This window comes from Acuticoccus sp. MNP-M23, assembly GCF_031195445.1.
Classification (GTDB): Bacteria; Pseudomonadota; Alphaproteobacteria; order Rhizobiales; family Amorphaceae; genus Acuticoccus.
This window is the reverse complement of the sequence record NZ_CP133480.1, coordinates 2,443,867-2,501,537: the sequence shown is the minus strand read 5'-3', so window position 1 is coordinate 2,501,537 and position 57,671 is coordinate 2,443,867. Positions and strand designations below refer to the sequence as shown.

At 65.4% G+C, this 57,671-nt stretch carries 44 protein-coding genes (2 of these 44 only partly in view); 30 read left to right on the top strand and 14 right to left on the bottom strand.

The window, feature by feature from the left end; genetic code table 11:
* The 12 genes from RDV64_RS11675 to argE all read left to right on the top strand — a co-directional run.
* Positions 1 to 1,190: the 3' portion of a sugar ABC transporter substrate-binding protein gene (locus tag RDV64_RS11675; RefSeq protein ID WP_309195092.1), read on the top strand. It extends 121 nt beyond the left edge of the window; only the last 1,190 of its 1,311 coding nucleotides appear in the window; its start codon lies beyond the left edge, outside the window; it ends in the stop codon at positions 1,188 to 1,190.
* 112 nt (positions 1,191 to 1,302) lie between these two features.
* Entirely contained in the window at positions 1,303 to 2,169 is an 867-nt protein-coding gene (locus tag RDV64_RS11670) for a sugar ABC transporter permease (RefSeq protein ID WP_309195091.1), read from the top strand.
* 10 nt (positions 2,170 to 2,179) lie between these two features.
* Positions 2,180 to 3,010 (top strand): carbohydrate ABC transporter permease, encoded by an 831-nt coding sequence (locus RDV64_RS11665; protein WP_309195090.1) that lies wholly within the window; start codon positions 2,180 to 2,182, stop codon positions 3,008 to 3,010.
* A 10-nt stretch (positions 3,011 to 3,020) separates the two neighbouring features.
* Complete coding sequence (locus RDV64_RS11660; protein WP_309195089.1) at positions 3,021 to 4,025, top strand: ABC transporter ATP-binding protein; 1,005 nt, start codon at positions 3,021 to 3,023, stop codon at positions 4,023 to 4,025.
* On the top strand, positions 4,022 to 4,795 hold the full coding sequence (locus RDV64_RS11655; protein WP_309195088.1) for an L-iditol 2-dehydrogenase: 774 nt from the start codon (positions 4,022 to 4,024) through the stop codon (positions 4,793 to 4,795). The genes RDV64_RS11660 and RDV64_RS11655 overlap by 4 nt, the downstream gene beginning before the upstream one ends.
* Complete coding sequence (locus tag RDV64_RS11650; protein WP_309195087.1) at positions 4,783 to 6,258, top strand: mannitol dehydrogenase family protein; 1,476 nt, start codon at positions 4,783 to 4,785, stop codon at positions 6,256 to 6,258. Before RDV64_RS11655 ends, RDV64_RS11650 begins: the two co-directional genes overlap by 13 nt.
* 173 nt (positions 6,259 to 6,431) lie before the next feature.
* Positions 6,432 to 7,862 carry a cardiolipin synthase gene (cls, locus tag RDV64_RS11645; RefSeq protein WP_309195086.1) on the top strand — a complete coding sequence of 477 codons (1,431 nt, stop codon included), beginning with the start codon at positions 6,432 to 6,434 and terminating at the stop codon, positions 7,860 to 7,862.
* 331 nt (positions 7,863 to 8,193) lie between these two features.
* On the top strand, positions 8,194 to 8,886 hold the full coding sequence (locus RDV64_RS11640; RefSeq protein ID WP_309195085.1) for an outer membrane beta-barrel protein: 693 nt from the start codon (positions 8,194 to 8,196) through the stop codon (positions 8,884 to 8,886).
* 658 nt (positions 8,887 to 9,544) lie between these two features.
* Complete coding sequence (locus tag RDV64_RS11635; RefSeq protein ID WP_309195084.1) at positions 9,545 to 13,195, top strand: PAS domain S-box protein; 3,651 nt, start codon at positions 9,545 to 9,547, stop codon at positions 13,193 to 13,195.
* Between the two features lie 419 nt (positions 13,196 to 13,614).
* On the top strand, positions 13,615 to 14,928 hold the full coding sequence (locus tag RDV64_RS11630; RefSeq protein WP_309195083.1) for an efflux RND transporter periplasmic adaptor subunit: 1,314 nt from the start codon (positions 13,615 to 13,617) through the stop codon (positions 14,926 to 14,928).
* Between the two features lie 128 nt (positions 14,929 to 15,056).
* Positions 15,057 to 18,227 (top strand): efflux RND transporter permease subunit, encoded by a 3,171-nt coding sequence (locus RDV64_RS11625; protein ID WP_309195082.1) that lies wholly within the window; start codon positions 15,057 to 15,059, stop codon positions 18,225 to 18,227.
* A 125-nt stretch (positions 18,228 to 18,352) separates the two neighbouring features.
* Complete coding sequence (argE, locus tag RDV64_RS11620; protein WP_309195080.1) at positions 18,353 to 19,501, top strand: acetylornithine deacetylase; 1,149 nt, start codon at positions 18,353 to 18,355, stop codon at positions 19,499 to 19,501.
* A gap of 20 nt (positions 19,502 to 19,521) precedes the next feature.
* Here argE and RDV64_RS11615 read toward each other — a convergent pair whose 3' ends face one another.
* Together RDV64_RS11615 and secA are read right to left on the bottom strand one after the other, a co-directional pair.
* Positions 19,522 to 20,721: an adenylate/guanylate cyclase domain-containing protein gene (locus tag RDV64_RS11615; protein ID WP_309195077.1), complete on the bottom strand. Its 1,200-nt coding sequence runs from the start codon at positions 20,719 to 20,721 to the stop codon at positions 19,522 to 19,524.
* A gap of 215 nt (positions 20,722 to 20,936) precedes the next feature.
* A complete protein-coding gene (gene secA / locus RDV64_RS11610) occupies positions 20,937 to 23,744 on the bottom strand; it encodes a preprotein translocase subunit SecA (RefSeq protein WP_309195074.1) in 2,808 nt (935 codons plus the stop codon).
* Between the two features lie 88 nt (positions 23,745 to 23,832).
* Here secA and RDV64_RS11605 point away from each other — a divergent pair, with 88 nt between their 5' ends.
* The 6 genes from RDV64_RS11605 to RDV64_RS11580 all read left to right on the top strand — a co-directional run bounded on the left by RDV64_RS11605 (position 23,833) and on the right by RDV64_RS11580 (position 31,603).
* A complete protein-coding gene (locus RDV64_RS11605; protein WP_309195073.1) occupies positions 23,833 to 24,708 on the top strand; it encodes a peptidylprolyl isomerase in 876 nt (291 codons plus the stop codon).
* On the top strand, positions 24,705 to 25,928 hold the full coding sequence (argJ, locus tag RDV64_RS11600; RefSeq protein WP_309195070.1) for a bifunctional glutamate N-acetyltransferase/amino-acid acetyltransferase ArgJ: 1,224 nt from the start codon (positions 24,705 to 24,707) through the stop codon (positions 25,926 to 25,928). The genes RDV64_RS11605 and argJ overlap by 4 nt, the downstream gene beginning before the upstream one ends.
* The gene (locus RDV64_RS11595; protein WP_309199412.1) at positions 25,925 to 26,347 is read left to right on the top strand and encodes a (deoxy)nucleoside triphosphate pyrophosphohydrolase; all 423 of its coding nucleotides are present in this window, start codon (positions 25,925 to 25,927) and stop codon (positions 26,345 to 26,347) included. Before argJ ends, RDV64_RS11595 begins: the two co-directional genes overlap by 4 nt.
* A 106-nt stretch (positions 26,348 to 26,453) precedes the next feature.
* Positions 26,454 to 27,995 (top strand): glucan biosynthesis protein G, encoded by a 1,542-nt coding sequence (locus tag RDV64_RS11590; RefSeq protein ID WP_309199411.1) that lies wholly within the window; start codon positions 26,454 to 26,456, stop codon positions 27,993 to 27,995.
* A complete protein-coding gene (mdoH, locus tag RDV64_RS11585) occupies positions 27,983 to 30,085 on the top strand; it encodes a glucans biosynthesis glucosyltransferase MdoH (RefSeq protein WP_309199410.1) in 2,103 nt (700 codons plus the stop codon). Before RDV64_RS11590 ends, mdoH begins: the two co-directional genes overlap by 13 nt.
* Positions 30,086 to 30,430: 345 nt before the next feature.
* Positions 30,431 to 31,603, top strand: a complete 1,173-nt coding sequence (locus RDV64_RS11580; protein WP_309199409.1) for a glycosyl hydrolase family 8 — start codon at positions 30,431 to 30,433, stop codon at positions 31,601 to 31,603.
* A gap of 87 nt (positions 31,604 to 31,690) precedes the next feature.
* On the opposite strand, the gene RDV64_RS11575 is transcribed toward RDV64_RS11580, so the two are convergent.
* From RDV64_RS11575 to RDV64_RS11560, 4 genes are all read right to left on the bottom strand, one after another.
* Positions 31,691 to 33,097: an NAD(P)(+) transhydrogenase (Re/Si-specific) subunit beta gene (locus tag RDV64_RS11575; RefSeq protein WP_309199408.1), complete on the bottom strand. Its 1,407-nt coding sequence runs from the start codon at positions 33,095 to 33,097 to the stop codon at positions 31,691 to 31,693.
* A 109-nt stretch (positions 33,098 to 33,206) separates the two neighbouring features.
* Positions 33,207 to 33,620: an NAD(P) transhydrogenase subunit alpha gene (locus RDV64_RS11570; RefSeq protein ID WP_309199407.1), complete on the bottom strand. Its 414-nt coding sequence runs from the start codon at positions 33,618 to 33,620 to the stop codon at positions 33,207 to 33,209.
* Between the two features lie 10 nt (positions 33,621 to 33,630).
* Positions 33,631 to 34,791, bottom strand: coding sequence for a Re/Si-specific NAD(P)(+) transhydrogenase subunit alpha (locus RDV64_RS11565; protein WP_309199406.1), 1,161 nt, complete (start codon positions 34,789 to 34,791; stop codon positions 33,631 to 33,633).
* A gap of 31 nt (positions 34,792 to 34,822) precedes the next feature.
* On the bottom strand, positions 34,823 to 34,984 hold the full coding sequence (locus RDV64_RS11560) for an aa3-type cytochrome c oxidase subunit IV (protein ID WP_309199405.1): 162 nt from the start codon (positions 34,982 to 34,984) through the stop codon (positions 34,823 to 34,825).
* A 254-nt stretch (positions 34,985 to 35,238) separates the two neighbouring features.
* Between RDV64_RS11560 and RDV64_RS11555 the strand changes: the two genes are divergently transcribed.
* The 5 genes from RDV64_RS11555 (at position 35,239) to RDV64_RS11535 (ending at position 40,631) form a co-directional block, all read left to right on the top strand.
* Entirely contained in the window at positions 35,239 to 36,720 is a 1,482-nt protein-coding gene (locus RDV64_RS11555; protein WP_309199487.1) for an FAD-linked oxidase C-terminal domain-containing protein, read from the top strand.
* Positions 36,721 to 37,257, top strand: a complete 537-nt coding sequence (locus tag RDV64_RS11550; RefSeq protein WP_309199404.1) for a hypothetical protein — start codon at positions 36,721 to 36,723, stop codon at positions 37,255 to 37,257. It begins immediately after the preceding gene.
* A 4-nt stretch (positions 37,258 to 37,261) separates the two neighbouring features.
* On the top strand, positions 37,262 to 38,458 hold the full coding sequence (locus RDV64_RS11545) for an FAD-binding protein (protein ID WP_309199403.1): 1,197 nt from the start codon (positions 37,262 to 37,264) through the stop codon (positions 38,456 to 38,458).
* The gene (locus RDV64_RS11540; RefSeq protein WP_309199402.1) at positions 38,455 to 39,108 is read left to right on the top strand and encodes a hypothetical protein; all 654 of its coding nucleotides are present in this window, start codon (positions 38,455 to 38,457) and stop codon (positions 39,106 to 39,108) included. Before RDV64_RS11545 ends, RDV64_RS11540 begins: the two co-directional genes overlap by 4 nt.
* Before the next feature lie 83 nt (positions 39,109 to 39,191).
* Positions 39,192 to 40,631, top strand: coding sequence for a heterodisulfide reductase-related iron-sulfur binding cluster (locus tag RDV64_RS11535; protein WP_309199401.1), 1,440 nt, complete (start codon positions 39,192 to 39,194; stop codon positions 40,629 to 40,631).
* A 7-nt stretch (positions 40,632 to 40,638) separates the two neighbouring features.
* Here RDV64_RS11535 and RDV64_RS11530 read toward each other — a convergent pair whose 3' ends face one another.
* The gene (locus RDV64_RS11530; protein WP_309199400.1) at positions 40,639 to 41,163 is read right to left on the bottom strand and encodes a GNAT family N-acetyltransferase; all 525 of its coding nucleotides are present in this window, start codon (positions 41,161 to 41,163) and stop codon (positions 40,639 to 40,641) included.
* Between the two features lie 356 nt (positions 41,164 to 41,519).
* Between RDV64_RS11530 and urtA the strand changes: the two genes are divergently transcribed.
* From urtA to urtE, 5 genes are all read left to right on the top strand, one after another.
* The gene (gene urtA / locus RDV64_RS11525; RefSeq protein ID WP_309199399.1) at positions 41,520 to 42,806 is read left to right on the top strand and encodes an urea ABC transporter substrate-binding protein; all 1,287 of its coding nucleotides are present in this window, start codon (positions 41,520 to 41,522) and stop codon (positions 42,804 to 42,806) included.
* Position 42,807: 1 nt separating this feature from the next.
* Entirely contained in the window at positions 42,808 to 44,805 is a 1,998-nt protein-coding gene (gene urtB, locus RDV64_RS11520) for an urea ABC transporter permease subunit UrtB (RefSeq protein WP_309199398.1), read from the top strand.
* A gap of 265 nt (positions 44,806 to 45,070) precedes the next feature.
* A complete protein-coding gene (gene urtC, locus RDV64_RS11515) occupies positions 45,071 to 46,294 on the top strand; it encodes an urea ABC transporter permease subunit UrtC (protein ID WP_309199397.1) in 1,224 nt (407 codons plus the stop codon).
* Positions 46,291 to 47,031: an urea ABC transporter ATP-binding protein UrtD gene (gene urtD, locus RDV64_RS11510; protein ID WP_309199396.1), complete on the top strand. Its 741-nt coding sequence runs from the start codon at positions 46,291 to 46,293 to the stop codon at positions 47,029 to 47,031. Before urtC ends, urtD begins: the two co-directional genes overlap by 4 nt.
* A complete protein-coding gene (gene urtE, locus RDV64_RS11505; protein WP_309199486.1) occupies positions 47,031 to 47,726 on the top strand; it encodes an urea ABC transporter ATP-binding subunit UrtE in 696 nt (231 codons plus the stop codon). Before urtD ends, urtE begins: the two co-directional genes overlap by 1 nt.
* A 4-nt stretch (positions 47,727 to 47,730) precedes the next feature.
* Here the strand turns inward: urtE and RDV64_RS11500 are convergent, their stop codons facing one another.
* The 6 genes from RDV64_RS11500 to RDV64_RS11475 form a co-directional block, all read right to left on the bottom strand.
* The gene (locus RDV64_RS11500) at positions 47,731 to 48,171 is read right to left on the bottom strand and encodes a hypothetical protein (RefSeq protein ID WP_309199395.1); all 441 of its coding nucleotides are present in this window, start codon (positions 48,169 to 48,171) and stop codon (positions 47,731 to 47,733) included.
* A 77-nt stretch (positions 48,172 to 48,248) separates the two neighbouring features.
* Positions 48,249 to 48,389, bottom strand: a complete 141-nt coding sequence (locus RDV64_RS11495; protein WP_309199394.1) for a DUF3096 domain-containing protein — start codon at positions 48,387 to 48,389, stop codon at positions 48,249 to 48,251.
* A gap of 225 nt (positions 48,390 to 48,614) precedes the next feature.
* Positions 48,615 to 49,202, bottom strand: coding sequence for a CarD family transcriptional regulator (locus RDV64_RS11490; protein WP_309199393.1), 588 nt, complete (start codon positions 49,200 to 49,202; stop codon positions 48,615 to 48,617).
* 562 nt (positions 49,203 to 49,764) lie between these two features.
* A complete protein-coding gene (fdxA, locus tag RDV64_RS11485; RefSeq protein ID WP_309199392.1) occupies positions 49,765 to 50,100 on the bottom strand; it encodes a ferredoxin FdxA in 336 nt (111 codons plus the stop codon).
* Positions 50,101 to 50,175: 75 nt separating this feature from the next.
* Positions 50,176 to 50,523: a S4 domain-containing protein gene (locus tag RDV64_RS11480; protein ID WP_309199391.1), complete on the bottom strand. Its 348-nt coding sequence runs from the start codon at positions 50,521 to 50,523 to the stop codon at positions 50,176 to 50,178.
* 17 nt (positions 50,524 to 50,540) lie between these two features.
* Positions 50,541 to 53,861: a helicase-related protein gene (locus RDV64_RS11475; protein WP_375143808.1), complete on the bottom strand. Its 3,321-nt coding sequence runs from the start codon at positions 53,859 to 53,861 to the stop codon at positions 50,541 to 50,543.
* 396 nt (positions 53,862 to 54,257) lie between these two features.
* Here RDV64_RS11475 and RDV64_RS11470 point away from each other — a divergent pair, with 396 nt between their 5' ends.
* Positions 54,258 to 55,277, top strand: coding sequence for a putative sulfate exporter family transporter (locus tag RDV64_RS11470; RefSeq protein ID WP_309199390.1), 1,020 nt, complete (start codon positions 54,258 to 54,260; stop codon positions 55,275 to 55,277).
* 190 nt (positions 55,278 to 55,467) lie between these two features.
* Positions 55,468 to 57,051, top strand: a complete 1,584-nt coding sequence (locus RDV64_RS11465) for an OmpA family protein (protein ID WP_309199389.1) — start codon at positions 55,468 to 55,470, stop codon at positions 57,049 to 57,051.
* A 63-nt stretch (positions 57,052 to 57,114) separates the two neighbouring features.
* Here RDV64_RS11465 and RDV64_RS11460 read toward each other — a convergent pair whose 3' ends face one another.
* Positions 57,115 to 57,671: the 3' portion of a sn-glycerol-3-phosphate ABC transporter ATP-binding protein UgpC gene (locus RDV64_RS11460; protein WP_309199388.1), read on the bottom strand. The gene runs 514 nt beyond the window's last position; 557 of the gene's 1,071 nt are visible here — the last part of the coding sequence; the start codon falls outside the window, past its right edge — the gene reads right to left on this strand; its stop codon occupies positions 57,115 to 57,117.

The following is a 57,671-nucleotide window of genomic DNA, read 5'->3' as shown; positions in this document are numbered from 1 at the left end:
AGGGCTTGTCGGACGAGTTCACGGCAGCGCACCCCGACATCAATCTTGAGTGGGTAACGCTCGAAGAAAACGTCTTGCGTCAGCGTGTTACACAGGACATCGCCTCCAAGGGCGGTCAGTTCGACGTGATGACCATCGGCACTTACGAGGTTCCGATCTGGGGCAAGCTCGGCTGGCTGGTATCCCTCAACGATCTTCCGGACGCGTGGGACGCCGACGACCTGCTGCCCGCCATCCGCAGCGGCCTGACCGTCGACGGCGAGCTTTATGCCGCCCCGTTCTACGGCGAGAGCTCCATGGTGATGTATCGCACCGATCTGATGGAGAAGGCCGGGCTCGAGATGCCCGAAGCCCCCACATGGGACTTCATCCGCGAAGCTGCGGCGGCGATGACCGACGAGGCGAACGGCATCTACGGCATCTGCATGCGCGGCAAGGCCGGCTGGGGCGAGAACATGGCCTTCCTCACCGCCATGGCCAACTCGTTCGGCGCGCGCTGGTTCGACGAAGACTGGACGCCGCAGTTCGACAGCGAAGAGTGGAAGTCGACGCTCGACTTCTACATGGACCTGATGAAGAACTCCGGCCCTCCCGGCGCCTCCACCAACGGCTTCAACGAGAATCTGTCGCTGTTCCAGCAGGGCAAATGCGGCATGTGGATCGACGCGACGGTTGCGGCTTCCTTCGTGACCAACCCCGACGATTCCACCGTCGCCGACAAGGTCGGCTTTGCGCTGGCGCCCGACAATGGCCTCGGCAAGCGCGGCAACTGGCTGTGGGCGTGGTCGCTCGGCATTCCCGCCGGCTCCGACGCGACGGACGCGGCAAAGACCTTCGTCGCCTGGGCCACCAGCAAGGACTACACGGCGCTTGTGGCTGACAAGGAAGGCTGGGCCAACGTTCCCCCCGGCACGCGCACGTCTCTCTACGAGAACCAGCAATATCTGGATGCTGCGCCCTTCGCGAAGATGACGCTGGACTCCATCAACTCCGCCGACCCCTCGGCGCCCACCATCGACCCGGTCCCCTACACCGGCATCCAGTTCGTCGCGATCCCCGAGTTTGCCGGCATCGCAACGCAGGTCGGCCAGGAAATGTCGGCGGCGCTAGCAGGCCAGCAGACGGTCGAGGAGGCGCTGGAAAAGGCGCAGAACATCACCGCCGAAGAGATGGAAGCGGCCGGCTACTGAGCCACCGGACGGCACGGCCGGGCGTTCGCGCCCGCCGTCCAACACACGCGCGCGCGGCGCCCCCTGACGGCGCCGCCGCCATGCCCCCGACAGTCCGGCATGGAGCCAAGCCATGGCCACCCAACATTCCCGCACCGCCGCAAGGGTGATGATGGCACCCGCCGTCATCCTGCTTTTGGGCTGGATGCTCGTTCCCTTGTGCATGACGCTGTATTTCTCGTTCAAGAAATACCTGCCCTTGCGCGGCGGAGACCTCGGCTGGGCCGGGTTCGACAATTACGTCCGCTTCGTGACCTCCAGCGCGTTCTGGCCAAGCGTCCAGGCCACGCTCATCATCGTCGGCGGCGTCCTCATCATCACCGTGGTCCTGGGCATCGTCCTCGCGCTGCTGCTGGATCAGCCCATGTGGGGCCAGGGGATCGTGCGCATCCTCGTGATTGCGCCGTTCTTCGTCATGCCCACCGTGTCTGCTCTGGTGTGGAAGAACATGTTCATGGATCCCGTGAACGGCCTCTTCGCGCACCTGTGGCAATTCTTCGGCTTCGCGCCCATCGAGTGGCTCAGCCAGGCATCGCTGCAATCCATCATCCTGATTGTCGCGTGGCAGTGGCTGCCGTTCGCAACGCTCATCCTTCTGACCGCAGTACAGTCGCTGGATGGCGAGCAGCTGGAGGCCGCCGAAATGGATGGCGCGCCGCCGGTCTCGCGCTTCATTAGCATCATTTTGCCGCATCTTGCCCGTGCTGTGACGGTGGTCGTCCTCATCCAGACGATCTTCCTGCTCTCGATCTTTGCGGAAATCTTCGTCACCACGCAGGGGTCGTTCGGCACGCGCACCCTCACCTACCTCATCTACCAGCGCGTTCTGGAGAGCCAGAATGTGGGCCTCGGCAGCGCCGGCGGCATCTACGCCGTCATCCTCGCCAACATCGTCGCGATCTTCCTGATGCGGATCGTCGGCAAGAACCTCGACAAATAGAGGAGGCATCATGGCACGCGCCGTCAGCACCCAGCGCAAAGCGCTCAACACCCTCATCGCCTGGTCGATCGGACTGCTGATCTTCTTCCCGATCCTGTGGACCGTCCTCACCAGCTTCAAGACCGAGGCGGTGGCCATCGCCGACCCGCCGGTGTTCCTGTTCTTCGACTGGACGCTGGAGAACTACGCCGTCGTCCAGGAGCGCTCCGACTATGTCCGCTTCCTGTGGAACTCGATCATCATTGCCGGCGGTTCGACGCTGCTCGGCATCATCGTGGCCGTTCCGGCCGCATGGTCCATGGCGTTCGTCCCTTCCAGGCGCACCAAGGACATTCTCCTCTGGATGCTCTCCACCAAGATGCTGCCGGCGGTGGGCGTCCTTTACCCGATCTACCTGATCTTCATCGAGCTTGGCCTTCTCGACACGCGGTTCGGCCTCACCATCGTGCTGATGCTGATCAACCTGCCGATCATCGTCTGGATGCTCTACACCTACTTCAAGGAGATTCCGGGTGAGATCCTCGAAGCGGCGAGGATGGACGGTGCAAGCCTGCGCGAGGAAATCATCTTCGTGCTCACGCCAATGGCACTGCCGGGCATTGCCTCGACAATGCTGCTCAACGTCATTCTGGCGTGGAACGAGGCATTCTGGACCCTGAACCTGACGGCGGCCAACGCAGCCCCGCTGACAGCCTTCATTGCCAGTTATTCCAGCCCCGAAGGGCTGTTCTACGCCAAGCTCAGTGCCGCTTCCACGATGGCGATTGCCCCGATCCTCGTGCTCGGCTGGTTTGCCCAGAAGCAGCTTGTCCGAGGCCTCACCTTCGGCGCGGTGAAATAGGAGAACTCCCATGGGACGTATCGTTCTCGAAAAGGTCGAGAAGTCGTTCGGCGACGTGACCGTCATTCCCCCGCTCGACCTTGAGATCAACGACGGCGAGTTCGTGGTCTTCGTCGGCCCGTCAGGCTGCGGAAAGTCGACGCTGCTGCGCCTGATTGCAGGGCTGGAAGATGTCTCCGGCGGCACGATCCGGATCGACGGGGCCGACGCCACGACGATCCCGCCCGCCAAGCGCGGGCTTGCGATGGTGTTCCAGTCCTATGCGCTCTACCCGCACATGAGCGTGCGCAAGAACATCGCCTTTCCGCTGCGCATGGCAAAGATGGACAAGGCCGAGCAGAACCGCCGCATCACCCAGGCCGCCGACGTTCTCAACCTGACCGACTATCTGGAGCGGCGGCCCGGCCAGCTGTCCGGCGGCCAGCGCCAGCGCGTTGCCATCGGCCGCGCCATCGTGCGCGAACCGTCAGCCTTCCTGTTCGACGAGCCGCTGTCCAACCTCGACGCGGCACTGCGCGTCGGAATGCGCCTTGAAATCAGCGAGCTGCACAACCGGCTCGACACCACCATGGTCTACGTGACCCACGACCAGGTGGAGGCGATGACGATGGCCGACAAGATTGTGGTGCTTCAGGCCGGCCGCATCGAGCAGGTGGGCAGCCCGCTGGAGCTTTACCGCAATCCGCGCAACCGCTTCGTGGCAGGCTTCATCGGCTCGCCGAAAATGAACATCATCGAGGGGCCCGAGGCGGCCGGCCACGATGCCCACGCCATCGGCATCCGGCCCGAGCACATCACCCCCTCGGCCACCGAAGGCCCGTGGCAGGGCAAGATCGGCGTGTCCGAACACCTTGGCTCGGACACGTTCTTCCACGTCCACATGGAAGGAAGGGACGAGCCCGTGACCGTGCGCGCCCGCGGCGAGGTGGACATGCACCACGGCCAGACCATCCACCTCACCCCCGACCCCGAACACATCCACCGGTTCGACCGCGACGGACTGCGCGTGGCATGAAGCGGCTCGACGGCAAGTGCGCCCTCATCACGGGCTCGGCCCGCGGCATCGGCCGCGCCTTCGCCGAGGCCTACGTGAACGAGGGCGCAAAAGTGGTGATCGGTGACATCGACATCGACCGGGCAAGACGCACCGCCGGCGAAATCGGAGAGGCGGCCACCGCGATCCGGATGGACGTCACCGACCAGGCGAGCATCGACAATGCCGTCGCAGCGTCCATCGACGCGATGGGCCGGATCGACATTCTCATCAACAACGCGGCCCTCTTCACCGCGGCCCCCATCGCCGACATCACACGCGCGGACTATGACCGCGTGTTCGCCATCAATGTTTCGGGCACCCTCTTCACCATGCAGGCGGTGGCGCGGCACATGATCGCGCGGGGCGGCGGCGGCAAGATCATCAACATGGCAAGCCAGGCCGGCCGGCGGGGCGAGGCGCTCGTGGCGGTCTATTGCGCCACCAAGGCGGCCGTCATCAGCCTCACCCAGTCCGCCGGGTTGGGCCTCATCGGTCACGGCATCAACGTCAACGCCATCGCCCCCGGCGTGGTGGACGGCGAGCACTGGGAGGGGGTCGATGCCTTTTTCGCAAAGCTGGAGGGCAAGGCACCGGGCCAGAAAAAGCGCGAGGTCGGCGAGAGCGTTCCCTATGGCCGCATGGGTGTCGCCAAGGATCTGACGGGCATGGCGGTCTTCCTCGCCACACCGGAAGCAGACTATATCGTGGCGCAGACCTACAACGTCGATGGTGGCCAGTGGATGAATTGACGACGCTGTCGAATGACAGCCTGAACCGCCTTCCCGCCAATGTCGCCCGGCCGCGCTACGACCGTGCGGCCCTGTCGCACGGGATCGTGCACATCGGGCTCGGCAATTTTCATCGCGCCCACCAGTCGTGGTATCTCCACCGCCTGATGCAGGACGGGCATGCGCACGACTTTGCCATTGTCGGCGCCGGTGTCCGCCCGGCAGACAGCGCCATGCGCGACAAGCTTCTGGCGCAGGACGGGCTGACCACCCTCATCGAGCTGGACCCCACGGGCATGGGCGCCGAGGTGGTCGGGGCGATGATCGACTTCTGCCCCATCGCCGCCGACAACGCGCCGCTGGTCGCAGCCCTTGCCGATCCCGCCACCCGGATCGCATCGCTGACGGTGACCGAAGGCGGCTACTATCAGGACGCCGCCGGCCACAGCCTTGACGGCAGCCACGCCGATATCCGCCACGACGCCGCCAGTCCGGAGCGCCCGCGCACGGCATTCGGCGCCATTGTCGCGGCGCTGAAACAGCGGCGCGCGAACGGGCAGCCGGCCTTCACCGTGCAGTCGTGCGACAACCTCCAGGGCAATGGCGCCATCGCCCGGCAGACCGTCACTGGCCTCGCCCGCCTGTCCGACCCCGCCCTTGCGGACTGGATCGAGCAAAATGTCAGCTTCCCCAACGCGATGGTGGATTGCATCGTCCCCGCCACCGGGCCGCACGAGATCGCGCTGGCGCGGCAGTTCGGCATCGCGGATGCCGCGCCCGTCACCCACGAGAATTTCCGCCAGTGGGTGATGGAAGACGATTTCTGCGCAGGCCGCCCGCCGTGGGAGCTTGCCGGCGCCACATTCACCAGTGACGTGCACGCCTACGAAATCATGAAGCTGCGCGTTCTCAACGCAGGCCACCAGATCATCGCCAATCCCGGCGAGCTCTTGTCGCTGGACACCATTGCCGACTGCATGGCGAGCGAGGCGGTGCGGACCTATTTCGCCAAGGTCGCCGAGACCGAGATCCTGCCACACGTCGATCCCGTGCCGGAGATGACCCCGCAGGCATATTTCCAGCAGACCCGAACGCGCTTTTCCAACACCGCCATCGGCGACACCACGCGCCGGGTGGCTTTCGACGGATCTTCCCGGCACGCGGGCTTTGTGCTTCCCACGGTGCGCGAGCGGCTGGCGGCCGGCGGCGCGGTGGACGGCCTTGCGCTGGTGGAGGCGCTGTGGGCGCGCATGGCGCGCGGCACCCGCGAAGACGGGACCGAAATCGCCGCCAACGATCCCGATTGGGACCGCCTCGTCGCAGTTGCCAAGGCAGCGCGCGCCAGGCCTGAGGCCTGGCTGGACCAGAACCCGTTCTACGGCGACCTCAAGGATGCCGAGGCGTTCGTGCAACCCTTCTGCCGCTGGATGCGGTTCATCGACGAAAACGGAACCGAAGCCGCGCTCGCACACTACAGCGCCTGAGCATCCTGTCCGCAACACCCGTGCCCGCCTCCCCTGCTGACGGCGGGCGCGCCGGACCACGGTTAGGCTGCTGGCCGGCATGAACGACTCGCCGTCCCCCGGCGCCGTGTGCCAGTTTGAACCACCCAGCCTCGGCGGTTGTGACGGCAGGCGGCCCGAGGAGCCAGTTTCAGATGATCATCGCGTCTCTCATATTTCTGATCGGGACGGCCTGCATCATCCGTGTTCTCTTGCGGCCGCACCGGGACCCGGCTTCCCGTCTGGCGTGGATTGCCGTCGTGCTGGCCGTGCCGCTGTTCGGCGTGATCGCCTACATTCTTCTTGGCGAGACGAATATCGGCCGCAACCGCGTTGTCCGGCTGAGGCGGATCGTGGCTGGCCTCCCGCGCCCTCACGATATTGAAGGGTGGGACAGGGCGCTGCCGCCGCAGGAGGCGCACGACCCCTACGAGCAGCTCTTCAACGTCGGCCGGTCGATCAGCGGATACGGCGCGGTTACCGGAAACCGGGCGACGCTCATGCCGGATTCGGATGCGACCATCGACAAGATGGTCGCCGATATCGACGCTGCCCGCGCCCACGTCCACCTGATGTTCTATATCTGGCTGCCGGACACCAACGGCACCAAAATGGCCGATGCCCTGAAGAGCGCCGCGGGGCGCGGCGTCGTCTGCCGCGCCATGGTCGACGATCTCGGCTCTCGCGCCCTGATCAACAGCCCCCACTGGGCCGAAATGGCGAAGGCCGGCATCAGGCTGGCGCGGGCGCTCGAGGTCGGCAATCTGCTGATCCGGGCCGTTGTGGGGCGTGTGGATCTTCGCAATCACCGCAAGATCCTGGTGATCGACAACGAGATAACTTACTGCGGCAGCCAGAATTGCGCTGATCCCGCCTTCTTGCCCAAGGCGGCCTATGCGCCCTGGGTGGACGCCGTGATGCGTTTCGAGGGACCGGTCGTCCGCCAGAACCAGCACCTGTTTGCCTGCGACTGGATGGAGTCCCACGACGAGGATATCGGCGGCGTGGTGCAGGCGCCGCTCGGAACGGTTGAGCCCGGCTTCACGGCGCAGGTGGTCGCCAGCGGCCCGACGACCCGCGCATCCGCAATGCCGGAGATGTTTCAGAGCGTGATGTATGCAGCACGCCGGGAGCTCGTGATCACGACGCCCTATTATGTCCCCGACGAAGCCACCCAGAGCGCCCTTTGCGCGGCGGCAAACAGGGGCGTTCGCGTCATCATCGTCTTTCCGGCGCGCAACGACGATTTTGCCGTCGGCGCCGCGAGCCGCAGCTACTATCTGGACCTTCTCACCGCGGGCGCCACCATCTTCGAATATCAGCCCGGCCTCCTGCACACCAAGTCGATGACCATCGACGGCGCGGTGACGCTGATCGGCTCGGCGAACATGGACCGTCGCAGTTTCGACCTGAACTACGAAAACAATATCCTGCTGCACGACCCTGACCTCACGGCTCAGATGCGCGCCCGGCAGGACGCGTACATTGCCGACAGCCGCGAGGTGATCCTTGCCGAGGTCGAGGCCTGGCCGTGGACGAAGCGGCTCTGGAACAACACCCTGGCCATTGTCGGCCCCCTGCTCTGACGTTCTGGCACTCGTTCGCCAGGTGTCACACCGGCAGCGGAGTTTGGTTCATGTTCCGGGGCAAGGCGGGTCCGGACATCGGAATATCCGGCGGCCACCGCCTCCCGGATCACGCAAAGCGCGCAAAGCGCGCAAAGCAATTAAAATTGCACGTTGTCTAGTAATCACAAGTAAATGCAAATTACTTCCGGTTTGAATTCAGGCGCGCACAACCTAAGTTTTATTCAACTGACCCGGAAGGTCTATCAATCACTATTGTGCTCTATATGTGACAGACTCTTTCAGCGTACTCGACTATCCATCTACTCAGATTTGTAGAGTGGAGTACAACATGAAGCGTCAGATTCTTTTGGCCGCAGCGGCCACGTTCATTGCAGGCAACGCACTCGCCGCAGATCTCGTGGTGGTCGAGCCTGCGCCCGTTTTCGAGGCAGCGCCGGTCATACTCAACTGGACCGGTGTCTACTTCGGTCTGCAGGGCGGCTACGGCGGGGACTGGTTCGACCAGGACAATCTCGACCTTGGCGGTTTCGTCGGCGGCGGCCACGTCGGCTATCTGCACCAGTTCCAGAACGGCTTTGTCCTCGGCGCCGAGGGCGACGTCGAGTATTCGGGCATGGATGGCTCCGAATCGGCCAACGGCCGGCTTTTCGGCGTTCCGATCAGGGCTCGTGTCGGCCGTGACATCGACGTGCTGGCATCCGCCCGCCTGAAGGCCGGTTTCGCGTACGGCAACTTTCTCGCCTATGCCACCGGCGGCTATGCCTACGCTCACACATCTGCCGACGCGAATATCATCTCTGGCGGCGCCCAGATTTTCCGCACCAGCAGGGACGAGGGTCGCCACGGCTACACCATCGGTGGCGGCGCGGAAGCGCTGGTGACCGAAAAAATCAGCGTCGGCCTGGAATATCGCTGGACCGACCTGCAAGACACCAAGCTCACGTTTGGTCCAGGTGTCAGCGACGTCAAGATCAACAACGACTTCCACGCGATCCGCGCGCGGCTCAGCTACCACTTCTAAGGCAAATCAGCGCGGCCGACCGGTGCGCCAGCGCCGGGCAGATCGCCTGGAAAATATGGTTTGAGATTGATCGCCGCCCGTTTGCCGGGCGGCGATTTTTTTGTGCGCTGGCTGCTTCCGCAGGAGGGCCGCTTCCGCATTGCGCCCCCGCCCCAGGGCGAGAAAAAGGGCCGACGCCCGCGACCCCGCGCAGGGTGTACCTGTCTCACTGCGACTGTCGATTTTGCATGAAACCAATTCGCGTTGATTGCCTTGCCGAATGTGGCCGCACCTTCAGCAGAGGCCACAGCGACTGCCAGTGCCGATGACTGCCGGCGGTTGAGGCAGGCACCGGCAACCCCGGAGGACGAAGGCTCATGCTCATTATAACTAAGTTATTGGGTCTATTTATGATCTGTTGACCCGTTGCATGAGCACTGCGAAAATAATCCCACTGCCGAGGCAAACGCGACGGGCCAAACGGCCGCCGGCAAGGCCGACGACGCCAATTCGCAGGGATTATAAGGGGTTCGCGTGGTCTTATAGCACAGGAATTGTATTTATCCTTCGCCAGGCATAAGTATTGGCTCGGCAACGGCCAACGTCCCTGCAACCGACGTGGAGCATGGCGCAGTGATGGGCTCCGGATCATCGCCGCTGCGCAAGGATTTCTGAATATATGACTGCTTCAGTTGAGAATGGTGAAGCCGAACGCCTTGCCGCACTCCGAAGCTACGGCATTCTCGACAGCGCGCCCCAGCCAGGTTTCGACCGCATCGTCCAGATGACGGCACGCATCTTCGATCTGCCAACTTCACTGATTTCATTGATTGACGAAGATCGGCAGTGGTTCAAGGCATCCGTGGGTTTCGATCTTGACGAAACCTCCCGCGAGCACTCCCTCTGCTCTCACACGATCAGTCAGAACGGTGTGCTGGTGGTGCCGGACGCCGCAGCGGATCCCCGCTTTGCAGACAACCCCTATGTCCACGGAAAAGGCGGGATTCGCTTTTATGCAGGCGCACCCATCGTCAATCCCGAGGGATTCAAACTGGGTAGCCTCTGCATCATCGCCGGCAAGCCGAGGCACGATTTCTCCCTCCGCGATCAGCTGATCCTGCGAGATCTGGCAACCACCATCGCCGAGCAGATCGAGCTGCATTTTGCCGCCAGCCGGACCAAGGCAGCCATGGACGCGGAGGCTTCCGGTCGGGATCGCGCGGAGGCCGACCACGTTTTCGGCGTCCTCCTGAAGGACGTGCCGCTGAATGTTGCCATGCTCGACCGCTCGCACGCCTACGTGCTGGCCAGTCGCCGCTGGTGCAAGACGTTCGGCATCGAGGAAAGCGGCCTCAAAGGCCGCTACATGCACGACGTTCACCCCCATCTGCCGGTCGAGTGGCGCGAACAGCACGAGGCCTGCCTGAGCGGAGGCCGCTTCTTCGTTGAAGAGGAAGAACTCAAGCTGCCAGGCCGCGCGCCACACTGGTTCCGCCGGACGGTACACCCCTGGTACGACCGGAACGGCAACCTCGGCGGAATCATCATCGTGATGGTGAGCCTGGACGCACAGGTGCGCGCGCGCAAAGAGCTGCAGGAGAGCCAGCACTTCATCGAGGCGATGCTGCAGAACGTGTCCGAGGGGATCATCGCCTGTGACGAGCACGGGGCCCTCTCCATCGCCAACCGTGCGAGTGCCGCCATCCTGGGGATCGACCCCGAAAAACCGCGCCCGCTGAGGAGCTGGCACGAAGGGTTGACGGTGTACCGCGCCGGGGAACCCACGCCGATTGCCGCGGAGGATATGGCGCTATCTCGCCTGATGCGCGGCGCCGAGATCGACGCTGAAGAATACCAGATCATCAACCACGCCGGCCAGCACAGGGAGGTGGTCGTTCACGGCGCAGCGATGCGCGAGCAAAATGGCGATGTCATTGGCGCGGTGGTTTCCCTGCGCGATGTCACCCGCGAGCGAATCATCCACCGGCGCTGGCGCGAAGCCGACATGCTCTACAAGGCGATCTTCAACGCGGCCACGCAATATTCCTGCGTTCTCGACGTCGATCTCAAGGTGGTGGAAGTCAACGACCGGGTCATCGAGCTCCTGAATTGTACGCGCGAGCAGCTGTTGGGGCTCCCCTTCTGGGACAAGACATTCTGGGGCGAACCGCACGCCGGACGGCCTCTTCTCATGGAGTCGCTCCGGATGGCAAGGGCCGGGCAGTGCGTGCGCTACGAGGTCGACTATCAAATGCCGGACGGGTCAATCTCGCCCTCCGATTTCTCGCTGACCCCGGTGTTCGACCAGACTGGCGCGGTGACTCACATCATCACCGAAGGTCGCGACATTTCCGAGCAACGCGACACGCAAGAGGCCCTGCGGCGCCAGACCGCCGAACTGGAGTTGATGTTCAACCATGTGCCGATCCGCATCTTTTACAAGGACGACAAGAACCGGGTCCTGCGGCTTAACAAGCCGGCTGCCGACTCCATCGGGCTGAGCGTCTTCGAGGCGGAGGGCGCCGACACTGGCTGGCTGTTCACCGAGCATGCCGACACATATTATCGGCAGGACATGGAGGTCATCAATTCCGGCCAGCCGAAATTGGGCATCGTGGAACCGGTCGTGCCCCGCAATGGCGTTCCCGGATGGGTCCGGACCGACAAGGTGCCTTACACCGACCCGGCAACCGGCGAGCGCTTCCTGTTTGTCGCCTCGGTGGACATCACTGCGGAGCAGGCCGCCGTGGAGGCGCTGCGCGAGAGCGAGGAGCGCTACCGCGTCTTTTATAACCAGACGCCGGTGATGCTGGAGTCCGTTGATCCGGATGGTCGGATCATCAGCGTGAGCGACTATTGGCTGGAGAAGCTCGGCTTCTCGCGCGCGGAAGTGATCGGACGACCGGCGCAGGACTTCGTTCAGGGCGGGGAACACATCCGCTTGCCCTGGGAGACGCGCGCGCAGGTCGTGAAGGATCTCGAGATCGACCTTGCTGCCAGCAACGGAAATGTCGTTACGGTGCTTCTGTCTGCGGTCGCGCAGAATGACGAGGACGGGAACCTTGTCAGCTGGCTCACCAGCCTGACCGATATCACCGACCGCAAGAGGATCGAGGCGAAGCTGTTCCAGGCCAGCAAGATGGAGAGCGTGGGCCAGCTCACCGGCGGCCTTGCGCACGATTTCAACAACCTCTTGTGCATCGTTCTCGGCAATCTGCAGCTGATCGAACGGCGGATCGGCAAGGAAGAACACCTGGCGCCCCTGCTCAACTCCGCCATTCAGGCGGTGCGCAGCGGCTCTGATCTGACGCAGCGCCTCCTCGGCGTCTCGCGCGGTGCTCCCATCGAGACGACCGAAGTGGATGTGCCCGTGCTCGTCGCGGGCCTGGAGGAGCTTCTCCAGCGGGCGCTTGGCAGCCGGTTCGAGGTGCAGGTGCAGCTTGAGTCGGACCACGCCATCGCCCGCACCGACAAGGCGCAGCTGGAGGCCGCGCTCCTCAACCTTGCCATCAATGCGCGCGACGCGATGATCGGCCAGGGCAAGCTGACGGTAACGGTATCCGCCATCCAGCACATCGCCGACGAACCTGAGCTGACACCCGGGCCCTACATCGTGCTCAGCGTCGCCGACACCGGGGTCGGCATCCCGGCGGACGTGTTGCCAAAGGTGCTGGAGCCATTTTTCACCACCAAGGCGCGCGGCAAGGGCAGCGGCCTTGGGCTTGCGATGATCTATGGCCTGATGCGGCAGCTGAACGGCACCGTGCGCATCCACAGCGTGGTCGACGAAGGCACGAAAGTGTCCCTGTTCCTGCCGGCAATCGAGATTCCTGCGCGGTCAACAACCGGTTCCGGCACACTGCAGGCGCCGGCAATCTTCGACATTCGCGACTACACAATTTTCGTCGCCGAGGATCTGGACGAGGTGCGTGACGTCATCGTCTCCATTCTCAAAGAAAGTGGCTGCCGGACATTGACGGCCGCCAACGGTCCCGATGCCTTCAAGATGCTGGAAGACGGCGCACAGGCTGATGTGCTCCTGACCGACATCAGCATGCCCGGTGCGTATAACGGCGTCGGCCTTGCGCGGCGTGCGAAAGAATTGAGGCCGCACATGCCGATCCTGTTTGCCACCGGATATGCGGAAGATGCCGTGCTGGAAGCGGCAAGGATGTTTTCCGACCACCCCATCTTGCAAAAGCCCCTGCAGGCCGAGGGGCTGCGTGATGCCATCGGCCGCGCGCTCGGCTCAGCGGCCGCCCGGCGCCGGGGCTTCTCCACCCGGGCGCCTGCCAGCGCCGGCAGCCCGGTGACGATCGACGCCACCTAGGGGTGACTTCACACGCAGCGGTCCCGCCGCTTCGTGAGACCCGGCTGCGTTCCCGTGGCAAACGGGTGAGCGGCACCGGCTGAAGCGCGACCCATGCGCGCAGCATGTCGCGGGAGCGGGCGCGCCGGCCCGGAAGATGCAGGGCTTTCGGCGTCAGCGCTTGCATACTCGCTATGTCCGCACCGCGTTTGCCACTTCGTGCCCGACGGCGCATAGCTTTCGACGAGTAAGTGGCTGTAGGTTAAACCTGACCGCTTGCGCTCGCTATGGGTTGGAGGGCGTCTGAGGTCGTTGGTCGCGATGTCCGCTGGCACCGCGTTTCCGTCGACCGCACCGACGCACGGCTGGCGGACTGCGGGTAGAAGCACTGTTTTGTCCCCGGCGCACCAAGTGGGCGCGCCGCACTGAAAGTAGATCGTATGACGTCGTTCGCTTGGCGTGCAGCGAGTGCCGGTCTGGCGCTCATTCTCATGACAGGCGTTGCCGATGCGCAGCGCAGCCGTTCCAATTCCACCAGCGCGAACGAACCGCCCGCCGAGGAGGCAGCGCCCGAGGCCGCACCTGAGCCGCAGGCGCCTCCCCCGCCAGCGGTCACCTTCGTTTCGCTGGAAGAGCAGGACATCACGCTGACCACGCTCCTGCCGGGCCGCGTTGTGGCGTCCGGCGTTGCCCAGGTACGCCCGCAGGTCGCCGGCATCATCACCGAGCGCCTGTTCGAGGAAGGGGCCGACGTGGAGATCGGCGATCCGATGTACCGGATCGACCCCGCCACCTACGAAGCCAGCATCGCCGCCGCCAAGGCGCAGGTGGCGCAGGCGCAGGCCGCCTACGATGCCGCCGAGAAAGAAGCCACCCGCTCCTCCCGGCTGCGTGACCGCGGCGTCGTCAGCGACCAGACCTTCGAAGCGGCGGACGCATCGAAGGCGACCACCGCCGCGGCACTGCAGGTGGCGCAGGCCCAGCTGCAGCAGGCCCAGATCGACCTTGACCGCACCACCGTGCGCGCAGCCCTCTCCGGCGTTGTCGGCCGGTCGCTCACCACCCGCGGTGCGCTGGTCACCTCGGGCCAGGCGACGCCGCTCGCCATCATCCGCACCATCGACCCCGTGCTGGTGGACGTCACCCAGTCCGCAGCGGAGCTGATCGCGTTCCGGCGCGGCGTGACCAAGGAAAACCTCGGTGAAGCCGACCTCTCGGTCTCGCTGATCCTTGCGGACGATACCGTCTACGAGGAAACCGGCACGCTCACCGCCGCCGAGCCGAACGTCAACGAGTCCACCGGCGTCGTCACGCTGCGGCTGAAATTCCCCAACCCCAACCGCTTCCTGCTGCCGGGGATGTATGTGCAGGTGCGCATGCCGCAGGGTCTCGCCAGAGGCGTGGTGCTGGCGCCCCAGGAGGGCGTGACGCGCAACCGCCGCGGCCAGCCGATCGCCTATGTGGTGTCCGCTGAAAACACCATCGAGCAGCGCGACCTCACCATCAACGGCTCGCGCGATGCGAACTGGATCGTGACCAAGGGCCTCAAGGGCGGCGACCGGATGGTTGTGGCCGGCCTGCAGCGGATTTCGCCGGGCGCAACCGTGCGCCCGTCGGAGCGGGAAGCACCGAAGGCACCGGAAGCGCCGGCAGCCCCCGAAAGCGAAGAGAGCGCCGCGGCCGCACCGCAAGAGGCTGAACGCGATAAAACTGCCGCGGCGACCCCGGCCGAGCCGGAAACCGTCGCCAACTAGTGCCGCAGCGGCGCCGTCGCGGCGCCGCCCAGACTTGTAACAATGCTTGAACCGGCGCGGGTTTCGTCAGGCGCGGACATGTTTCCTGCCGACCAAAACGCGCCTCATTGCCTTTTGGAGGGTGCCAAATGGCCCAATTCTTCATCGATCGGCCCGTCTTCGCATGGGTCATCTCGATCATCATCATGGGCATCGGCGTCCTTTCGATCCTGACATTGCCCATTGCCCAGTACCCGCAGATTGCGCCGCCCTCGGTCACCGTTTCGGCCAACTATCCGGGCGCTTCGGCCGAGACTGTGGCCAACACCGTCACCCAGGTGATGGAGCAGCAGATGACCGGGCTCGACGGCCTGCGTTATTTCTCGTCCAGCTCCACCTCGTCCGGCTCCGCGCAGATCACCCTCACCTTCGAGACCGGCACCGACCCCGACATTGCGCAGGTGCAGGTGCAGAACCGCCTCAGCCAGGCGACGCCGCTGTTGCCGGAAACCGTGCAGCGGCAGGGCATCACGGTGCGCAAGTCGTCTGCCGGCTTCCTGATGGTGATCGGCCTCATTTCCGAAGACGGCGCGCTGGAGCAGGTCGACCTGTCGGACTATCTGGCCTCCAACATCGTCGACGAGATGAGCCGTGTTGAGGGCGTCGGCCAGGTTCAGGTGTTCGGCTCCAAGTATGCCATGCGCATCTGGCTCGATCCGTCCAAGCTGGCGGCCTACGAGCTTGCCCCGGAAGACGTCGTCGCGGCCGTCTCCGCCGAAAACGCGCAGATCTCTGCCGGGTCGTTCGGCTCGCTGCCCGCCGTCGACGGGCAGATGCTGAACGCCACCATCACCGCCCAGTCTCTCCTGCAAACGCCCGAAGACTTCGAGCAGATCGTCGTGCGGGCCGAGACCGACGGCGGCCTCGTCCTCCTCAACGACGTTGCGCGGGTGGAAATCGGCGCGCAGCAATATCAGACCATTGCGCGCTACGACCGCCAGCCCGCCGCGGGCATGGCGATCCAGCTGGCAAGCGGTGCCAACGCGCTCGACACAGCGACCGCCGTGCGCGAGCGGATCGAGGAATTCTCGAAATTCTTCCCCGAGGGCGTCTCCTACGTCATCCCCTACGACACCACGCCGTTCGTGACGATCTCCATCGAGGAGGTGGTCAAGACGCTGTTCGAGGCCATCGTGCTGGTCTTCATCGTGATGTTCCTGTTCCTGCAGAACATCCGCGCCACCATCATCCCGACGCTTGCCGTGCCCGTGGTGCTTCTGGGCACGTTCGGCATCCTCGCGATGGCCGGCTTCACCATCAACACGTTGACGATGCTGGCCATGGTGCTCGCCATCGGCCTACTCGTCGATGATGCCATCGTCGTGGTCGAAAACGTCGAGCGCATCATGGAAGAGGAAGGGCTGGAACCGCGCGAGGCGACGCGCAAATCCATGGGGCAGATCACCGGCGCGCTGATCGGCATCGCGATGGTGCTGTCGGCGGTGTTCGTGCCGATGGCCTTCTTCGGCGGGTCCACGGGCGTCATCTACAAGCAGTTCTCCATCACCATCGTGTCGGCCATGGCGCTGTCCGTGGTGGTCGCGCTGACGCTGACACCGGCGCTCTGCGCCACCATCCTCAAGAAGCCGAAAGACGGGCACGACAAGCGGCGCGGCGCCTTCGGCTGGTTCAACCGCGGCTTCGGGGCGACCCAGTCCGGCTACACCGGCATTGTCGGCTTCATCGCGCGGCGCCCCTTCCGGGTCGGCATCCTTTATCTGGCGCTGGTCGGCGGCATGGTCTGGATGTTCATGAACACGCCCACCGGCTTCCTCCCCGACGAGGACCAGGGCATCATGTTCACCCTCATCCAGGGCCCCACCGGTGCCACGGCCGAACGGACCCTTGCCGTGGTCAAGCAGGTGGAAGACCACTTCCTTGACGGCGAGGCCGAAAATGTCGCGTCCATGTTCTCGGTGGTCGGCTTCTCCTTCGCCGGCGCCGGACAGAACATGGGCCTCGGCTTCGTCCGCCTGAAGGACTGGGAAGAGCGGACCGAACCCGGACAGGGTGTGCAGGCCATTGCGGGCCGCGGCTTCGGCGCCCTCAGCCAGATCCAGGATGCGATGGTGTTCCCGATCGTGCCGCCTGCGGTGATCGAGCTGGGCAACGTGTCCGGCTTCGATTTCTACCTTCAGGCCCGCGGCGGACAGACCCACGCGCAGCTGCTGCAGGCGCGCAACCAGTTTCTGGGGCTTCTCGCCCAGTCGTCGCTGGTGGGTTCGGCCCGCCCCAACGGGCTGGAAGACTCCGCCCAGTACAACCTCGACATCGACTGGCGGGCCGCTGGCGCCATGGGCGTCACCGCCAGCGACGTCGGAAACCTTCTGCAGACGGCATGGGCCGGCCGCTATGTGAACGACTTCCTCAACCAGGGCCGCGTCAAGCGCGTGATCGTGCAGGGCGAGGCGGACGCCCGCGGTGCGCCGGAGGACATCGAGCAGTGGCGCGTGCGCAATTCGTCAGGCGGTTTGGTGCCGTTCTCCAACTTTGCGGAAGGCAGCTGGCGGTTCGGCCCGCAGGGGCTGACGCGTTATAACGGCGTGCCCTCCATGCAGATCCAGGGCACGCCAGCGCCCGGCGTTGCCACCGGCGATGCCATGGCCGAGGTGGAGCGGCTTGCCGGACAGCTGGGCCAGGGCTTTCAGGTGGCGTGGACCGGCCTTTCGCTGGAAGAGACGGAGTCCGGATCGCAGGCCCCGCTTCTTTACGCGCTGTCACTGGCGGCGGTGTTCCTGTCGCTGGCGGCGCTTTACGAGAGCTGGTCGGTTCCGTTCGCGGTCATGCTCGCCATGCCGATTGGCGTGCTCGGCGCGCTGGCTGGCGCATGGCTCGGCGGGTTCGACAATGGCGTGTTCTTCCAGGTGGGCCTCCTCACCGTCATCGGGCTCACGGGCAAGAACGCAATCCTGATTGTGGAATTTGCCCGCGACCGGATGGAGGAGGAAGGCGAAGACGCGGTGACCGCCGTCGTCACGGCCGCGCGCCAACGCTTCCGGCCGATCATCATGACCTCCATGGCGTTCTCGCTGGGCGTGCTGCCGCTGGTCCTGTCCAGCGGCGCGGGCTCTGCCGGCCGGCAGGCCATCGGCTCCGGCGTGCTCGGCGGCACCATCGCCGGCACAGTCCTCGGTGTGGTGTTCGTGCCGCTGTTCTTCGTCGCCGTGCAGCGCTTCGTTTCCGTGTTCAGGCGCAAGAAGAAGACCGACGAAACCGCCGACACGGCGGGTAGCGATGCACAGGCAGCGCCCGCCGAATAATAGCCAGGCAGGCCGCACCCGCCCCCCGGCCGTGCGGCCTGCCCCGATTGCATGCGCGGCACAGGCAGGCGAAGCTCCCTTCACCCGGCGCCGACAGGGGCGCACCAAACAGAGGCGCCCGCATTTTGTCCCGCAGCACCGAAATCCTCTCCGAACTGATTGCGATGCCCACGGTGTCGCGCACCCCCAACACCGCGCTGCTGGACCGCGCCGCCGAACTCCTTGCTGCCGCCGGTGCAACGCTCACGCGGGTGCCCTATGAGAACGGCCGCGAAAACCTCTATGCCGTGATCGGCCCTGCCGACCGGCCCGCCGTCATCTTGTCCGGCCACACGGATGTGGTGCCGGTTGAGGGTCAGGCATGGACCAAACCGCCCTTCGAACTGACGCGGGAGGATGGCCGCCTCTACGGTCGCGGCACCGCCGACATGAAAGGCTTCGTCGCAGCCGCCATGGCTGCTGCCGAGCGCGCGAAGGGCCGGACGCTGAAGAACCCGCTGGCGCTGGCGTTGTCATGCGACGAGGAGGTCGGTTGCCTCGGCGTTCGACCGCTGATCGAAATGCTGAAGGGCGCGCCGGTTCGGCCGGGCCTCGTCATCGTCGGCGAACCGACGCAGCTGGCCGTCGCCACCGGGCACAAGGGCAAGACCTCCCTCACTGCCGTCTTCCGCGGCCGGGAGGGCCACTCCGCGCTCGCCCCCCTCGCCTTCAACGCACTCCACCTTGCCACCGACTTCGTGGCCGCGCTGCGCACCCGGCAGGCCGAATTCGCCGAGCGCGGCTTTCGCGACGGCGATTATGACGTGCCCTACACCACCGTCCACGTCGGCACGCTGAAAGGCGGCGTCGCGCTCAACATCGTGCCCAACCACGCCGTGATGGAGTTTGAGGTACGGGCGCTGGCCGAAGACGACGATGTCGGCATCATCGAGGCCATCCGGGCCGATGCAGCGGCCATCGTCGCGGCTGCGGGCGATCCGGATGCGTCCATCGAGATCACCGAGGGCAACCGCTCGCCGGGCCTTGCGACGGCCAAGACCGACGCCGCGGTGGATTTCGTCAAGCGCCTCACCGGGGCCAATGGCACGATCAAGGTCGCCTACGCCACCGAGGGCGGGCTGTTTGCCGAGGGGCTGGGCGCGCCGGTGGTGGTGTGCGGGCCAGGTTCGATGGCACAGGGCCACCGGCCCGACGAGTTCATCACCGAAGACGACCTTGCCCGCTGCGACACCATGCTGGACGCCCTTCTGGAGCGGCTGGAGGCTGGTCTGTAGCCCGAGGGCGCATCACACCATCAGGCGAGCCCGAAGAGCTCCTGCGCGTCCGCAACGCCCTCCAGCGCGAATGTGCCGCGGCTCCTGAACGCACCGGGCGACGCCTTCGCGACGGCGCCCGTCACAAGTACGGTCTCCCGCAGCGTTTTCGTGAGCCGTTCGATCCGCGCCACCTTGTTCACGCTGGGGCCGATCGCCGAAAATGTGAGCCGGTCCTCGATGCCGATGTTGCCATAAACGACCGTACCGACGTCGATGGCGATGCCGGCAATTTCCGCAACGTCGCTGCGTCCGTCAAACACGCGGTGACGTGCGGCGAAGGCGGCCAGCGCACTCTGCGCCTCGCGGGTGGCATCCAGCGCCCGTTGCAGTCCCGCATCGCTCTGGGGAAAGATCGCGAGTACGGCGTCGCCGATAAAATCGAGAATGTCGCCGCCGTGGCGGTCGACCACACCTGCGCTGGCGCTGAAATAATCATCCAGCAATGGAAGGTAGGCGCCGACGCCCAGCGTCTCGCACAAGGCGGTGGAGCCGCGCAGGTCGCAGTACCAGATCACCGCATCCACCGCCCGGCCCTCGCCCCGTGCAATTTCCCCGCCCAGCACGCGGCCCCCGGCGGTGCGGCCAAGATAGGTCGTCGCCAGCGTCTCGCGCATCGCGGTTTCCATCCGGCTCCGGACGGCCAGCGCAAAGATCCGTTTCAACCGGCCCAGCGCCTCGATCTCTTCATCCAGAAAGCCGCCCGGACGCTCGGATGCGAACGAGAAGATCAGTCCGTTGCCGGGTGCTGCAGGCATGGTTTCGCTGGTGAACGAGACCTTGACCGCGAGATAGTCGGTCAAACCGGCGGCGCCGAGCTCGGACAGGATCGGGTAGTCGAGCGGCGCATTGGCGCCGTCGACGCGCCGCCGGATTTCAAAGGCATCCGTCGTGATCAGCGTGTGGATCGGCGAACGCAGAAACTCTTCTGAGGTTTCGGATTCGCCGTGGGGGTGCAACTCCACGACGCATCCCGTCTCCGGCCCCCACCGGACCGTCTGACTGTTGAAGATCGGATTGAGCAGACGGTAGCCGACCATCACCCGGCCAAGCGACATGCCGCCTGCCCGCGCGCGCGCCGAAAAGCCGTCCACAATGTGGGCAAGCTGCTTTGCGCTGAGTGCGGCGGTGGTCAGAAACTCTTCGAGTTCCTCCACAAGGGGGCGGAATGTCTCGTCCATTGGACGCCTCGCAGCTGTTGGTGCCGCATCGCAGGCGCTTGTGCCCGGCACGTTGCGCCGCGCGCCCCTTGCACCGGACCGAACGGGCCTTTCCGGCTCACCCGCCGGTGCACCCGCTCAATACAAGCGGCGGCGCCGTTCCGCCAGCCGGATGCGACAACGCGCCGGAGCAAGCCCCGGCGCGTTTCAAAGTTTTCACAAATGCGGCAGGCGGTTCAGACCGTCTTGCCGTGGCAATGCTTGTACTTCTTGCCAGAGCCGCAGGGGCACGGCTCGTTGCGGCTCACCTTGCCCCACGTGGTGGGGTCGTTGGGGTCGCGTTCCTCGGCGGCCCTGCGGGCAAGGCGCGCCTCCTCTGCCCCGCCGGACGCAGCCGGGGCACCCGCAGGCGCGTCGAACTCGTCTTCGCCGGTGCTGGGGTCGAAGTGGTGCGGCTCGTAATCGTCCAGCTCGTCATCGCTGGGCAGCGACGGCGCTTCGGACGGCTGGCGGATCTCGATCCGCATCAGCTGGCTGGTGGTCAGCGTGCGCAGCTCCTGGAGCATCGCCTCGAACAGCTCGAAGGATTCCGTCTTGTACTCGTTCAGCGGGTCACGCTGCGCATAGCCGCGGAAGCCCACCACCGAGCGCAGGTGATCGAGCGTTGCGATATGCTCGCGCCACAGATGGTCCAGCGTCTGCAGCAGGACCGATTTTTCCACCTGGCGCCACGTCTCGATGCCGTATTTGGCGACCTTGCGGGCAGCGGCCTCGTCCGTCGCGTTCTTCAGGCGCTCGCGGATCTCCTCGTCGGCGATGCCTTCCTCGTTGGCCCAGTCCTTGACCGGGAGATCGAGGCCGAACACTTCGCGGACCGACTGGGTGAGTCCCTCGCTGTCCCACTGCTCGGGATACGCCTTTTCGGGGATGTGCTTGGCGACCATCGCCTCCACCACATCCTGGCGCATCTCGTTGATGGTCTCGCGAACGTCCTCTTCCTGCATCAGCTCGCGGCGCTGCTCGAACACCACCTTGCGCTGGTCGTTCATCACGTCGTCATATTTGAGGACGTTCTTGCGCTGGTCGAAGTTGCGCGCCTCGACCTTCTGTTGCGCCTTTTCCAGCGCGCGGTTGATCCACGGGTGAACGATCGCCTCGCCGTCTTCGAGGCCGAGACGGCGCAGCATGCCGTCCATCCGCTCGGAGCCGAAGATGCGCATCAGATCATCCTGAAGCGACAGGTAGAAGCGCGAGCGGCCGGGGTCGCCCTGACGGCCCGAACGGCCGCGCAGCTGGTTGTCGATCCGGCGCGATTCGTGCCGTTCGGTGGCCAGCACGAAGAGGCCGCCTGCAGCCAGCGCCTTCTGCTTCAGCGCCTCGATCCGGTCGCGGATCACCTGTTCCTTCTCGCCGCGGTCCGGGCCGTCATAGTCGCCCAGCTCCTCGTCGATCACCATATCCGCGTTGCCGCCGAGCTGAATGTCGGTGCCGCGGCCTGCCATGTTGGTGGCGATGGTGATGCCGCCCGGAACACCCGCCTGGGTGATGATCTTGGCTTCCTGCTCGTGGAAGCGGGCGTTCAGCACCTGGAACGTGGGCTTGCCGCCCTTTGCGGTCTCGCCGAGGCTTGCGCTGGTGGCCGATTCCAGGTCGCGCTGGCGGAAGCCCTCTTTTTTCAGGCTTTCGGCAAGCTGCTCGGATTTCTCGATGGACGTGGTGCCCACCAGGATCGGCTGCCCCTTGGCGTGGGCCTCCTTGATGATCCCCAGGATCGCCTGATATTTCTCTTCCTGCGTCCGGTAGACCTGATCGTGCTCGTCCTCGCGCTTGATCTCCCGGTTGGTGGGGATCGACACGACGTCGAGGCGGTAGATGTCCATGAACTCTTCCGCCTCGGTGAGCGCGGTGCCCGTCATGCCGGCAAGCTTGTCGTACATGCGGAAATAGTTCTGGAACGTGATCGACGCGACGGTCTGGTTTTCCGGCTGGATCTTCTGCCGTTCCTTCGCCTCCAGCGCCTGGTGCAGGCCCTCGCCATAGCGGCGGCCCGGCATCATGCGGCCGGTGAACTCGTCGATGATGATCACCTCACCATTCTTGATGATGTAATCCTTGTCGCGCTGGAACAGCTTGTGCGCGCGCAGCGCCTGCTGGAGGTGGTGAACGACGGAAACGTTCTCCACGTCGTACAGCGAATCGCCCTTGAGGAGCTTGGCGTCGCCCAGCAGCACTTCCAGCTTTTCGTTGCCCGCCTCGGTGAAGGAGGCGGTGCGCATCTTCTCGTCTACCTCGTAATCGTCCGGCTCCAGCTTGGGCACGAACGTGTCGACGGTGTTGTAGAAGTCGGAGCGGTCTTCCAGCGGGCCGGAAATGATCAGCGGCGTGCGTGCCTCGTCTATCAGGATCGAGTCCACCTCGTCGACGATCGCAAAATAGTGCCCGCGCTGGGCCATCGCCTTGATGTCGTACTTGAGGTTGTCGCGCAGATAATCGAACCCGAACTCGTTGTTCGTGCCGTAGGTGATGTCGGCCGCATAAGCCGCCTTGCGCTCCACATCGGTCTTGCCGTGGACGATGACGCCGACTTCCATGCCGAGGAAGTTGTAGATCTCGCCCATCCAGCCGGCATCGCGCTCGGCCAGATAGTCGTTCACGGTGACGACGTGGACGCCCTTGCCGGTCAGCGCATTGAGGTAGACGGGCAGCGTTGCCACCAGCGTCTTGCCCTCGCCGGTCTTCATTTCGGCGATGCCGCTTTCGTGAAGAACCATGCCGCCGATGAGCTGTACGTCAAAATGACGCTGGCCCAGCGTGCGCTTGGCCGCCTCGCGGACAGTGGCAAAAGCGGGGACGAGAAGATCGTCGAGCGACTTGCCATTGGCAAGTTCGGCTCGGAAGAAGGCGGTCTTCGCCCTCAGCTCCTCATCATTAAGCTTTTGAAATTCAGGTTCAGCAGCGTTGATTGCATCCACGCGGCTGCGGTAGCCCTTCACGCGGCGGTCGTTCGCCGAGCCGAAAAGGCGTTTGGTCAGGGTGCCGAGCATCCGAGGTCCTTGCGTACTGGCGCGGCGCGCGGCCCATGCAGAATGCGCTGAGTCGGCTTGTGCCACTTGGCGCGCCCGAATTCGACATATGTTTGGCCTCGGGACATGTCAAACAAGCGGCGCAGTTGGCCCGCAGGAAAGGACTACAATAATGTTCAAGCGTCTCATCGGCGCCGCGGCAATTGCCGCGATGACCGCGCTCCCCGTCGCGGCGCAGGACAATCCAGTCCTCGCAACCGTCAACGGCAAGCAAATCACCGCAGCGGACGTGGCTTTTGCGGTCTCCACCCTCAGCGAAGTGCTGGAGCAGGTGCCGGCCGAAAGGCGCCCCGAAATGGTGCTTTCGCTGATGGTCGACATGAAACTTCTGGCCGACGCGGCCGAAAAGGCGGGCTATGACGAAGACCCCGTCGTCGCGCAGCGAATGGAATATTATCGCAGCCAGACCCTGCGTGATCTCTACATGGAGAAGCTAATTTCCGAAAAAGTGACGGAAGAAGCCGTCAAGGCCCGTTACGAGGAAGAAGCTGCCAAGGTCGGCCCGCAAAAAGAAGTCTCGGCCCGTCACATCCTGGTCGAAGATGAGGCAACCGCGAAAGATCTGATCGCGCAGCTGAAGGACGGCGCGGACTTTGCCAAGCTCGCCGAAGACAATTCGAAGGATCCGGGCTCTGCCGCACGCGGCGGCTCGCTCGGCTTTTTCGGCAAGGGCCAGATGGTGCCGGCATTCGAGGAAGCAGCTTTTGCGCTCGGCGATGGCGAAATGACCGAGGAGCCGGTTCAGTCGCGCTTCGGCTACCACATCATCAAGGTGGACGAGGCCCGCGAGAAGCCGGTTCCGACGCTTGAAGAGGTGGGCGACCAGATCCGTCAGCTGATGATCCGCGAAGCTTTCGTTGACGAAGTCGCGAAGTTGAAGGAAACCGCTGAGATCGAAATGAAACTGCCGACACCCGCACAATGACGCCATCCCCGTTTGCCCCGGCCAATCCGCCGGCCCTCCCTCCGATCGGTGGCGTCTCCATTGCCACCGCGATGGCCGGCATCAAGCGCGCCGGGCGACGGGATGTGCTGCTCATCAGCTTTGACCCCGGCACGACCGTTGCCGGGGTCTTCACCACCTCGCGCTGCCCCTCCGCCCCGGTGGAGTGGTGCAGGCGGGTGCTGCCGACGGGCAAATGCCGCGCATTACTGGTCAACGCCGGCAACGCCAACGCCTTCACGGGCGCCAAGGGCCGCGCCTCGACCGAAACGTCTGCCAGCCTTGTGGCCGACGCGCTCGGCATTGCGGCAGACGACATCATGCTCGCCTCCACCGGCGTGATTGGCGAGCCGCTGGATGCCAGCAAGTTTGCCGGCGTGATGGACAGCCTCACCGCCAACCTCGCCGGCGACGACTGGGCCAACGCCGCCGCCGCCATCATGACCACCGACACCTTCCCCAAGGGGTTGTCGCGGACCGTGGACATCGGCGGGAAGAAAGTGACCATCAACGGCATCGCCAAGGGTGCCGGGATGATTGCCCCCGACATGGCGACCATGCTGTCCTTCGTTGCCACCGATGCCGAGGTGCCACCCGCCGTTCTCCAGGCGATGCTGGCGCACGGCGTTTCCCGCTCGTTCAACAAGATCACCGTCGACAGCGACACGTCCACGTCCGACACCCTCCTCGCCTTCGCCACCGGCGCGTCCGGCGCTGCGGTGGACGATCCGGCTTCGGCGGACGGTAAGGCCTTTGCCAATGCGCTGAACGGGCTGCTCCTCGATCTCGCGCATCTTGTGGTCAAGGATGGCGAGGGGTGCACCAAATTCGTGGCGATCACGGTGAGCGGCGCGGAAAGCGACGCCTCCGCCGGCCGGATCGCCCGCTCCATCGCCGATTCGCCGCTGGTGAAAACCGCCATTGCCGGCGAAGACGCCAACTGGGGCCGCATCGTCATGGCCGTCGGCAAGGCCGGCGAACCGGCGGACCGCGACAAGCTGGAAATCCATTTCGGCAATATCCGTGTTGCCGTGAACGGTGAGCGGGACCCGGCCTACTCCGAAGCGGCGGCCTCCGCCGTCATGCGTGAGCCGGAAATTGCCATCCGCGTGGCGCTCGGCCTCGGCGACGGCGAGGACACGGTCTACACCTGTGACCTCACCAAGGAATATGTTGCCATCAACGGCGACTATCGCACGTGAGCGAGGCTTCTGCGCGGCGGGTTCTGACCGTCGTCGCGGCTGCGCTGATGGACGACGACGGGCTGATCATGCTGACCCAGCGGCCCGAAGGCAAAGCCATGGCGGGCCTCTGGGAGTTTCCCGGCGGCAAGCTGGAGCCGGGCGAAAGCCCCGAGGCAGCCCTTGTCCGGGAACTTGCCGAGGAGCTCGGCATTGTGGTGCGCGAGGCGGATCTAAAACCGTTTTTCTTCGCCAGCCACGGCTACGACGCGTTTCATTTGCTGATGCCGCTCTATATCTGCAAGCGGTGGGACGGCGTCCCCACCTCTCGCGAAGGGCAGGCGATCCGCATGGTTCGTCCGCAGGAGATGGACGGCTACGACGTTCCTGCCGCGGACGTGCCACTCGTCAGACACATTCAGACCGTATTCAACCGCTAGCCGGCATCGACCACTCGGCCTATGAGATGGCGAGCTGGTCTCGAAGCTGCATAGGGATGTGCTCCTGCGGGAACATCCCGGCACCCACAATCGGAGTCCTGCGACAATGCCCATCGCACGTCGGCAATTGCTGAAGGGAGCTGTCAGCGTGGCGGCGCTGGCCGCACTCGAACTTGGCGGCCTCACCAACGTGGTGCAGTCCGCGCGTGCCGAGCTTCTGGGGGCGGCGGAGCCGTTCTCGCGGGCAGCGCTGGCCGCCGCTGCCGAGGCGCTCTCGAAAACGCCGTTCGTCGATCCGCGCGCAGGCATGCCCGAAGCGCTGACCAAAATGACGTACGACGGTTACCGCGCGATGCGCATGGGACCGGATTTTCCGATCGCGCTGTCCGAAGCCGATGCGTTTCACATGGATCCGCTGCTGGCGGGCTTTGTCTTCCGGCAACCGGTCGATCTTTTTCTCGTCGAGGGGGACAGCGCGCGCCGCATCCAGTTCGACCGGGACATGTACGTGTTCGATCCGCCCGCCGACACACAGGCGCCCGACGGCGACATTCCCTTCTCGGGCTTCCGCCTGCGCACGCCCATCAACAACCCGGACGTGAACGACGAGTTCGTCGTCTTTCAGGGCGCCAGCTACTTCCGCGCCATCGGCAAGGGCGAGACCTACGGCCTTTCCGCCCGCGGCCTCGCCATCAACACCGGCCAGCCGACCGGGGAGGAATTCCCGTTCTTTCGTGCGTTCTACGTGGAGAAGCCGCGCAGCGACGCCAAGGCCGTGGTGATCCATGCGCTGCTGGACAGCCCGTCCACCACCGGCGTCTACCGCATCACGGTGCGGCCCGGCGATTCCACGCAGACCGACGTGGAGCTGACGCTGTTCCCGCGCAAGGACATCGAGACCATCGGCTTTGCGCCATTCTCGTCCATGTTCCTGTTCGACAGCATGAACCGCAGCGCGTTCGACGATTACCGCGATGCGGTGCACGACTCGGACGGCCTGTCCATGCTGACCGGCGGCGGCGAATGGCTTTGGCGGCCGCTCTACAACCCGCAACGGCTGGAGGTTTCGGCCTTTGTGGACACCACGCCGCGCGGCTTCGGCCTCGTCCAGCGCAAGCGCAGCTACGTGGACTACCAGGACGCCGAGGCGCGCTATCAAAGCCGGCCCACGGCGTGGGTCGAGCCCATTGGCGACTGGGGCACCGGCGCTGTGGTCCTGTTCGAGATCCCCACCGATTCGGAAACCAACGACAACGTGGTCGCCTACTGGCAGCCGGACAAGGCGATTGTCGCCGGTGAGCCCTTCAGCCTCACCTACCGGATCCACTGGGATGCCGACACGCCGGTTCGCGCCGAAGGGCCGCGCGTCGAGAGTACGCGGCACGGGCGGAACTTCTTCGACACTGATGAGCTTTTCGTCATCGACTATGCCCTCGGTGATGCCACGCCGACCAACATTGCGGTGGATGTCCAAAGCTCAGCCGGAAAGGTGAAGAACGTGACCCACTACATGACCCCCGAGCCGGGGATCCTGCGCGTGAGCTTCGAACTCGACCCCGACGCGAACGAGACCATCGAGCTGCGGGCATCGCTGACTGCCGATGGCATCGAACAGGCGGAAAAATGGCTTTTCCGATGGACCGCCTAGACTTCGCGCCCCCGCCTGCCCCGCGCGACATGCCGGAGCAGGCCCTGTTCGGCACGCCGCCTGCCGCGCGGTTCAGGCGCTCCGTCTCCGTGCGCACCATGGCGGCGCGGACCACCATGGCAACCATCACCGTTGCCACCACCATCTTTGCATCCAACGAAATGCGGGTCGCCGCCAGCCCCGGCGGTGTGACGTTTCTGGAGTGGGTGCTGGTCGCAATCTTTACCGTCGCGTTCGCGTGGATCGCGTTCAGCGCCGCAAATGCCCTGGTGGGCCTCCTGTTCCCGTTCCGGCCGGCAAAGGCCCGTACGCCCGGCGACACTGGCGGCGTCCGCACCGCCATCGTCATGCCGATCTACAACGAGGACCCGCGCACCGTGTTCGCGGCGCTGGCCGCCATGGCGCGCGACCTGCCGCCAAGCACCGCCGAAGCGTTCGAGATCTTCATCCTGTCCGACACCACGGACCCCGAGGTGTGGGTGGCCGAGGAAGGCGGCCTTGAGACATTGCGCGCGCTGTGCGGCCCGGTGCCGGTCTGGTACCGGCGCCGGTCGGACAACAGCCACCGCAAGGCCGGTAATGTCGGCGATTTTGTCCGCCGCTGGGGTGACCGCTACGGCCACATGGTGGTGCTGGACGCTGACAGCGTGATGACCGGCGCCTGCCTTGCCGGCCTGCGCGAGGCGATGCTGGCCGACCCGCAAAGCGGCATCATCCAGACAAGCCCGGTGCTGATCGGCGCCGTGACCCCGTTTGCGCGGGCACAGCAATTTGCCAACACCGTGGCCGGCCCCACGGTGGGCGACGGGGTGGCCGCCTGGCAGGGCGAGGACGGCAACTACTGGGGCCACAACGCCATCATCCGCATGGAGGCGTTCGCCGCGGCCGCTGGCCTGCCCAGCCTGCCGGGTGCGCCCCCCTTCGGCGGCACCATCCTCAGCCACGATTTTGTGGAAGCCGCCCTCATCCGCCGCGCGGGCTATTCGGTGACCCTGCGCAGCGACCTCACCGGCTCTTACGAAGGGGCCCCGTCGGACCTCTTCGGCGTCATCAAGCGCGACCGGCGCTGGGCGCAGGGCAACCTCCAGCATTCACGCATCATCGGTGCGTCCGGGCTGGCGCTCGCCAACCGCGTTCACTTCGCCATCGGCATCCTCGCCTATCTGATGAGCCCGATCTGGCTGGCGCTGATCCTGGTGGGTGTGGTCCTGTCGATCCAGGCGACGCTGGTGCGGCCTGAGTATTTCCCGACTGCATTTGCGCTGTTCCCCACCTGGCCCGTGTTCGATTCCGCGCGCCTCCTCCAGCTGTTCATGGTCTCGCTCGCCGTTCTGCTTCTGCCCAAGGCAGTGGCGCTGGTTCGTGCGCTGTTCATCCGTGAGATCCGCCGCGGCTGCGGCGGCGGCGCGCATCTGGCCGAAAGCATGCTGGTCGAACTTCTGGTCAGCACGCTGATCGCGCCGATCATGATGATCGCGCAGACCTCCATCGTGCTGTCAGTGGTGTTCGGGCGTGCCGTGGGCTGGACGCCGCAAGCGCGCGAGGGGCAGAGCGTGCCCTGGCTGGCGGCCATCAAGTTCCACGCCTATCACATGCTGGCGGGCCTCTCGCTGGCGTTGATTGCGCTGCTCCACTCCCCCACCCTTGCCGCCTGGATGTCGCCGACCCTGATTGCGCTGATCCTCGCCGTGCCCATTTCCAAGGGCGCCGGATCGGCAAGGCTCGGCGCATGGTTCAAGCGATTCACCATTCTGACGACGCCGCAGGAGCGCACGCCCGCAAACGCTGTGATCGAAGCAGAAGCGCTGCGCGACCGCTTCATGGTGCAACCGCCCAATGCGGTTCTGGCGCTGGCGGGCGATGCGGCGCTGTTTGCCGCCCACCGGCGGGCACTCAGCGAACCGGCCCGCGGCCGCGGCGCCGTCGACGCGCCCACCGCGCTCGCCACCGTCAAGCTGGATGAGGCCAATTCGCTGGAGGAACTGGCAGAATGGCTGGACCCGGCCGAGCGCATGGGCATCCTCAGCAGCGGCCCCCTGCTGGATCGGCTGCGCGGGCTGCGCCCGCCGGACGGCCCCGCCCCCGCCTGACCGGAGCCCGGCACCGCTCCCGCAGCGGAAAGCCGGACCAGCGCGTCTCCTCCACTTCGGCCCGAACCCGACATCAAGCGACCGCCAGTCCAACGGTCGCTTGATGTTTTCGGATTACCCATTGTCGCCGCTTCGGCCGGGCAAATCCCCTACAAAAACCCGTCCACTGAAGCGTTGTATTTATTTTATGAACAGTAATTGATACGCAAAAAAAATCCGCCCGAACACATCTTTTACAGACAAACGAAACTCTTTTACCTGCTTTACCCTCAAGGAACGGCTAATCTAAGCATCGAATATTGACAGACCGCATTTCCCTCCTGCCAGACATGATGGGATGCGCAAATGCTCAATGCGAATGTTCGCCGCTTCTTCCGCAACGTCCTGACAGCAACCTGCATGACTGCGGCGTCGCTGATGACGGCGCCATCCGTGGCGCAGCCTGCATCCGCCAGCTCGGTTCCGACAACGCTCTTCGCCCATGAGTGGGACGCCTTCAAGCAGCGCTACATGGCCTCCGATGGCCGGATCGTCGATATCGAGAAAGGCGGCCTCACCCACAGCGAAGGCCAGGGCTACGGCATGATTCTGGCGGTGAAGGCCGATGACCGCGACGCCTTCGAGCGGATTGCAAGCTTTACCCTGCGGTCCCTGCGCGCACGCAAGGATCATCTGTCCGGCTGGCTCTACGACCCCCGCGGCGCTGGCCGCGTGACCGACACCAACAACGCCACCGATGGCGACATCATGATTGCCTACAGCCTCGTGCAAGCCGCGCTGAAGTGGAATGATGGCCGCTATCTCGCCCTCGCGACCCCCATCATCGACGACATCGGCCGCCTCCTTCTGGTGCGCAACGGTGCGCATGTTCTGGTGCGCCCTGGCGCTGCCGGGTTCGACCAGACTGACGGGCAGGTGGTCAACCTCTCCTACTTCGTCTACGGCGCGCTGCTCCTGTTCTCACAGGTCAACGACGACTACCCCTTTTTCGAGGCATGGCAGAGCGGCCTGCAGCTCACCGAGCAGGCCATGCACACCGGCCACCGCGTTGCGCCCGACTGGGTTTCCGTCACCCGCACCGGCGCCATGGGCCAGCGCCATCGGATGCCCAAGAAATCCTCCTACGATGCCGTGCGCATCCCGCTCTACATGATGCTTGGCGGCCGTGTGCCCACCCGCTATGTCGCCCCGTTCGACCGTGCCTGGAACATTGAAGGCAACCGCATCCCCAAGGACGTCGACCTTGGCAAGACCCGCACGGACACCGACATGAACGACAGCGGCTACCGCGCCATTGCTGCCCTTGCCGCCTGTGCCACCCGCAACGTGCCGATACCCGCCGCGCTGCAGCAGTTCCGCACCACCACCTACTTCGCCTCCGCGCTGCACCTCATGACCCTGTCGGCCGCCCGCGAGCATTATCCGCACTGCACGCAGGGCGCCCCCGCCGTCGCCCCTTCGGCGCCCGTCCATGTCTCCTACGCTGTCGCCAGCAGTGCCGCCTTCCGGATGCGCTGACCAGGCCGCACGCACAAAAAAAGCGGCACCCGGGGTGCCGCTTTTTCATAGGCCCGGTCCATTGGCCGGGCGCGGTGGTAACGGCGGCTAGAGCGCCTTCACGATCTCTTCGACCATCTTCTTGGCATCGCCGAACAGCATCATGTTGTTGTCCTTGTAGAACAGCGTGTTGTCGATGCCGGCATAACCCGAACCCAGCGAGCGCTTGGAGAAGAGCACCGTCTTCGCCTTGTCGACGTCCAGGATCGGCATCCCGTAGATCGGCGAGGACGGGTCGTCGCGCGCGGCGGGGTTGGTCACGTCGTTGGCGCCGATCACGAAGGCCACGTCGGTCTGGGTAAAGTCAGAGTTGATGTCTTCCAGCTCGTGCACATCCTCGTAGGGGACCTGCGCTTCGGCCAGCAGCACGTTCATGTGGCCGGGCATGCGGCCTGCCACGGGGTGGATGGCGTATTTCACGTCCACGCCCTCTTTCTTCAGCGTATCCGCCATTTCGCGGAGCGCGTGCTGGGCCTGCGCCACCGCCATGCCGTAGCCGGGGACGATGATGACCGAGCCGGCGTTCTTCATCAGGTACGCAGCATCTTCGGCCGAGCCGATCTTGACCGTGCGGTCGCCAAGGTCGTCCGCCGGGCCGGCGCTCTCGCCGCCGAAGCCGCCGAGGATGACGGAGATGAACGAGCGGTTCATCGCCTTGCACATGATGTAGGAGAGGATCGCGCCCGACGAGCCGACCAGCGCGCCGGTGATGATCAGCGCCGTGTTGCCGAGCGTGAAGCCGATGCCGGCCGCCGCCCAACCCGAATAGGAGTTGAGCATCGACACCACGACGGGCATGTCCGCCCCGCCGATGGGGATGATGAGCAGGCCGCCCAGCACCAGCGCGACCAGCGCCACACCCCAGAAGAGAAGCCGCTGCTCCAGCGGTGCGCCATCGGCCTGCACGAACATCACCACAAGCACGATGAGGAGGATGAAGATTGCCGCGTTGAGGATGTGGCGGCCCGGCAGCATGATCGGCTTGCCCGACATCCGCCCGTCGAGCTTGGCGAATGCGATCACCGAGCCGGTAAAGGTGAGTGCGCCCACCGCGACGCCGATCGCCATTTCGATCAGCGACAGCGTCTTGATGTGCTCGGGCGTCCCGATGTTGAAGGCTTCCGGCGCATAAAGCGCACCAGCGGCGACAAACACCGCGGCAAGGCCGACGAGGGAGTGGAAGGCGGCGACAAGTTGCGGCATCGCGGTCATCGGGATGCGCTTGGCGATGACGGCACCCACCGCCCCGCCGACGCCCAGGCCCAGCACGATGAGGATCCAGCCCGTGATGTCCGGCGCCCCGGCCCACAGCGTGGTGATGACCGCGATAGTCATGCCGATCATGCCGAAGGCATTGCCCTGGCGGGAGGTGACCGGGTGGCTGAGGCCGCGGAGCGCCAGAATGAACAGCACCCCCGAGACGAGGTAGAGAATGGCTGCGAGGTTGGCGCTCATCATGTCATTCCGTGTTTATTGGGGAGCGCGCCGGCTCCCGAAGTCATGGGCGCAAGGCACGGGCAAGCTGCGCCGTCTACGATTTCGGTGCGAAAGATGAGAGCCACGCTCACTTCTTCTTCTTGTACATCGCCAGCATGCGCTGGGTGACGAGGAAGCCGCCGAAGATGTTCACGCTCGCCAGAACCAGACCGATGAAGCCGAAGATCTTGGCCCAGACCGCCCCTTCCGCGTCAGCGAACGAGACGCCGGTGGCGAGCAGCGCACCCACCACGATCACCGAGGAGATGGCGTTGGTGACGCTCATCAGCGGGGTGTGCAGAGCGGGGGTGACCGACCAGACCACGTAGTAGCCGACGAAGATCGCAAGCACGAAGATAGCCAGGCGATATATGGTGGGGTCGATGGCACCGCCGGACGCGTAGGCGACCGCCTCGGCGGCGCTGTCTGCGGCGACGACGACGCTGTCCACGGTCGAGTGCGTGTCCGGCGCGGTGGTCGCGGCCTGTGCGAATTGTTGCATCTGGGTTTCCTCAGGCAGCGGTTTGCGCGGCGGGCTTCTCGGCGGGGCCACCGAACTTCGGATGCGCCAGGGCACCATCGCGCGTCAGCAGCGTGGAGGTGACGACCTCGTCGTCCCACTTTGGCTCCAGCGCCTTGGTTTCCTTGTTGATGAGTACCGTATCCACAAAGGTGTAGAGGTTCTTGGCGTAGAGAAGCGAAGCGGTGTTGGGGATGCGGCCCGCAACATTGGCGTGGCCGATGATCTTCACCGACCCGACCTCAACCACTTCACCCTCTTTGGAGCCCTCGACGTTGCCGCCGCGCTCCACCGCAAGGTCGACGAGGATCGAACCCGGCTGCATGGACTTCACCATGTCGGCCGAAACCAGCTTTGGCGCCGGGCGGCCGGGGATCAGCGCCGTGGTGATGACGATGTCCTGCTTGGCCACGTGCGCAGCCACGAGCTCGGCCTGCTGGCGCTTGTAATCGTCCGACATTTCCTTGGCGTAGCCGCCGGCATCTTCCGCAGCCTTGAACTCGTCGTTCTCCACCGCGACGAACTTGGCGCCCAGCGAGGCGACCTGTTCCTTGGCAGCGGGGCGAACGTCGGTCGCCGAAACGGCGGCGCCGAGGCGGCGGGCGGTGGCGATAGCCTGGAGGCCGGCAACACCCGCGCCCATGACGAAAACCTTGGCCGCGGGCACGGTGCCGGCGGCCGTCATCATCATCGGAAACGCGCGATCGAAAACTGCGGCCGCGTCGATCACCGCCTGATAGCCGGCAAGGTTTGCCTGGCTGGACAGGATGTCCATCGACTGGGCGCGGGTGATGCGCGGCATCAGCTCCATGGCAACGGCGGCGACGCCGGCGTCCGCCATGGCCTTCAGCCCGTCACGGTCGCCGAACGGGTCGAGCGCGCCGATCACGATGGCGCCCTTCTTCATGGCGGCCAGCACGTCCGGCGGAGGGCGGCGGACCACCAGCACGATGTCGGCGTCCTTCACGGCGTCGACGCTGGAGGGCGCGATCTCGGCGCCGGCATCCTTGTAGGCAGCGTCGGTGACGCGGGCATCGGCGCCCGCGCCGCTGGCAACGGCAACCGTCGCCCCAAGGGTCACGTAGCGTTTGACGACGTCAGGTGTCGCGGCGACGCGCGAATCGTCGGTCTCGGCAGGTACGGCTATCTTCACGAATGACCCCGGCGGCGAAGGCTGTCTATTTTCATACCAGAAAGACTGCCATGCCGATGAGCAACAGTGCAATGCAGATGGTGCTCCATTTCGTCAACGAAATGAAACCGTCATAGGTCTGCTGATGTTCTTCGATCGTCGTGCGGGGCGGTTCCGCGTCGGGATCGGTGGTCTGATAGACTGGCTGGGCCATCGGGTCCTCTTGGGTTTGCAGTCACACGCGTCACGGCTGCCGTTTGTCTAAGTGCCCCTTGCCGGGAAGGCAAGAAATCCGGGTCACGCAGCGCCGCCAACCTCTGGCTCACGCAAGCGTCAGCCCCGCACGCGGCGATGACGCACCGCGCCGGCTGGATAAACGAGACCGGGCGGCTTGAATTATATGACGCAGCACGCCAGCCTGCCCGCAAACAAAATCATTTTGGGGATGAAAACGTGTCCAGCCTCGCCATGCCCAGGGCCAAAGACGACGTGCTGGTGCGCCGCGCCGAAATTGTCGCGGCCCTCAGAGCCATCGTGCCCGGGGAGGGCACGGTGGACGACGAGAGCGGCATGCGCGCTTACGAGACCGACGGGCTGACCGCATACCGCCAGATGCCCTTTGTGGTGGTCCTGCCCGAAACGGTGGAACAGGTCGCCGCAGTCCTCCGATATTGCCACGCCAACGGCATCCGCGTGGTGCCGCGCGGGGCCGGTACCTCGCTGTCCGGCGGGGCGCTGCCGCTGGCCGATGCCGTGCTGATGTCGATGATGCGCTTCAACCGCATCCTCGACATCGACTTTGCCAACCGCACCGCCACCGTTCAGCCCGGTGTCACGAACCTGTCCATCACCCAGGCCGTGGCGCACGAAGGCTTCTATTATGCGCCGGACCCCTCCTCGCAGATTGCCTGCTCCATCGGCGGCAACGTGGCGGAGAATTCGGGCGGGGTGCACTGCCTAAAATATGGGCTGACCACCAACAACATTCTCGGCCTCGAGATTGTCACCATAGAGGGCGAGGTGCTGCGCATCGGCGGCAAGCATCTGGACCAGGCCGGGTATGACTGGCTGGCCTTTCTGGTGGGCTCGGAGGGACTTCTCGCCGTCGTCACCGAGGTGACCGTGCGGATCCTGCGGGCGCCGGAAACCGCACGCGCCTGCCTCATCGGCTTTCCGGTGACCGAAGATGCCGGGCGCTGCGTTGCCGCCATCATCGCCGCCGGCATCATTCCGGGCGGCATGGAGATGATGGACCGCCCCGCCATCCACGCGGCCGAGGATTTCGTCAACGCCGGCTATCCGCGCGATGTGGATGCGCTGCTGATCGTGGAGCTGGACGGGCCGCAGGTGGAGGTGGACCACCTTCTGGAGCGGGTCGAGACGATTGCACGGGAGTTCGGCGCCACCCACATCCGCGTTTCGGAGAACGAGGCGGAACGGGCCAGCTTCTGGGCCGGGCGCAAGGCCGCTTTCCCCGCCGTAGGTCGCATCTCGCCGGACTACATGTGCATGGACGGCACCATTCCGCGGCGCGAGCTGCCGCGTGTGCTGAAGGGGATGGCGGCGCTGTCCGAAAAGCACGGCCTTCGCGTTGCCAACGTGTTTCATGCCGGCGACGGCAACCTCCACCCGCTCATCCTGTTCGACGCCAACGCCCCCGGCGAGCTCGACCGTGCCGAAGCCTTCGGCGCCGACATCCTGCGCCTTTGCGTGGAGGTGGGCGGATGCCTCACCGGCGAACATGGCGTCGGCGTCGAAAAGCGGGACCTGATGCCCGAAATGTTCACCGAGGACGACCTGAAGCAGCAGCAGCGCGTCAAGTGCGCGTTCGACGACGGGCACCTCCTCAATCCGGGCAAGGTGTTCCCGGTGCTGCACCGCTGTTCGGAGCTGTCGCGGATGCACGTCCACCGCGGCCAGCTTCCCTTCCCCGACATTCCGAGGTTCTAGATGCTCCGGTACGCTGACCGTCTCCGTGCTGCCCTTGTCGCCGGCGTTGTCGTCGCCGGCTCCCTTGCGGCCCCCTCGTTCGCCCAGACGCCCGCCCCCGCGACAGATTTTCTGAAGCGCGCCGGGAACTTCCTTGCCAATTGCGACGCCCGGCCGGACGCTGGCGGCACACGGCCGGATGCCAACTTTGTATGCCTCGGTTTCATGGCAGGGCTGATCGAGGGTTACACCACGGCCGCCGTGGCCAACGGCAATCCGCAGCCTTATTGCCTGCCCCGCCCGGTCACGCTGGTGGAAATGATGGACATGATGACCACGGTGATCGAACGCGGCGTCCCCGACACGATGCCCACCGCCGCCGTCTTCCACCTGATCCTCGAAACCAATTTCAGTTGCGCGCCCAACGACGCCGAGGCCGTGGCGGCCGATCCGGCAGAACCGGGGACCCCTTCGCTGCCGGCAACACCCGCGGAACCCGCGGCCCCCACCGTCCCGGCAGGACCGGCAGGCGCCGCTGCCCCCGGCACGGGCAACTAGCGCCTTGTCCACATTCTCGCCCGACACTGCGCAAGGCGTGCTGGACGCCGTCGCGTTTGCCGCCAATGCCGATGAGCCGCTGGAGGTGGTCGGCGGCGGCACCAAGCGCGCAATCTCCAACCCGTCACAGGTGGGCCATACGCTGGACGTTTCCGGCGTGCGCGGCATCGACAGCTACGAGCCGGACGAGCTGGTGCTCACCCTTGCCCCCGGCACCCCCATGGCTGAAGTGGCGCAGGCGCTGGAAGGCGCCAGCCAGATGCTCGCCTTCGAGCCGCCGGACTACACCGCGCTTCTGGGCGCGGCGGGCACGCCAACATTCGGTGGCACCTTCGGCACCAATTTTGCCGGGCCGCGCCGCGTGGTGGCCGGGGCGGTGCGCGATCACATGCTCGGAATTGCGGCCGTCTCCGGCCGTGGCGAGGCGTTCAAGGCCGGCGGCCGCGTGGTCAAGAACGTGACCGGGTACGACCTTGCCCGGGCGCTCGCCGGCTCGTGGGGCACGCTTGCCGTCGTCACCCAGATGACGGTGAAGGTACTGCCGAAACCGGAACGGGAGACGACGCTGGTTCTCCCCGGCCACACCATTGCGGACGCCGTCGCCGCCATGAGCCGCGCCATGGGGTCTGCGTGCGACGTGTCGGCGGCCGCCCATGCGCCGGAAGACGTGGCCGGATCGCTTCCGCTCGATGGCGACGGCCCCGCAACGCTTCTGCGGATAGACGGGTTCGGCCCCTCGGTCGAAGCCCGCGTGGCCGCCGCCGAACGCCTGTTCTCCGGCAAGGTCGGCGCAAAGCTTGAGGGCGACGCCTCGGCCGCGCTGTGGCGGCTGGTGCGGGACGGCGCACCCTTTGCCGGCACGAAGGGGGTAATCTGGCGCTGCTCGGTGGCCCCGACCGATGCGCCCGCCATTGCCGCATCAGCGCCCCCCGGCGCCCGCATCCTTTACGACTGGGCCGGAGGTCTTCTCCTCATCGAAACACCTGCCGTGGACGACGGCGGGGCACGAGAGATCCGCAACGCGGTGGATAGTGTGGGCGGCCACGCCACATTGCTGCGCGCACCGCTGGACATTCGCGCAGGAATTCCTACCTTTCATCCTGTTGCCGCTGGTCTCGCCGCTCTCAGCACCCGGCTTCGCAACGCGTTCGACCCGAAATCCATACTCAACCCGAACCGCATGGCGCGGGAGCAAGCATGATCGGCCGCTTAACCAACAAGTCTGCAAACGCCGTCGTGTCCCGCGCAATCGCTGGCGACCAGCGCACGGCGGGCAAATCACGTCCGGCGCAGGCAGCATCCGGCGAGAACGGAACCCCGGCCATGGCGCGAAAAACCGCAGGCAGCGTGCCGCCCACAGGCGCAAGCGCCAAAGCGGCGCACGCCCAGGCCGGCAGGAAGCCGAAAAACAGCGGCAAGGCGTCCGCTGCGACCCCGGCGGAGCCGACCTCGCGCACCCACCATTCGTCCGGAACATCCGGCGCCGACGCACCGAAGAAGCCCCGCCAGTCCCTCTGGTTCCGGCCGGGTGCGGTCAACGTCAAGCTCATCTATGCCGGCTATCTGGCGAGCCTTGCCATGCCGCCCGTTGCGCTTGTTGCCGGTTTCTTCGCCCACCAGAATGCAAAGCAGGACCCGCCGCAGTGGCTGGCGACGCATTACCTCTACCAGACGCGCACGTTCTGGATGGGTCTTGCCGCCAACATCGTGGCCTACGCCCTGTCCTTCGCTGGCGTCGGCCTCCTGCTTTTTCCGCTGATTGCGGTCTGGCTGGTCGCCCGTTCGGTGAAAGGCCTCATCCGCGTGGCGCAAGGTGTCGAAATCGAAGAGCCGCTCAGCGTCTTCGTCTGAGCCGCCACGGATTGAGACGCTGCGGCACGGCAACGCCGACCCGCCGCATTGCCCGCGCGCCGGCCGCAGGCTAGCGTTGCCAGATGCAGACGCATTTTTCCCCCGCACAGCTTGCCGAGCCGGCCATCAGGGAGGCTGACGGCATCCTGCGCGCTTGCGTGCGCTGCGGCTTCTGCACAGCCACCTGCCCCACTTTCGTGCTGCTGGGTGACGAGTGCGACAGCCCCCGCGGACGGATCTACCAGATCAAGGACATGCTGGAGAAGGATCGCCCCGCCACCGAGCGGGACACGCGGCACATCGACCGGTGCCTCTCCTGCCTCGCGTGCATGACCACCTGCCCCTCCGGCGTGAACTACATGCACCTGGTGGATCAGGCCCGCACGCACATTGCAAAAACCTATCGCAGGCCGTTTGCCGACCGGGCCTTGCGCTTCGTCCTTGCCAAGGTGCTGCCCTACCCGGGCCGCTTCCGCGTCGCGCTGCGGCTTGCCCGGCTCGGGTCGCCCTTTGCCACCCGGCGGGACTCCCGCGCCGACGGCACGGTGGTCCGAACGCCGCACGCCAGCCGTTCCGGCAACGAGAACATCGCGCTGCGCGGCAGCATCGCGCCTGACGCCACCAACGCAGCGCGCACCACAGCGCCGCGCGCGGACATCTTCAGCCGCCTCGGTGCCATGCTCGCCCTTGCCCCCGGACGCTTGCCCGCACGCGACAATGCGGCCCCGCCCCCCGTCGCCGGCACCCGCCGAAAGCGCGTCACCATCCTCTCAGGCTGTGCGCAAAGCGTTCTGGCGCCTTCGATCAATGCTGCGACGCGGCGCGTTCTGCACCGCGCCGGCGTCGAGGTGGTGGAGGCACGCGGGGAAGGCTGCTGCGGCGCGCTGGTCCACCACATGGGCCGTGAGGACGATGCCCACCGCGCCGCCAGGGCCAACATCGACGCATGGCTTGCCGAGCGGGACCGCGGCGGGCTCGATGCCATCGTCATCACCGCATCCGGTTGCGGCACCACCATCAAGGATTACGGGTTCATGCTGCGCGAAGACCCGGAGTATGCGCAGAAGGCCGCAGCCGTGTCCGCCATGGCAAGGGACATCACCGAACTCCTGACCGAGCTGGACCTTGCGCCCCCGACCCGCACCACAACGGCCGCGGTCGCCTACCACAGCGCCTGCTCCATGCAGCATGGCCAGAAGATCCGCACCGAGCCGAAAGCTCTCCTGACAGCCCACGGCTTTGCGGTGAAGGAGGTGCCCGAAGGCCACCTTTGCTGCGGCTCGGCCGGGACCTACAACATCCTTCAGCCCGGCATTGCCGCGCGGCTGCGCGACCGCAAGCTGGCCAACATCGACACCACGGGCGCCGACCTTGTGGCCACCGGCAACATCGGCTGCATGACGCAGCTGAAGGGCGGCCGGCCCATCGTCCACACCGTGGAATTGATCGACTGGGCACAGGGCGGGCCAGCCCCGGCGGCCGCATCTGCCGTGCTGGACGCCGCGCCCCAGGCGGCCGCCTGAGCGCCGCTCAGCCGAGCCGCTTGTACATGATGGTGGTGGAGTCCAGCGCCCCGGTGAACGCGTCGATGCAATAGTCCGGCACAACGCCGACGGTCGTATAGCCGAGCGACGCGTAAAGCGGTTCGGCCGCATCGCCCGTGCGGGTATCCAGCGTCAGCAGTGTCTTGTTGCGTTGCCGCGCCTCGGCCTCCAGTGCGGCCATCAGGGCGCGGGCGATGCCCTTGCGGCGATGGTCCGGGTGGACCAGCACCTTGGCAACGTCCGCCCGGTGCGGCTGGTTGGCCGGCATCGCGGTGATCAGCTGCGCCGTTCCCGCGATCGCATCATCTGCCGTCCGTGCTGTCAGCAGCGTGATCGCGCCGCTTGCAACCCGCGGTGCAATGTTCTCGCGCCAGAACGCCTCCGCCTCGTTTCGCGCAAACGGCGCAATGAAGCCCACGCTTGCGCCTGCCATCACGCAGGCGTGGAGGAGGCCGCCAAGCCCGGCGACATCCACGCCGCCCGGCGCCGCAATCTCGATCCTGACGTCCATTGATCCGCTCCAATTTCGCCTGCCGCCCCAAGCACGCGCCGTGCGAAGCAACGGCCCTGCCACATTCCTGAACACCGCACGTCAAGGCTGTCGGAATGAAGCGACTGGCCCTTGCTGTAATGGTGGGCAGCCCCGTCGGCCGGACGTCAGATTGCCGGATCTTTGCATTTTTCAAAATTTTCGCTGCATTTCTTGAAAAATGCTGTCCGGCAGCGGCGCTATAATGCATTATCTGCACATATTTTAGGCGCGCATTTAATCCTGCGCTGAATTTCGCCACACCAGCCGCCTGCAACTTATGTTGGCAAGGAGCTTGCTACGACGGCAACGACAATCATTGCCGGAGGAGAAACTTCATGAATTTCAGAACGACACTCGGCGCCACGCTTGTGGCAACGACTGCTTTTGCCGCGCCGGCCCTCTCACAGGACGCCGAATGCCCCATCAAGGTTGGCGTTCTGCACTCCCTCTCGGGCACGATGGCCATCTCCGAGACGACGCTCAAAGACACCATCCTCATGCTGGTCGATGAGCAGAACGAAAAAGGCGGCCTGCTCGGCTGCGAGCTCGAAGCCGTGGTGGTGGACCCTGCGTCCGACTGGCCGCTGTTCGCCGAAAAGGCCCGTGAGCTGCTCACCGTTCACGATGTGGACGTGATCTTCGGCAACTGGACGTCCGTGTCGCGCAAGTCCGTCCTGCCGGTGCTGGAAGAGCTGAACGGCCTTCTGTTCTACCCGGTCCAGTATGAGGGCGAGGAATCCTCCAAGAACGTGTTCTACACCGGCGCCGCGCCCAACCAGCAGGCGATCCCGGCGGTGGACTACTTCCTCGAAGAGCTTGGCGTCGAGAAATTCGCGCTGCTCGGCACCGACTACGTTTACCCGCGCACCACCAACAAGATTCTCGAGCAGTACCTGAAGGACCAGGGCATTGCCGAAGAAGACATCTTCGTGAACTACACACCGTTCGGTCATTCCGACTGGTCGAAGATCGTCTCCGACGTGGTTGCACTGGGCGAAGACGGCAAGAAGGTCGGCGTGATCTCCACCATCAACGGTGACGCCAACATCGGCTTCTACAAGGAGCTGGCCGCTGCCGGCGTGTCTGCCGACGACATCCCCGTGGTGGCGTTCTCGGTGGGCGAGGAAGAACTCTCCGGCCTCGACACGTCCAACCTCGTCGGCCACCTTGCCGCGTGGAACTACTTCCAGTCCGCCGACACCGCGGCGAACGAAGACTTCATCGCTGCGTGGAAGGCCCGCATGGGCGACGACCGCGTCACCAACGACCCGATGGAGGCCCACTATATCGGCTTCAACATGTGGGTGAATGCCGTCGAAGCTGCCGGCACCACCGAGGTTGATGCCGTGTCCGATGCGATGATCGGCCAGGAGTTCCCGAACCTCACCGGCGGCACCGCCATCATGCTGCCGAACCACCACCTCGCCAAGCCCGTGCTGATCGGCGAGATCCAGGACGACGGCCAGTTCGACATCATCAGCCAGACAGACGAAGTCGACGGCGACGCATGGACCGACTTCCTGCCGGAATCCGCGGTCCTCACGTCCGACTGGAAGGACCTGAAGTGCGGTATGTACAATACCGAGACCAAGACCTGCGTGCAGCTGAAGTCGAACTACTAAGTTGCGCCAATTCGTGAAACTGGCGGGCCTCGTGTCCGCCGCTCTCCTGCTCGTCGCCCTTTTCGGGGCGGCGAGCGTCCGCGCGCAAACGCCCGGCGCAGCCACGCCCGCGCCGACGCCCATCGAGGCTCTCCTCCTCGAATACACCGAAATCATTCAGAAAAGCTCACGCCGGTCGATCGGCCCCGCCATCGATGCGCTGGCGGCAAGTGGCCTTCCGGATGCCGCCGAGGTTCTACGCCTGTGGCGCGACAAGGAACTCTACGCGCGCGAAAGCGACGGCCGCTTCTTCCGCGCGACGCGCGACGGCGACAACTACATCCTGTCCCACATCGTGACTGGCGCGCCCATGGGCCAAGCCGGCCGGCGCGAGGTGGACGACATCAAGCCCAACAGCGGCATCCGCGCGATGATTTCCGCAGCGCTGGTCGCCTTCCAGCTCGCCGATCCCGACCCCGCAATCCGTCTCAACAGCCTCGATGCGATGCTGCGCGATCCGGAGGCCTCTCACCTCACCGCATTGCGTTCAGCGCTGGGGCGCGAGACGGACCCGTTCGTGCAAGCCGCGCTGGAACGCGCCGAACGCCGCCTCACGATCATGTTCGACGAGGACACCGAGGCCCGGATTGCCGCCATCAAGAGCTTCGAGAACGACCTCTCGGTCGAAACCCGCGGCACACTGAACCCGCTGCTCGACACCCGTCTCAAGGTGCGCAAGGCCGGTGATCCCGCGCCCGAAAATGTCGCCCGCACGCTCACCCCCGGCGGCGAAGCCCTCTCCTTCCTCGATGCTTACGCCATGCTGGTCGACGAGGACCTTGCCCCCAAGGCGATCAACGCCGCAGCCCGCGACGCGGCGCTGATCGCCAACATTGCGGACGGCGCCGTTGCCGGCGTTCCCGTCGCGTCGCTGGACAGCCGCGCCGCGCGCGACCGGGCTTACGCGACGCTTGCCGGCGAAGGTGTCGTCCCCGCCACCATGACCGAGGACCAGCAACTCGCCCTCCTCGAGCAGTTCGTGTTCGAAACCATCTACCGCGAGCCGAAGGCAATCACCGACGCTGCCAACGAAACGGTGGAATCCATCAACGCCACCGTCGCGATGTACCGGTTTGCCGACCTGGCGCTCGACGGTCTTTCGCTGGCCTCCATCTACTTTCTGGCCGCCATCGGCCTTGCCATCACCTTCGGCGTGATGGGCGTCATCAACATGGCCCACGGCGAGTTCATCATGATGGGCGCCTACACCGGCTACGTCGTCCAGCTGTTCGTTCCGGACAAGACGCTGTCGATCCTGGTGGCTCTGCCGCTTGCCTTCGCCATTACGTTTGCCGCGGGCGTCCTTCTGGAACGGCTCGTGATCCGCTGGCTCTACCACCGCCCGCTGGAAACGCTTCTGGCCACCTTCGGCGTCTCGATCGCGCTGCAGCAGCTGGCGAAAAACATCTTCGGCACGCAGGCGCGCCCCCTCACCTCGCCGGACTGGCTGGGCGGCGCGCTGGTGATCAACGATGCGCTGCAGATCTCCTACATCCGCATCGCCATCTTCGTCCTCGCCATCGTCTTCTTCGTGGCGCTCCTCATCACCCTCAACCGCACCCGCCTCGGGCTTGAGGTGCGCGCCGTCACGCAAAACCCGCGGATGGCAGCGTCCATGGGCATCAACCCCGACCGGATCAACATGCTGACCTTCGGCCTTGGCTCCGGCATCGCCGGCATCGCCGGCGTCGCCATCGGCCTCTTCGCCAAGGTCACATCGGACCTCGGGTCCGGTTACATCGTGCAGAGTTTCATGACGGTGGTGGTCGGCGGCGTCGGCAATGTGTTCGGCGCGCTGGCCGGCGCCACCATGATCGGCTTCCTGCAAAAGGGCATCGAGGCGCTGAACCCGTCCAACACCTTGGCGGCGCAGACCTACATGATCATCTTCATCATCATCTTCATCCAGTTCCGCCCCAAGGGCATCTTCGCCCTCAAGGGCCGCGCGGCAGACGCATGAGCCTGACAATGCACGCCTCCCGCCGCCCATCCGCCCTCTTCTTCATTCCGGTGGAGGACCCGCCGGAGGCGAGTCTTCTCTCAGCGACATTCCGGCGGAGCCGACCCCTCCCCCAACCCGTGGAGCGGGGCGAGGGTCAAGGCCGAAGAGCGGAGCGTGCCTTGAGGCTCGCCCCGCTCCGCGGGAAACTGAGCCCCCGAGGGAGCGCCCATGCACGGCCCGCGGCAGCCACGCCGCCAACACGGCAGATGATTGGAGCCGCCCGATGAAACGCCGCTCCATCCTCGCGCAGCCCAATGTCTTCATCGTGCTGCTGCTTCTGGCCGCCTTCACAATCACGGTGGGCGCCATGTCGGAAGCGGCAGGCGGCGACCTCTCCACCAGCCTCGTGAAGACGCTCGGCAAGACCCTCTGCCTCTGCCTCATCGCGCTCGCGATGGATCTGGTCTGGGGCTATTGCGGCATTCTGAGCCTTGGCCACTTCGCCTTCTTCGGGCTCGGCGGCTACATGGTCGGCATGTGGATCATGTATTCGCGCACCGAGGCCATCGTGATCGAGGCCGCGCGCAATGCCCCGCTTCCGCCGACGCCGCAGGAGGTGAAGGACGCCATCGGCACGCAGATCTTCGGCGTGGTCGGCGGCAGCGACATCCCCGCCATTTGGACGTTCGCCTACTCCCTCCCCATCCAGCTTCTTCTCGTGGTGCTGGTACCGGGGCTGCTCGCACTGGTGTTCGGCTGGCTGGCATTCCGGAGCCGCGTCACCGGCGTCTACCTCTCCATCCTCACCCAGGCGATGACGCTGGCCCTGTCGCTCTATCTCTTCCAGAACGACACGGGCCTTCGCGGGAACAACGGCCTGTCGGGCCTTCAGAACATTCCGGGCTTCGAGGGAACGCCGCAATCGGTGGTTTCGCTGGCCTTCTTCGTGGCGTCCGCCGTGGCGCTGGGCCTTGCCTATGTGCTGGCGGCCTGGCTCGTCTCCGGCAAGTTCGGCTCCATCATCCGCGGCATTCGTGATGACGAGCCGCGCGTGCGCTTCCTCGGCTATCAGGTGGAGCACTACAAGCTGTTCGTGTTCACCCTCACCGCCATCATCGCCGGCATTGCAGGCGCTCTCTACTACCCGCAGGCCGGCATCGTGAACCCGGCGGAAATTGCGCCGATCGCCTCCATCTATCTCGCGGTTTGGGTGGCGATCGGCGGGCGCGGGCGCCTTTACGGTGCAATCATCGGGGCGGCCGTGGTCTCTCTTCTGTCCACCTGGTTCACCGGCGGGCGGGCGCCTGACCTGAACCTCGGCCTCTTCACCATCGAATGGGTGGACTGGTGGCAGGTGCTGCTCGGGGTCTCGTTCGTCCTCGTCACCCTGTTCGCGCCCAAGGGGATTGGCGGCGTGTTCGATCTCATCGTCCGCCGCAAACCGGCGCCAGCCACGACCGGCCAGGGCACCGCGCCCGCCACCCGGTCTGCGGGAGCCACAAAATGAGTGCCCTTCTCGAAGTATCGGGGGTCTCGGTCTCGTTTGACGGGTTCAAGGCCATCAACAATCTGTCGTTCGAGATCGGCGCGGCGGAGCTGCGCGCCATCATCGGCCCCAACGGGGCCGGCAAGACCACGTTCATGGATATCGTCACCGGCAAGACGCGGCCCGACAAGGGTCAGGTCAGCTGGGGAGACGACAACATTTCGCTCCTGCGCCTGTCGGAGGCGGCCATTGCGCGCCTCGGCATCGGTCGCAAGTTCCAGCGGCCAACGGTGTTCGAGGACCAGAGCGTGTTCGACAACCTCGTCTTGGCGCTGAAGAAGCCGCGCAGCCCCTTTGCCGCCATCTTCTACCGCCGCGACGAGACCGACATCCGGCGCATCAATCAGCTCGCCGCAGAAATCGGCCTGTCGGACCAGCTCCCCCGCAAGGCCGGCGAGCTCTCCCACGGCCAGAAGCAGTGGCTCGAAATCGGGATGCTGCTTGCGCAGGACCCCAGGCTCCTTCTGGTCGACGAGCCGGCCGCCGGAATGACGGTTGCCGAACGCGCCCACACCACCAAGCTCCTGCGGGAAGCGGCCCGCACCCGCGCCGTGGTGGTGGTGGAGCACGACATGGAATTCGTCCGCCAGCTCGGCTGCAAGGTCACGGTGCTGCACGAGGGTTCGGTGCTTGCCGAAGGCTCACTCGACCATGTGACCAGCGATGAGCGCGTAATTGAAGTGTACCTTGGCCGATGATGCTCGAAATCGAAGACCTCACCCTCCACTACGGCCAGTCCCGGATCCTCAACGGCATCTCGATGAGCGCCGACATTGGTGCCGTCACCTGCGTGATGGGCACCAACGGGGTCGGCAAGACGAGCCTCCTGAAGGCGATTGCGGGCACCCACCACCGCTCCGGCGGCAGCTATGTACTGGACGGGTCGCCCGTGGCAACGCCCGCCCCCCACGCGCTCGCCAAGCGCGGCGTGGCCGTTGTTCCCCAGGGGCGGGACGTGTTCCCGCTGATGACGGTGCGCGAGAACCTCGAAACCGGCTACGCCTGCCTGCCGCGCGCGGAGCGGGGCATTCCCGGCGAGATTTTCGAGCTGTTTCCGGTACTGCAGGAAATGCAGAACCGCCGCGGCGGCGACCTGTCGGGCGGCCAGCAACAGCAGCTTGCCATCGCGAGGGCGCTGATCACCAAGCCCAAGCTTCTCCTGATGGACGAGCCGACGGAGGGCATTCAGCCCAACATCATCCAGCAGATCGGCCGCGTGATCGAATATCTGCGCGACCAGAAGACCATGGCCATCGTGCTGGTCGAGCAATATTTCCGCTTCGCCTACGATCTGGCGGACCGCTTCGTGGTGCTGGAGCGCGGCGCCGTGCTGTTGTCCGGCAACAAGGCCGACCTCAGCGAGGACGAACTCTACCGCTCAGTCTCGGTCTGACGGCCTACCAGAACTGCCACCAGGGCACTTCTTCGGCCGCTGCATCGCCGGGGTCCGGGACCGCGACGGCCTCGGGCGCCGGCTCCGGCGTTATCAGCTCGGCAGCCGCAGGTTCGGCGGCGACGGGCTCGGCCGGCGGCACCGGCTCCGCCGAAAAGGCGGCCAGCACCTCGATCGCCTCATCCAGCGAATTCTTGCCCGCCGCAACGTTGCCGTGGCCGCAGGCCGCCAGCCCCTCCTCCATCATCCGTTGCGCTTCGGCCGCCGCACCGGCCGGTGCGGTGTCCAGAACCGCTTCGACCCTTTTGCGGGCGGCCAGAATGTCCGGGTTTTCGCACGCGGCCATCGCCTTGCGATACTCCCGGTCCCGCGGCTCCTGCGCGGACGCCGAAAGAGTGCCCGCGGTCAGGCACACAAACACGAGGACGGGGCGGAAAATGGGCATCAAGGCGCTCTCGCATTGTCATAAGGAAGGCCCGCGGCGCCGTGGCGGCCCGCGGTGGCGCTACTTGGCGCAGAACGTCAGAACAGGTCCGGCCAGAGCCCGGTCACGCCGATGAAAATCAGATAGGCCGCAACCGCGTAATTCAGGATACGCGGAAACAGGAGGACGACGACGCCGATCACCAGAGCGGCCACGGGTTGTGCTGTGATTTGTTCCATCGTGGAGGGCTTTCGCTGAATGGTCGTTGCGGTTGATCCGGGCCGGCGGCCCTGCGGCGAAGACTGCCGTCACCCGCCGTGGCTTTGCAAGCCTCAGCGCCGCTTCATCTGCCACCGCGTTCGCTCCTTTGGCACACGATCCCTTGCCAATCGGTGCACAAACGAAAAGAGGCGGTCCGCTGGACCGCCTCGCATTCGTGTCGCTCGAGAGGTTCGGGCTGCCGGTCAGGCCGCCTTTTCCTGCTCCTGCACGTCGTCTCCGTCGTCTTCGTCCTCGGCACCCTTCACCGGACGCTTGGGCGCCTTGGCAAGCTGGGCTTCGATGACCTTGATGGCCTCTTGCTCGTCCGTCTTGTTGATGGCGGCAATCTCGCGCGCCATCCGGTCGAGAGCGGCTTCGTACAGCTGACGCTCGGAGTAGGACTGTTCCGGTTGGCTGTCGGCGCGGTACAGGTCGCGGACGACTTCCGAGATCGCGATCAGATCGCCGGAATTGATTTTCGCCTCATATTCCTGGGCGCGACGGCTCCACATGGTCCGCTTGATCCGGGCACGGCCGGTGACGACTTCCAGCGCACGAGTCATCGTTGCGGGCTCAGCGAGCTTGCGCATGCCGACGCTTTCGGCTTTACCCACCGGGACCCGAAGCGTCATCTTGTCTTTCGCGAAGGTCACGACGATGAGTTCGATGGGCTCACCCCCGAACTCCGTCTTTTCGATCGCCGTCACCTGCCCCACACCGTGGGCCGGATAAACCACATGCTCAGTCGGCTTGAACGCTGACTTTGCAGCGCTCTTTTTAACCGTTGCCATAAGCTCCAGTCACTCCTCGCGGAAGCCCGGTCCAGCCATGGACAAGGCTATTGTTGTTGTGGAAAGTCGGTCGGTCGGGTCGTCCTTTCTCGCGCACTCGCCTTCGTGTGAGGCTAGGTTGCGCTCGGTCCAGAAATTATTCGGAAGACCATCACCAACCGCTCCTGTTGACGTGCGGTAGACTGCGCCGTGGGCGAGACCCGTACAAAACGCCCGCGCAGGCCGTGGCACTTCAATAAACATAGCACAAGTGGCGGCCGAATTAAAGTGACCGCGCGGAGCGTGGATCAAATTTGAGCTATAAGCTGCAATGGTTTCATGCAGCTACCGGGCAGAAAGCGCAGTCGCCGGCTGGAAATTACGCAAGAATCGCGAGGACTTGGCTGTCGCAGCGCAAGCCCGGCGCAACGGTGCATTGCTGCCAGTCAATGCGGCGCCGCGATGATTCGGCCTTCAACGGCCGCTTTGCATTGATGAAACGAAACGTATGATGAATTGAGACGGAAGGCCGGCAGCACAGCCATTTCCAGGTGGCTGCCAGCACGAGATGCCGCACCCGGCGCTAGTCGCCGGTGCCGGGCTTCGGCGAGAACAGCTCCAGCTTGTTCGGCTTGCCGTCAAATTCCTCGGCTTCGGGCAACTGCTCCTTCTTGGCCGTGATGTTCGGCCACTCGGAGGCGTAGGTCGCGTTCAGCTCAAGCAATTTCTCGAGCCCGGGTTCGGTGTCCGGTTTGATCGCGTCCGCGGGGCATTCGGGCTCACAGACACCGCAATCGATGCACTCGTCCGGATGGATGACGAGCATGTTCTCCCCCTCGTAGAAGCAATCCACGGGGCAGACTTCGACGCAGTCGGTGTACTTGCACTTGATGCATGCCTCGCCGACGATATAGGTCACACGACTTCTCCTTCGCTTGCGGGACGCGTTTACGATGCCGCGCGCGATGCGGCAAGCGTTTGCGGGCGCGGCGTCTCAGTCATGGCTCGACCGTGGATGATTCCGCACGCTGGCGGCCCCCTCTGCGGTGGGCTGGTCGAGCCGCAGATAAAGGTTCACGGTTTCCGGCGGCGACACCCGCGATGGCGCAAACCCCACCACCTTCACCACATGCACCAGCTTGCCGATCCGAATGGTGAGAATGTCGTCCACACGCACCTTGCGGGCGCTGTCGGTCACCTTGTCGCGGTTGAGGCGCACCTTGCCGCCGGCCACGAGGGCCTGCGCCAGGGTGCGCGTCTTCACGAAGCGGGCGTAGGTCAGCCACTTGTCCAGCCGCTGGGGCTCGGGCGCCTCGTCCGCCTCAGTCCGCTGCGCGGCCATGCACAATCTCGCCGCGGTCAACGATCGCCAGGGCCCTTGTCCAGCTTCTGCTTCAGCGCCGCGAGGGCGGCGAAGGGCGAATCGGGGTCCGCCTCACGCTCGCGCCGCTGCGGACGGGGCGCCTGCTGCGTTTCGGTGCGCGAAGGCGGGCCGCCCTTGCCGCGCTTCTTGCCGCGCTTGGGACCACGATCGGGCCGCTCGCCGCGCGCTTCTGCCAGCGCCTGACCGGGTGCCGGATCTGCGCCTTGTGATGACCGCGGCGCAGAGCCCGGCTGGCCAAGGTCGGGGCGCGGGCTGTTGCGCTGCCCACCGCGGCGCGGCCTGCGCCGGCTTTCGCCGGCATCCTCGTCGCCCGAGGGTGCACCCCGGCGGCGGCGCGGCCCTTCGGACCGCTGGTGCCGCGGAACCCGCCAGATCTCGATCACAACCGGCGCTTCGGCTTCGGCTTCGGCTTCACTCGTTGCGGGCGCCTCTGCGGCCGGCGCCTCTGCATTATCTTCAACCGGCTGGTCCGCCAGGTGCGCCGGAACGGCGACAGCCGCGGCGTCGGGCGCTTCGGCAGGCGCCTCAGCCGCTGCGGTTGCTTCCGCCGGCTCTGCTACCGCAGGCTGTGCGGCATCGGCGGGCGCGTCTACGGGCGCTTCTGCCTGAGCACTGTCTGCAGCCGGGTCCGCCACGGCCGTATCGTCTGCTGTCGGAGCGTCTACAGGCGCGGCGACGCCGGCCTCCGGCTCGGCTTCCGTCTCAGGCGCAGCGGCAGGCTGCGGCGCTGCGGTGCGTACGGGGATCGGCGGGCGGCCGGGCTTTCCGGCTTTCTTCGGCGCAGCGCGGCGCACCTGCTGGGCCGCTTCAACGGCATCACGCTCGGCAGCGTTCGCCTCACGCCGCTCCACGCGGTAGCCGAGCGAACCCAGCACCGCTGCAAAATCGTCGCCGGAACAGCCCAGCAGCGACGTCATCGTCACCGTCACCAGGAATGCCCCGCCGGACGGCACGGCACCTGCCGGCGGCTCGCCCGCATCCGGACCGGGACGCCAGGCCACCAGCGGGCGGATCTGGTCCGCCAGCCTCTCCAGAATATCGATGCGCACCGCCCGCGGCCCGCAAACCCGGAAGCCGACCACCCCGTAAAGCGCGGCCGGAATTTCCGGGTCCACCGGAATGGACGTGCGGCCTGACGCTGACAATTGCGGCACTTCCTGCAGGCCGGCGACATCGAGGTCGGCCTCCTTCAGCGCCCAAAGAAGAGCGAGCAGCTGGCTCGGTGCCGGCTTCAACAGCGCAGGCACGAAGATGTGATAGGCGCCGAACCGGACACCCAGCGTGCGCAAGCCCGCACGCGCCGCCTGATCGAGCGCCTTGGCCTCCTCGGCCACCGCGCCGCGCTCCACGCTGCCCAGCCCCTCGGAGATCCGGTAGGCGAGACCGCGAGCCCCGCCATCCAGCGCGTCAGCGTTGCGCAGGTCGAACAGCGGCTTCAAGAGGCCCTCGATGTGGGCCGCCAGCCACTGCGCCAGCCGCCCCTGCACCTTTTCGCGCGCTGCGGGAGACAGCGTGTCGTCCGCAAGGAGCACGGCGGCAGGCTTCAGCGTGTCGTCGGTGGCGCTGACCTTGCCGATCAGTGCGCCCTGCCAGCGCAGACCCGCGTCAGACCCCAGCGAGAACGCCGTGTCAGGGGCGGCGGCGGCCTTGTCGGCACGCTTTTCCATCTCGGGGATGAGGGCCTTGGAGGCGGCTGCACGCAGCGCCTTCTGGTCCCGCGGGTCGCCAGTCGAGGCATCCGTCTGAAAACGGAAACCGTGAAGGACGCCGAGATGCTGGCCTTCCACGATCACATCGCCAGCGTCATTCACTTCAGATTCCAGCATTCTATTCTCTCTCAGCCGCTTCATCAGCACGCTGGTGCGCCGGTCCACGAACCGCTGCATCAAACGCTGATGGAGCGCGTCGGACAAGCGGTCCTCCACCTGCCTTGTGGTTTCTCGCCATTCGGCCGGATCGGCAAGCCAATCATTGCGATTGGCGACGAAAGTCCAAGTTCTTATGTGCGCAATCCGGTTGGAAAGCGTGTCGATATCGCCGTCAGTGCGATCCGCATACCGCACCTGACGGGCAATCCAGTCGTCCGAAATTGCGCCGTCGCGGATCAGGAACTGATACAGGGCCAGCAACATATCGCCATGGTTGGCGGGCGCAATCTTGCGATAATCGGGAACCTGGCACACCTCCCAAAGCCGTTCCACGCGCGCAGCATTGCTGGCCATGTCCATGACTTCGGGCGTTTTGGTGGCGTATTCCAGCGCTTTTTGATCGTCCGCCGGCGGCGCCTTGGTGAGGCCTTCCTCCCGCGCCGGTTCGTCGAGCGACTTGCGCAGATTGTTCACCGACGAAAAGTCGAGGTCCGGATTGCGCCACTGGAACACCTTCGCAGACATGAACGAGTGTGTTTCCAGCGCCTCCACCAGCTCGTTGTCGAACGGGGCGACGCGGCCCGTCACGCCGAACGTGCCGTCGCTGGTGTGGCGGCCGGCGCGACCGGCAATCTGCCCGAGCTCGCCGGCATTGAGGGCGCGGAACTGGTAGCCGTCGAACTTGCGGTTGGAGGCGAAGGCCACATGGTCAACGTCGAGGTTGAGGCCCATGCCGATGGCATCGGTGGCAATCAGAAAGTCCACGTCGCCGTTCTGAAACAGCTCCACCTGCGCATTGCGGGTGCGTGGGCTGAGGGCGCCCATCACGATGGCGGTGCCGCCCCGCTGCCGGCGGATCAGCTCGGCGATGGCGTAGACCTCGTTGGCCGAGAACGCGACCACGGCCGAGCGCGGCGGCAGGCGGGTGAGCTTTTTCTGGCCCGCATAAGTGAGCATCGACATGCGCGGCCGGGTGACCACGTTGAGGCCGGGGAGCAGCTTTTCGAGGAGCTGCCGCGCCGTCAGCGCGCCGAGCAGCAGCGTCTCGAACCGGCCCCGGACGCGCAGGATCCGGTCGGTGAAGACGCGGCCCCGTTCAAGGTCCGCGGCAAGCTGGACCTCGTCGATGGCGACGAACTCCGCGTCGAGGTCGAGCGGCATCGCCTCCACGGTGGCCACATGGTAGCGGGCGCCGGGCGGGATGATCTTTTCTTCGCCGGTGATGAGCGCCACTTCGTCCGGCCCGATGCGGGCGACGATCCGGCCATAGACCTCGCGCGCAAGAAGGCGCAGCGGCAGGCCGATGACGCCGGAACGGTGCGCCAGCATCCGGTCGATCGCAAGGTGCGTCTTGCCGGTGTTGGTTGGCCCGAGCACCGCGGTCACGGTGCGGGCGCGCTGCTGCCTGAACTGGAGCGGGTGTTGCACGCTTGAGCAGCCCCCAGAAAATGGCACCGGCGTTTCGCCGGAGCGGTTGGCGTCGCCGCGGCGATCTTGCCGCGGAAATGAAGGCGGACCCGGGCCAGAAAGGGGCACCATAGTCCGTCAGGCTTGGCGCCGGCAGCACTGCCGGCGGCCTCGCCCCCTATACATAGGGGTTCCGCGCCAACCGCAAGCTCGGATTGACGGCGGGACGGCCGGCAACCGTGGTTGAATGACGCGAAGCCGCCCGCGGCCGCCGGCCTGCGGCGGTGTGCGCGAGGTTTCTACCGCCCGTCGCTCAGGCAGGCCGAGCGGAATAACTTGACAGATTGCCGCACAGGCGTTGGCTGTTGGCTCTTCGGCGTCCGTGCGTTGGCGCCTGCAAACTCTTCGGGAACCTGCGTGCCTTCCAACCTTTCGGGCCTTTCCGGCCGCCTGCGTGCAACTGCCATTCACATTTTCCCCGGCCTTGCCGTTGCGCTTCTGATAGCCGTCGCAGCCAAGTTCATCGCCGAGGAGTATGGCGGGCCGGTCATGCTGTTCTCGCTGTTGATCGGCATGGCGCTCGGGGTGTTCGGCGGCGATCAGCGAACGCGGCCGGGTGTGATGTTCGCGGGCTCACGCCTTCTCAGGGTGGGCGTCGCGCTGCTGGGCGCGCGCATTGGAGCCGACGAGATCGCCTCGCTCGGGGCCGGGTCGCTGATCCTGGTTCTGGCCGGCGTGGTGGGCACCATCGCGATCGGGCTCGTTCTGGCACGCGTCCTGTCGCTGGGGCGCGAACGCGGGATTCTCACCGGCGGCGCCACCGCCATCTGCGGTGCATCGGCAGCCCTTGCCATTTCGGCCGCAATGCCGGACCGGCCGGGCAAGGAGCGCGACACGCTGTTCACCATCATCGCGGTGACCGCGCTCTCCACCCTCGCGATGGTGGTCTACCCGCTCATCACCCGCCTCTTCGGTTTCGACGATGTGGCGGCCGGGCTCTTCATCGGCGGTTCGATCCACGACGTGGCGCAGGTGGTTGGCGCGGGCTACACCATCAGCGAGACCGCAGGCGACACCGCCACCCTCACCAAGCTGTTTCGCGTCGCGATGCTGGCGCCGGTGGTGCTGACGGTCGCGTTCGCCTTCCGCGAGCGGGGCACCGCCGGGGGCCTGCGCGGGATCGCACCACCGCCGATGCTGGTCGGCTTCATTGCGCTGGCGCTCCTCCACACCTTCGGCCTCCTGCCGCCGGCTGCGGTGGCACTGGCCGCCACCGCATCGTCGTGGCTGCTGGTGATTGCGGTGGCCGCGATCGGCGTGCGCACCAACCTCTCGGACCTCAGGCAGGTGGGCTGGCGTCCGCTGGTGCTGGTGGTGTGTGAAACGCTGTTTCTGCTGGCCGTATTGCTTATCGGCACGATGCTGCTTCACGCCTAACAATATTTCAAAAACCCGCAGCAACACCAATAATGCGCGAATTATTAGACCATTAACCTGGATTAATATAAATATTAATTCATCAACACAACTATGACGTTGAGGCCAATTTCGGGGATAGCTTAAAATTGCGCCGGAACGACTCGGGCTGGGAATGTCTTCTTCTTTCGTACTTAACGGAGGCATTCTCATGCACCACAAGAAACTTATTCTCCTGTCAACGGCGGCTGCGATCATCTCGGCGGCGCCGGCAATGGCACAAACTGCCGAAATGTCATGCGAGGCCGAAGTCGCAGCGTTCAAGGATACCGTCCGCGGTGATGACGCGTTCCCCGCAATTGAAGCCATGTTCAACGATGTCGAGCTTCAGCTCGCCGACGCCGTTGGCGACACGCCCGGCAACTGCTTCGCGGTGCTTTCGCAGTCGCAGACCATGATGGCCGACGCCGGCTACGAGATTGCCGGTGCGTCCGACGCCACCGCCATTGCCCGCACGCAGCAGCTCATCCAGCTTGTCGCCAGCGCCGAAGCCAGCACCGTGATGGTCGAAGCCGTCCCCGCGCAGGTTGCCGTTGCCGCCGCTGAAGCGGACGTTTCGGTCGAGCAGGGCGCGACTTCGGTCGACGTCTCCCAGCGCGCTGCGGAAATCGAAGTGCGCCAGCCGCGGTCCGACGTGACCGTGTCCGCACCGCAGCAGCGCGTTGACGTGACCCAGCCGGAAGCCGTCGTCGACGTGCAGGCCGCAGCGCCCCAGGTTGAGGTCAGCCAGCCGGCACCGCGCGTGACCGTGCAGCAGTCGCAGCCGGAAATCGCCGTCGAGCAGACGCAGCCGCGCGTGACCATCGAGCAGCCCGAGCCCGAGATCATCGTGCGCCAGTTCCAGCCCGAAGTGGTCATCAACCAGCCGCAGCCGAAGATCACCGTCTCACAGCCCGAGCCGCAGGTATCCGTCGTGCAGCCCGAGCCGCGCGTGATCGTGCAGGCCGCCGAGCCGCAGGTCGCCGTGACGCAGGCCGAGCCCAACGTCTCCGTCGAGCAGGTCAGCCCCGAAGTCAGCGTGACGCAGCGCCAGCCCGAGATCGAGGTCGTCCAGCAGGAAGCGCGGGTGAAGGTCGAGGAATCCGAGCCCATCGTGAACGTGGCCCAGGCAGCGCCCCAGGTGAACGTCGCTCAGGCCGAGCCTATCGTCGACGTCAGCCAGAATGCGGCGAAGGTTGCCGTGTCGCAGGGTGAAGCCGAAGTTGCCGTTGCGCAGGAAGCCCCCGCGGTCAGCACCGACATGGCGGACACCGCCTCCGTCAGCGCCATGCGTGAGAGCGGCGGCGCAGACGTTGCCGTCCAGACCGAAGCTGCGCCGACGATCGTGATTGCCGACGTTGACACCGACGTCGTCGTCGCGGCCGCCGAGCTGGAAGCCATCGCAGTTCTGGAAGTCGGCTTCGCGTTTGATTCCAGCGAAATCACGGCCGAGGCGCGCGCCAACGTCCTGACTGAAATCAAGGCTCTGGTGGACGGCACGCAGAATGCAGCCGTTCTCCTCACCGGCTACGCCAGCCCGATCGGCAACACGCAGTACAACAAGGAACTTTCCGAGCGCCGCGTGAGTGCTGTCGAAGCCGCGCTCATCGAGATGGGCATCAGCGCCGCTGCGGTGCGCACCCGCAGCCTCGGCGAACAGAACACCGAGGTTCCGGCGTCCGAAGACGAGCGTTCGCCGGAAAACCGCCGGGTTGAAGTTCGCGTCGTCGACCTCAGCGTCGTCGACCGCGGCTAAGCCGCCGGCCAGACGAACGAGACGAAACGGGGTGCCGAAAGGCGCCCCGTTTTTCGTTTGCGCTCAGATGCTGGTGATTGTCCGCTCGTCACCGTCGAAGAGGTGGATGTTGTCGCGCCTGGCCTTCAGGTGCAGCACCTCGCCAAGGCGCGCCACATGGTCGCCGGGCGCGCGCACGGTCAGTTCGCCGAGCCCGGCTACCTCAATATAGTAGAAGCTGTCGCCGCCCAGATGCTCGGCAACCACAATGGGGCCGGTGAAGTCCGCGTCTTCCTCGCTTGTCAGCCAGAGGTCTTCCGGCCGGATGCCGAGCTGCACCGGGCGGCGGGCGGCGTCCACCTTGCGCTCCGTCGTCAGTGTCCTGTCGCCGACGCGGGCCTCACCGGCGGTGCTGCCGGGTTCGCACGGCAGGATGTTCATGGTCGGCGAGCCGATGAAGGTGGCAACGAAAATGTTGGACGGGTTGCGGTACAGCTCAAGCGGGGCGCCCATCTGCTCGATCTTGCCGGCGGAGAACACGACAATGCGGTCCGCCAGCGTCATCGCCTCCACCTGATCGTGGGTGACGTAGATCATCGTGGCATCGAGCTTGGTGCGCAGACGGGCAATCTCGATGCGCA

Bases quoted from the DNA above. Each gene is read 5' to 3' on its own strand.
- RDV64_RS11670 (WP_309195091.1), top strand. From the start codon at position 1,303: ATGGCCACCCAACATTCCCGCACCGCCGCAAGGGTGATGATGGCACCC.
- RDV64_RS11665 (WP_309195090.1), top strand. From the start codon at position 2,180: ATGGCACGCGCCGTCAGCACCCAGCGCAAAGCGCTCAACACCCTCATC.
- RDV64_RS11660 (WP_309195089.1), top strand. From the start codon at position 3,021: ATGGGACGTATCGTTCTCGAAAAGGTCGAGAAGTCGTTCGGCGACGTG.
- RDV64_RS11655 (WP_309195088.1), top strand. From the start codon at position 4,022: ATGAAGCGGCTCGACGGCAAGTGCGCCCTCATCACGGGCTCGGCCCGC.
- cls (WP_309195086.1), top strand. From the start codon at position 6,432: ATGATCATCGCGTCTCTCATATTTCTGATCGGGACGGCCTGCATCATC.
- RDV64_RS11640 (WP_309195085.1), top strand. From the start codon at position 8,194: ATGAAGCGTCAGATTCTTTTGGCCGCAGCGGCCACGTTCATTGCAGGC.
- RDV64_RS11635 (WP_309195084.1), top strand. From the start codon at position 9,545: ATGACTGCTTCAGTTGAGAATGGTGAAGCCGAACGCCTTGCCGCACTC.
- RDV64_RS11630 (WP_309195083.1), top strand. From the start codon at position 13,615: ATGACGTCGTTCGCTTGGCGTGCAGCGAGTGCCGGTCTGGCGCTCATT.
- RDV64_RS11625 (WP_309195082.1), top strand. From the start codon at position 15,057: ATGGCCCAATTCTTCATCGATCGGCCCGTCTTCGCATGGGTCATCTCG.
- RDV64_RS11615 (WP_309195077.1), bottom strand. From the start codon at position 20,721: ATGGACGAGACATTCCGCCCCCTTGTGGAGGAACTCGAAGAGTTTCTG.
- secA (WP_309195074.1), bottom strand. From the start codon at position 23,744: ATGCTCGGCACCCTGACCAAACGCCTTTTCGGCTCGGCGAACGACCGC.
- RDV64_RS11605 (WP_309195073.1), top strand. From the start codon at position 23,833: ATGTTTGGCCTCGGGACATGTCAAACAAGCGGCGCAGTTGGCCCGCAG.
- argJ (WP_309195070.1), top strand. From the start codon at position 24,705: ATGACGCCATCCCCGTTTGCCCCGGCCAATCCGCCGGCCCTCCCTCCG.
- RDV64_RS11590 (WP_309199411.1), top strand. From the start codon at position 26,454: ATGCCCATCGCACGTCGGCAATTGCTGAAGGGAGCTGTCAGCGTGGCG.
- mdoH (WP_309199410.1), top strand. From the start codon at position 27,983: ATGGACCGCCTAGACTTCGCGCCCCCGCCTGCCCCGCGCGACATGCCG.
- RDV64_RS11580 (WP_309199409.1), top strand. From the start codon at position 30,431: ATGCTCAATGCGAATGTTCGCCGCTTCTTCCGCAACGTCCTGACAGCA.
- RDV64_RS11575 (WP_309199408.1), bottom strand. From the start codon at position 33,097: ATGAGCGCCAACCTCGCAGCCATTCTCTACCTCGTCTCGGGGGTGCTG.
- RDV64_RS11570 (WP_309199407.1), bottom strand. From the start codon at position 33,620: ATGCAACAATTCGCACAGGCCGCGACCACCGCGCCGGACACGCACTCG.
- RDV64_RS11560 (WP_309199405.1), bottom strand. From the start codon at position 34,984: ATGGCCCAGCCAGTCTATCAGACCACCGATCCCGACGCGGAACCGCCC.
- RDV64_RS11555 (WP_309199487.1), top strand. From the start codon at position 35,239: ATGCCCAGGGCCAAAGACGACGTGCTGGTGCGCCGCGCCGAAATTGTC.
- RDV64_RS11550 (WP_309199404.1), top strand. From the start codon at position 36,721: ATGCTCCGGTACGCTGACCGTCTCCGTGCTGCCCTTGTCGCCGGCGTT.
- RDV64_RS11540 (WP_309199402.1), top strand. From the start codon at position 38,455: ATGATCGGCCGCTTAACCAACAAGTCTGCAAACGCCGTCGTGTCCCGC.
- RDV64_RS11535 (WP_309199401.1), top strand. From the start codon at position 39,192: ATGCAGACGCATTTTTCCCCCGCACAGCTTGCCGAGCCGGCCATCAGG.
- RDV64_RS11530 (WP_309199400.1), bottom strand. From the start codon at position 41,163: ATGGACGTCAGGATCGAGATTGCGGCGCCGGGCGGCGTGGATGTCGCC.
- urtA (WP_309199399.1), top strand. From the start codon at position 41,520: ATGAATTTCAGAACGACACTCGGCGCCACGCTTGTGGCAACGACTGCT.
- urtC (WP_309199397.1), top strand. From the start codon at position 45,071: ATGAAACGCCGCTCCATCCTCGCGCAGCCCAATGTCTTCATCGTGCTG.
- urtD (WP_309199396.1), top strand. From the start codon at position 46,291: ATGAGTGCCCTTCTCGAAGTATCGGGGGTCTCGGTCTCGTTTGACGGG.
- urtE (WP_309199486.1), top strand. From the start codon at position 47,031: ATGCTCGAAATCGAAGACCTCACCCTCCACTACGGCCAGTCCCGGATC.
- RDV64_RS11500 (WP_309199395.1), bottom strand. From the start codon at position 48,171: ATGCCCATTTTCCGCCCCGTCCTCGTGTTTGTGTGCCTGACCGCGGGC.
- RDV64_RS11495 (WP_309199394.1), bottom strand. From the start codon at position 48,389: ATGGAACAAATCACAGCACAACCCGTGGCCGCTCTGGTGATCGGCGTC.
- RDV64_RS11490 (WP_309199393.1), bottom strand. From the start codon at position 49,202: ATGGCAACGGTTAAAAAGAGCGCTGCAAAGTCAGCGTTCAAGCCGACT.
- RDV64_RS11480 (WP_309199391.1), bottom strand. From the start codon at position 50,523: ATGGCCGCGCAGCGGACTGAGGCGGACGAGGCGCCCGAGCCCCAGCGG.
- RDV64_RS11465 (WP_309199389.1), top strand. From the start codon at position 55,468: ATGCACCACAAGAAACTTATTCTCCTGTCAACGGCGGCTGCGATCATC.